At 62.4% G+C, this 54,765-nt stretch carries 57 protein-coding genes, 3 tRNA genes and 1 pseudogene (2 of these 61 only partly in view); 30 read left to right on the top strand and 31 right to left on the bottom strand.

All coding sequences use genetic code 11. The annotated features are described in order from the left end of the window. The 6 genes from glyS to HQN78_RS12770 all read left to right on the top strand — a co-directional run. Positions 1 to 971 carry the end of a glycine--tRNA ligase subunit beta gene (glyS, locus tag HQN78_RS12795; protein WP_235084179.1) on the top strand. Its footprint begins 1,090 nt before the window's first position, so only the last 971 of its 2,061 coding nucleotides appear in the window; its start codon lies off the left edge, out of view; the stop codon is at positions 969 to 971. Positions 972 to 1,019: 48 nt separating this feature from the next. Further along, complete coding sequence (gene gmhB, locus HQN78_RS12790) at positions 1,020 to 1,565, top strand: D-glycero-beta-D-manno-heptose 1,7-bisphosphate 7-phosphatase (RefSeq protein ID WP_019103520.1); 546 nt, start codon at positions 1,020 to 1,022, stop codon at positions 1,563 to 1,565. A 26-nt stretch (positions 1,566 to 1,591) separates the two neighbouring features. Beyond that, complete coding sequence (locus HQN78_RS12785; RefSeq protein WP_235084178.1) at positions 1,592 to 2,368, top strand: 1-acyl-sn-glycerol-3-phosphate acyltransferase; 777 nt, start codon at positions 1,592 to 1,594, stop codon at positions 2,366 to 2,368. Continuing rightward, complete coding sequence (locus HQN78_RS12780) at positions 2,328 to 3,038, top strand: M48 family metallopeptidase (RefSeq protein WP_235084177.1); 711 nt, start codon at positions 2,328 to 2,330, stop codon at positions 3,036 to 3,038. Before HQN78_RS12785 ends, HQN78_RS12780 begins: the two co-directional genes overlap by 41 nt. A 19-nt stretch (positions 3,039 to 3,057) precedes the next feature. Continuing rightward, positions 3,058 to 3,438, top strand: a complete 381-nt coding sequence (gene gloA / locus HQN78_RS12775; protein ID WP_227108547.1) for a lactoylglutathione lyase — start codon at positions 3,058 to 3,060, stop codon at positions 3,436 to 3,438. 363 nt (positions 3,439 to 3,801) lie between these two features. Continuing rightward, positions 3,802 to 5,211, top strand: coding sequence for a sodium:proton antiporter (locus HQN78_RS12770; RefSeq protein WP_107798304.1), 1,410 nt, complete (start codon positions 3,802 to 3,804; stop codon positions 5,209 to 5,211). A gap of 58 nt (positions 5,212 to 5,269) precedes the next feature. Here the strand turns inward: HQN78_RS12770 and HQN78_RS12765 are convergent, their stop codons facing one another. After that, the gene (locus HQN78_RS12765; protein WP_235084176.1) at positions 5,270 to 7,372 is read right to left on the bottom strand and encodes a multicopper oxidase family protein; all 2,103 of its coding nucleotides are present in this window, start codon (positions 7,370 to 7,372) and stop codon (positions 5,270 to 5,272) included. Positions 7,373 to 7,597: 225 nt separating this feature from the next. Here HQN78_RS12765 and mpl point away from each other — a divergent pair, with 225 nt between their 5' ends. Next, complete coding sequence (gene mpl, locus HQN78_RS12760; RefSeq protein WP_235084175.1) at positions 7,598 to 8,986, top strand: UDP-N-acetylmuramate:L-alanyl-gamma-D-glutamyl-meso-diaminopimelate ligase; 1,389 nt, start codon at positions 7,598 to 7,600, stop codon at positions 8,984 to 8,986. Between the two features lie 127 nt (positions 8,987 to 9,113). On the opposite strand, the gene HQN78_RS12755 is transcribed toward mpl, so the two are convergent. Then, positions 9,114 to 10,025 (bottom strand): LysR family transcriptional regulator, encoded by a 912-nt coding sequence (locus tag HQN78_RS12755; RefSeq protein WP_235084174.1) that lies wholly within the window; start codon positions 10,023 to 10,025, stop codon positions 9,114 to 9,116. Between the two features lie 94 nt (positions 10,026 to 10,119). Between HQN78_RS12755 and HQN78_RS25860 the strand changes: the two are divergent. After that, positions 10,120 to 10,560 (top strand): annotated as a pseudogene (locus HQN78_RS25860) (MBL fold metallo-hydrolase); the annotation flags it as partial. 140 nt (positions 10,561 to 10,700) lie between these two features. Then, positions 10,701 to 11,096 (top strand): MBL fold metallo-hydrolase, encoded by a 396-nt coding sequence (locus HQN78_RS25855; protein ID WP_370646536.1) that lies wholly within the window; start codon positions 10,701 to 10,703, stop codon positions 11,094 to 11,096. A 276-nt stretch (positions 11,097 to 11,372) separates the two neighbouring features. Here the strand turns inward: HQN78_RS25855 and HQN78_RS12745 are convergent, their stop codons facing one another. Together HQN78_RS12745 and aceA are read right to left on the bottom strand one after the other, a co-directional pair. Further along, on the bottom strand, positions 11,373 to 11,927 hold the full coding sequence (locus HQN78_RS12745; protein ID WP_107798306.1) for a flavodoxin family protein: 555 nt from the start codon (positions 11,925 to 11,927) through the stop codon (positions 11,373 to 11,375). A gap of 243 nt (positions 11,928 to 12,170) precedes the next feature. Further along, on the bottom strand, positions 12,171 to 13,469 hold the full coding sequence (gene aceA / locus HQN78_RS12740; protein ID WP_019101049.1) for an isocitrate lyase: 1,299 nt from the start codon (positions 13,467 to 13,469) through the stop codon (positions 12,171 to 12,173). A gap of 461 nt (positions 13,470 to 13,930) precedes the next feature. On the opposite strand from aceA, the gene grpE reads away from it, so the two are divergent. The 6 genes from grpE to HQN78_RS12710 all read left to right on the top strand — a co-directional run bounded on the left by grpE (position 13,931) and on the right by HQN78_RS12710 (position 20,994). Further along, entirely contained in the window at positions 13,931 to 14,479 is a 549-nt protein-coding gene (gene grpE, locus HQN78_RS12735; RefSeq protein WP_107798307.1) for a nucleotide exchange factor GrpE, read from the top strand. Between the two features lie 116 nt (positions 14,480 to 14,595). After that, complete coding sequence (gene dnaK / locus HQN78_RS12730; protein WP_107798308.1) at positions 14,596 to 16,527, top strand: molecular chaperone DnaK; 1,932 nt, start codon at positions 14,596 to 14,598, stop codon at positions 16,525 to 16,527. Positions 16,528 to 16,670: 143 nt separating this feature from the next. Further along, the gene (gene dnaJ, locus HQN78_RS12725; protein WP_107798309.1) at positions 16,671 to 17,798 is read left to right on the top strand and encodes a molecular chaperone DnaJ; all 1,128 of its coding nucleotides are present in this window, start codon (positions 16,671 to 16,673) and stop codon (positions 17,796 to 17,798) included. Between the two features lie 274 nt (positions 17,799 to 18,072). Next, positions 18,073 to 19,584 (top strand): sodium:alanine symporter family protein, encoded by a 1,512-nt coding sequence (locus HQN78_RS12720; RefSeq protein WP_235084172.1) that lies wholly within the window; start codon positions 18,073 to 18,075, stop codon positions 19,582 to 19,584. Between the two features lie 152 nt (positions 19,585 to 19,736). Then, the gene (gene hemB, locus HQN78_RS12715; RefSeq protein WP_235084171.1) at positions 19,737 to 20,741 is read left to right on the top strand and encodes a porphobilinogen synthase; all 1,005 of its coding nucleotides are present in this window, start codon (positions 19,737 to 19,739) and stop codon (positions 20,739 to 20,741) included. Between the two features lie 61 nt (positions 20,742 to 20,802). Next, on the top strand, positions 20,803 to 20,994 hold the full coding sequence (locus HQN78_RS12710) for a hypothetical protein (RefSeq protein WP_107798312.1): 192 nt from the start codon (positions 20,803 to 20,805) through the stop codon (positions 20,992 to 20,994). On the opposite strand, the gene HQN78_RS12705 is transcribed toward HQN78_RS12710, so the two are convergent. The 3 genes from HQN78_RS12705 to HQN78_RS12695 form a co-directional block, all read right to left on the bottom strand. Then, positions 20,991 to 21,770 carry a class III extradiol ring-cleavage dioxygenase gene (locus HQN78_RS12705; protein WP_227107143.1) on the bottom strand — a complete coding sequence of 260 codons (780 nt, stop codon included), beginning with the start codon at positions 21,768 to 21,770 and terminating at the stop codon, positions 20,991 to 20,993. The genes HQN78_RS12710 and HQN78_RS12705 overlap by 4 nt on opposite strands. Positions 21,771 to 21,917: 147 nt before the next feature. Then, positions 21,918 to 22,058 (bottom strand): hypothetical protein, encoded by a 141-nt coding sequence (locus tag HQN78_RS12700; RefSeq protein ID WP_235084170.1) that lies wholly within the window; start codon positions 22,056 to 22,058, stop codon positions 21,918 to 21,920. Positions 22,059 to 22,618: 560 nt separating this feature from the next. After that, positions 22,619 to 23,602 (bottom strand): recombination-associated protein RdgC, encoded by a 984-nt coding sequence (locus HQN78_RS12695; RefSeq protein ID WP_370646534.1) that lies wholly within the window; start codon positions 23,600 to 23,602, stop codon positions 22,619 to 22,621. A gap of 94 nt (positions 23,603 to 23,696) precedes the next feature. Between HQN78_RS12695 and HQN78_RS12690 the strand changes: the two genes are divergently transcribed. The 4 genes from HQN78_RS12690 (at position 23,697) to HQN78_RS12675 (ending at position 25,249) form a co-directional block, all read left to right on the top strand. Then, positions 23,697 to 23,773 (top strand) — tRNA-Pro (locus HQN78_RS12690). 81 nt (positions 23,774 to 23,854) lie between these two features. Beyond that, a tRNA-Pro gene (locus tag HQN78_RS12685) sits at positions 23,855 to 23,931 on the top strand. Between the two features lie 153 nt (positions 23,932 to 24,084). Beyond that, a tRNA-Thr gene (locus tag HQN78_RS12680) sits at positions 24,085 to 24,160 on the top strand. Positions 24,161 to 24,496: 336 nt separating this feature from the next. After that, positions 24,497 to 25,249, top strand: coding sequence for a class I SAM-dependent methyltransferase (locus HQN78_RS12675; protein WP_227107147.1), 753 nt, complete (start codon positions 24,497 to 24,499; stop codon positions 25,247 to 25,249). A gap of 85 nt (positions 25,250 to 25,334) precedes the next feature. Here HQN78_RS12675 and HQN78_RS12670 read toward each other — a convergent pair whose 3' ends face one another. From HQN78_RS12670 to tadA, 3 genes are read right to left on the bottom strand one after another with little or no spacing between them, the layout of a single operon-like run. Next, positions 25,335 to 25,748: a DUF2721 domain-containing protein gene (locus tag HQN78_RS12670; protein ID WP_019104308.1), complete on the bottom strand. Its 414-nt coding sequence runs from the start codon at positions 25,746 to 25,748 to the stop codon at positions 25,335 to 25,337. Next, positions 25,748 to 26,404, bottom strand: coding sequence for a L,D-transpeptidase (locus HQN78_RS12665; protein WP_235084169.1), 657 nt, complete (start codon positions 26,402 to 26,404; stop codon positions 25,748 to 25,750). Before HQN78_RS12665 ends, HQN78_RS12670 begins: the two co-directional genes overlap by 1 nt. A gap of 4 nt (positions 26,405 to 26,408) precedes the next feature. Further along, positions 26,409 to 27,143 (bottom strand): tRNA adenosine(34) deaminase TadA, encoded by a 735-nt coding sequence (gene tadA, locus HQN78_RS12660; RefSeq protein ID WP_235084168.1) that lies wholly within the window; start codon positions 27,141 to 27,143, stop codon positions 26,409 to 26,411. Positions 27,144 to 27,247: 104 nt separating this feature from the next. Here tadA and HQN78_RS12655 point away from each other — a divergent pair, with 104 nt between their 5' ends. After that, on the top strand, positions 27,248 to 28,240 hold the full coding sequence (locus HQN78_RS12655) for a hypothetical protein (protein ID WP_235084167.1): 993 nt from the start codon (positions 27,248 to 27,250) through the stop codon (positions 28,238 to 28,240). Here HQN78_RS12655 and HQN78_RS12650 read toward each other — a convergent pair whose 3' ends face one another. From HQN78_RS12650 to smpB, 7 genes are all read right to left on the bottom strand, one after another. Continuing rightward, complete coding sequence (locus HQN78_RS12650) at positions 28,241 to 28,519, bottom strand: hypothetical protein (protein ID WP_107798318.1); 279 nt, start codon at positions 28,517 to 28,519, stop codon at positions 28,241 to 28,243. Then, positions 28,516 to 28,905 (bottom strand): phage holin family protein, encoded by a 390-nt coding sequence (locus HQN78_RS12645; protein WP_107798319.1) that lies wholly within the window; start codon positions 28,903 to 28,905, stop codon positions 28,516 to 28,518. Before HQN78_RS12645 ends, HQN78_RS12650 begins: the two co-directional genes overlap by 4 nt. Before the next feature lie 3 nt (positions 28,906 to 28,908). Next, positions 28,909 to 29,226 (bottom strand): YqjD family protein, encoded by a 318-nt coding sequence (locus tag HQN78_RS12640; RefSeq protein WP_048415023.1) that lies wholly within the window; start codon positions 29,224 to 29,226, stop codon positions 28,909 to 28,911. Positions 29,227 to 29,362: 136 nt separating this feature from the next. Further along, positions 29,363 to 30,670 carry an MFS transporter gene (locus HQN78_RS12635; protein ID WP_107798320.1) on the bottom strand — a complete coding sequence of 436 codons (1,308 nt, stop codon included), beginning with the start codon at positions 30,668 to 30,670 and terminating at the stop codon, positions 29,363 to 29,365. 244 nt (positions 30,671 to 30,914) lie between these two features. Beyond that, positions 30,915 to 32,498: a glutamine-hydrolyzing GMP synthase gene (gene guaA, locus HQN78_RS12630; protein ID WP_235089799.1), complete on the bottom strand. Its 1,584-nt coding sequence runs from the start codon at positions 32,496 to 32,498 to the stop codon at positions 30,915 to 30,917. A gap of 86 nt (positions 32,499 to 32,584) precedes the next feature. Further along, entirely contained in the window at positions 32,585 to 32,938 is a 354-nt protein-coding gene (locus HQN78_RS12625) for a hypothetical protein (protein WP_107798322.1), read from the bottom strand. After that, positions 32,938 to 33,393, bottom strand: coding sequence for an SsrA-binding protein SmpB (smpB, locus tag HQN78_RS12620; protein ID WP_081546054.1), 456 nt, complete (start codon positions 33,391 to 33,393; stop codon positions 32,938 to 32,940). The genes HQN78_RS12625 and smpB overlap by 1 nt, the downstream gene beginning before the upstream one ends. A 196-nt stretch (positions 33,394 to 33,589) precedes the next feature. On the opposite strand from smpB, the gene HQN78_RS12615 reads away from it, so the two are divergent. Together HQN78_RS12615 and HQN78_RS12610 are read left to right on the top strand one after the other, a co-directional pair. Next, complete coding sequence (locus tag HQN78_RS12615) at positions 33,590 to 34,027, top strand: type II toxin-antitoxin system RatA family toxin (RefSeq protein ID WP_107798323.1); 438 nt, start codon at positions 33,590 to 33,592, stop codon at positions 34,025 to 34,027. A gap of 1 nt (position 34,028) precedes the next feature. Beyond that, positions 34,029 to 34,328 (top strand): RnfH family protein, encoded by a 300-nt coding sequence (locus tag HQN78_RS12610; RefSeq protein WP_235089797.1) that lies wholly within the window; start codon positions 34,029 to 34,031, stop codon positions 34,326 to 34,328. Between the two features lie 172 nt (positions 34,329 to 34,500). Here HQN78_RS12610 and HQN78_RS12605 read toward each other — a convergent pair whose 3' ends face one another. The 5 genes from HQN78_RS12605 to HQN78_RS12585 form a co-directional block, all read right to left on the bottom strand. Then, entirely contained in the window at positions 34,501 to 36,306 is a 1,806-nt protein-coding gene (locus HQN78_RS12605) for a GGDEF domain-containing protein (protein WP_107798325.1), read from the bottom strand. Positions 36,307 to 36,385: 79 nt separating this feature from the next. Then, on the bottom strand, positions 36,386 to 36,676 hold the full coding sequence (ftsB, locus tag HQN78_RS12600; RefSeq protein ID WP_019103546.1) for a cell division protein FtsB: 291 nt from the start codon (positions 36,674 to 36,676) through the stop codon (positions 36,386 to 36,388). A 4-nt stretch (positions 36,677 to 36,680) separates the two neighbouring features. Further along, positions 36,681 to 37,964 carry a phosphopyruvate hydratase gene (gene eno / locus HQN78_RS12595; protein ID WP_107798326.1) on the bottom strand — a complete coding sequence of 428 codons (1,284 nt, stop codon included), beginning with the start codon at positions 37,962 to 37,964 and terminating at the stop codon, positions 36,681 to 36,683. Positions 37,965 to 38,046: 82 nt separating this feature from the next. Further along, positions 38,047 to 38,898 (bottom strand): 3-deoxy-8-phosphooctulonate synthase, encoded by an 852-nt coding sequence (kdsA, locus tag HQN78_RS12590; protein ID WP_235084166.1) that lies wholly within the window; start codon positions 38,896 to 38,898, stop codon positions 38,047 to 38,049. Continuing rightward, positions 38,895 to 40,541 (bottom strand): CTP synthase, encoded by a 1,647-nt coding sequence (locus HQN78_RS12585; RefSeq protein WP_107798328.1) that lies wholly within the window; start codon positions 40,539 to 40,541, stop codon positions 38,895 to 38,897. The genes kdsA and HQN78_RS12585 overlap by 4 nt, the downstream gene beginning before the upstream one ends. Before the next feature lie 291 nt (positions 40,542 to 40,832). Here HQN78_RS12585 and rpmB point away from each other — a divergent pair, with 291 nt between their 5' ends. Both rpmB and rpmG read left to right on the top strand, forming a co-directional pair. Continuing rightward, complete coding sequence (gene rpmB / locus HQN78_RS12580) at positions 40,833 to 41,066, top strand: 50S ribosomal protein L28 (RefSeq protein WP_011137003.1); 234 nt, start codon at positions 40,833 to 40,835, stop codon at positions 41,064 to 41,066. 36 nt (positions 41,067 to 41,102) lie between these two features. Beyond that, positions 41,103 to 41,258 (top strand): 50S ribosomal protein L33, encoded by a 156-nt coding sequence (gene rpmG, locus HQN78_RS12575; RefSeq protein ID WP_017506994.1) that lies wholly within the window; start codon positions 41,103 to 41,105, stop codon positions 41,256 to 41,258. Between the two features lie 120 nt (positions 41,259 to 41,378). Here the strand turns inward: rpmG and HQN78_RS12570 are convergent, their stop codons facing one another. Genes HQN78_RS12570 through HQN78_RS12530 form a run of 9 tightly spaced genes read right to left on the bottom strand, consistent with a single transcriptional unit; the run spans position 41,379 to position 49,775 of the window. Continuing rightward, entirely contained in the window at positions 41,379 to 42,242 is an 864-nt protein-coding gene (locus tag HQN78_RS12570) for a uracil-DNA glycosylase family protein (protein ID WP_235084165.1), read from the bottom strand. Next, a complete protein-coding gene (rimI, locus tag HQN78_RS12565; RefSeq protein WP_107798330.1) occupies positions 42,239 to 42,682 on the bottom strand; it encodes a ribosomal protein S18-alanine N-acetyltransferase in 444 nt (147 codons plus the stop codon). The genes HQN78_RS12570 and rimI overlap by 4 nt, the downstream gene beginning before the upstream one ends. After that, positions 42,679 to 43,353: a tRNA (adenosine(37)-N6)-threonylcarbamoyltransferase complex dimerization subunit type 1 TsaB gene (gene tsaB, locus HQN78_RS12560; RefSeq protein ID WP_235084164.1), complete on the bottom strand. Its 675-nt coding sequence runs from the start codon at positions 43,351 to 43,353 to the stop codon at positions 42,679 to 42,681. Before tsaB ends, rimI begins: the two co-directional genes overlap by 4 nt. 46 nt (positions 43,354 to 43,399) lie before the next feature. Next, entirely contained in the window at positions 43,400 to 44,623 is a 1,224-nt protein-coding gene (locus tag HQN78_RS12555) for an EAL and HDOD domain-containing protein (RefSeq protein ID WP_048415010.1), read from the bottom strand. A 19-nt stretch (positions 44,624 to 44,642) separates the two neighbouring features. Then, positions 44,643 to 46,541, bottom strand: a complete 1,899-nt coding sequence (locus HQN78_RS12550; RefSeq protein WP_235084163.1) for a chemotaxis protein CheA — start codon at positions 46,539 to 46,541, stop codon at positions 44,643 to 44,645. 51 nt (positions 46,542 to 46,592) lie between these two features. Continuing rightward, positions 46,593 to 47,351, bottom strand: a complete 759-nt coding sequence (cheZ, locus tag HQN78_RS12545) for a protein phosphatase CheZ (protein ID WP_235084162.1) — start codon at positions 47,349 to 47,351, stop codon at positions 46,593 to 46,595. 45 nt (positions 47,352 to 47,396) lie between these two features. After that, positions 47,397 to 47,792: a chemotaxis response regulator CheY gene (gene cheY, locus HQN78_RS12540; protein ID WP_048410525.1), complete on the bottom strand. Its 396-nt coding sequence runs from the start codon at positions 47,790 to 47,792 to the stop codon at positions 47,397 to 47,399. 51 nt (positions 47,793 to 47,843) lie between these two features. Then, positions 47,844 to 48,782 (bottom strand): chemotaxis protein, encoded by a 939-nt coding sequence (locus tag HQN78_RS12535; RefSeq protein WP_107798334.1) that lies wholly within the window; start codon positions 48,780 to 48,782, stop codon positions 47,844 to 47,846. A gap of 39 nt (positions 48,783 to 48,821) precedes the next feature. Beyond that, positions 48,822 to 49,775 carry a chemotaxis protein gene (locus HQN78_RS12530; protein ID WP_081546080.1) on the bottom strand — a complete coding sequence of 318 codons (954 nt, stop codon included), beginning with the start codon at positions 49,773 to 49,775 and terminating at the stop codon, positions 48,822 to 48,824. Between the two features lie 239 nt (positions 49,776 to 50,014). Here HQN78_RS12530 and HQN78_RS12525 point away from each other — a divergent pair, with 239 nt between their 5' ends. From HQN78_RS12525 to HQN78_RS12500, 6 genes are all read left to right on the top strand, one after another. Continuing rightward, complete coding sequence (locus tag HQN78_RS12525) at positions 50,015 to 50,818, top strand: histidine kinase dimerization/phospho-acceptor domain-containing protein (protein WP_235084161.1); 804 nt, start codon at positions 50,015 to 50,017, stop codon at positions 50,816 to 50,818. Next, positions 50,815 to 51,111 carry an ATP-binding protein gene (locus HQN78_RS12520; RefSeq protein WP_235084160.1) on the top strand — a complete coding sequence of 99 codons (297 nt, stop codon included), beginning with the start codon at positions 50,815 to 50,817 and terminating at the stop codon, positions 51,109 to 51,111. Before HQN78_RS12525 ends, HQN78_RS12520 begins: the two co-directional genes overlap by 4 nt. A 40-nt stretch (positions 51,112 to 51,151) precedes the next feature. After that, positions 51,152 to 51,457, top strand: coding sequence for an STAS domain-containing protein (locus tag HQN78_RS12515; RefSeq protein WP_039754785.1), 306 nt, complete (start codon positions 51,152 to 51,154; stop codon positions 51,455 to 51,457). Positions 51,458 to 51,537: 80 nt separating this feature from the next. Next, a complete protein-coding gene (locus HQN78_RS12510; RefSeq protein WP_235084159.1) occupies positions 51,538 to 52,536 on the top strand; it encodes a SpoIIE family protein phosphatase in 999 nt (332 codons plus the stop codon). Between the two features lie 228 nt (positions 52,537 to 52,764). Further along, a complete protein-coding gene (locus HQN78_RS12505) occupies positions 52,765 to 53,130 on the top strand; it encodes a response regulator (RefSeq protein ID WP_043635932.1) in 366 nt (121 codons plus the stop codon). Positions 53,131 to 53,177: 47 nt separating this feature from the next. Next, on the top strand, positions 53,178 to 54,765 hold the 5' portion of the coding sequence (locus HQN78_RS12500; protein ID WP_235084158.1) for a chemotaxis protein CheW. Its footprint extends 422 nt past the window's final position; 1,588 of the gene's 2,010 nt are visible here — the first part of the coding sequence; its start codon is at positions 53,178 to 53,180; its stop codon lies off the right edge, out of view.

Raw genomic sequence — 54,765 nt, 5'->3', positions numbered from 1 at the left:
GCGTGGAGCGCTTGCAGAGCATCGCCGGCGCCATCGCCCATGAGCTGGGCGCCGACGCCGCGCTGGCCGCCCGCGCCGCCTACCTGGCCAAGGCCGACCTGGTGTCCGGCATGGTGGGCGAATTCCCCGAGCTGCAGGGCGTGATGGGCATGTATTACGCCCAGTTCGACGGCGAGCACGCCGAAGTGGCTGCCGCCATCGAAGGCCATTACCACCCGCGTTTCGCCGGCGACACGCTGCCGGAAGGCAAGATCGCCACCGCGGTGGCGTTGGCGGACAAGCTGGAAACCATCGTCGGCATCTGGGGCATAGGCCTGATCCCCACCGGCGACAAGGATCCGTTCGCCCTGCGCCGCGCCGCTCTGGGCGTGGTGCGCATGGCGCTGGACGCGGATCTGGACCTGAAAGCGCTGCTGAACATCGTCGCCGCGGCCTTCCCGGCCGGCAAGCTGTCCGCCAGCGTGGCCGACGAGGTGTTCGGCTTCATGATGGACCGCCTGAAGAACTTCCTCGCCGCCGATTACAAGGGCGACGAGATCGACGCGGTGTTGGCGCTCTCGCCCAGCCGGCTGGCGGAAGTGCGCGCGGTCTTGTCCGCCGTGGCCGCTTTCAAAGCGCTGCCGGAAGCGGCCGCGCTGGCCGCCGCCAACAAACGGGTGAAGAACATCCTGAAGAAGGTGGAAGGCGAAGTGGGCGCGGTGAATCCGGCGCTGCTGGGCGAAGCGGCCGAGCAGGCGTTGTTCGCCGCCGTCGAGCAGTTGGCGCCGCAGGTGGACGATAAGTTCGCCGCCCGCGACTTCGCCGCCGCGCTGACTCAGTTGGCCTCGCTGCGCGCGCCGGTGGACGCCTTCTTCGACGGCGTGATGGTGATGGCGGACGACGCCGCGGTGCGCAACAACCGCATCGCCTTGCTGGCGCGTCTGGCCGGCTTGTTCAACCGCGTGGCGGACATCTCGCTGCTGGCGGAGTAATCCGATGGGGCGGCCGCGGCCGCCCCGGCGCTCTGGACGGGGAAAACCGTGAAACTAGTGATACTCGACCGCGACGGCGTGATCAACGAAGACCGCGACGATTTCGTCAAATCGCCGGCGGAATGGGTGCCGATCGAGCACAGCCTGGAGGCGATCGCCAATCTGACCCAGTCCGGTTGGCGCGTGGTGGTGGCCACCAATCAATCCGGCATCGGCCGCGGCCTGTTCGACATGCAGGCGCTCAACGCCATGCACGAGAAGATGCATAGGCTGGTGGGCCAGGCCGGCGGCCGCATCGACGCGGTGCTGTTCTGTCCGCACGGCCCCAGCGCTGGCTGCGACTGTCGCAAGCCGCTGCCGGGCATGGTGCTGGAGATCGCGGAGCGCTTCAATGTGAAGCTGGACGGTTTGCCGCTGATCGGCGACAGCCGGCGCGATCTGGAGTCGGTGGCGGCGGTGGGCGGCCTACCCATCCTGGTCAAGACCGGCAAGGGCGCCAAGACGCTGGCCGACGGCGAACTGCCGGCCGGCACCCTGGTGTTCGACGATTTGTACGACGCCGCGGAATATCTGATCGATTCCCGCGAACGTTGATTTCAGAAAAGGATAGTGTTCCAAGCATGCTGAGTTTATGGCTTCGTAACCTGCTGTACTGGCTGGTGCTGATGATCGTCACGCCGCTCTTCTTCTTCCTGCTGCTGCTGTCCGCGCCGCTGCCGCGCCGCGCGCGCCATGTGTTCGGCGTCAGCTGGGCCTTGAGCCTGCTGTGGATGCTGGAGCACGTGATCGGCCTGAAATACAAGGTGCTGGGCGCGGACAACCTGCCTGAGCAGCCGTCGGTGATCTGTTCCAAGCACCAGTCCGGCTGGGAAACGCTGGCCTTGCAGAAGATCTTTCCTTGGCAGGTGTACGTGGCCAAGCGCGAGCTGACCTGGATTCCGGTGTTCGGCTGGGGCCTGGTGCTGATGAACCCCATCATCATCAACCGCTCCGACCGCGCCAACGCCAACCAGCGCCTGCTGGAGCAGGGGCTGGAGCGCAAACGCCACCGCTTCTGGATCACGGTATTCCCGGAAGGCACCCGCACCAAGCCGGGCGTGGCGGGCAAATACAAGCTGGGCGCGGCGCGTATGGCCAAGCAGTTCGACATGCCGCTGGTGCCGGTGGCGCACAACGCCGGCGAATTCTGGCCGCGCAACGCCTTCCTGAAATACCCCGGCGAGATCACCGTGGTGGTGGGCAAGCCCATTGTGCCGAGCGAAGAGCTGGGGCCCGAGGCGATGATGAAGGAAGCTGAGCAGTGGATCGAGGCGCGCCAGCGCGAGATCGGCGGCGTAGGCCCGTTCGCGGACGCGGATGAAAAGCGCAAACGTCTGGCTGCGTCTGCCGCTGCCTGACGGCGAGGTGGAGGTGGTGCTGACCCGGCGCCCGCGCAAAAGCGTGGGCATACGGGTCAGCGCGGGCCGGGTGGAGCTGGTCGCGCATCCGGCGGTCAGCGCCGCCCGCCTGCGCGAAGTGCTGTTGGAGCGCCGCGACTGGATCGCCGGCCATGTGGCGCGGCAAAGGCAGGCGCGGCGGCAAGCCGAGGATCTCAGCCAACTGAGTTGGCAGGGTCAGGCTCTGCCCATCGTGCTGGCGGCCGGCGTGCGGCGCACGGCCAGGCTGTCGGCGGAGGGCTTGATTGTTACCGGTATCGTCGAGGGCGACGCGGCCGCTTTGAAGCAGGCGGTATGCCGTTTCTTCAAACGAGAGGCGGCCTTGCATTTTCCGGCGCGGATGGAGGCACTGGCGCGCGCCTGCCGGCGCCGGCCCAGCGGCCTGCAGCTGTCGTCGGCGCGCACGCGCTGGGGCAGTTGCACCGCGGCCGGGGTGATCCGGCTGAACTGGCGCTTGCTGCAGGCGCCGCCGGCGGTGCTGGATTACGTGATCGCCCATGAGCTGGCCCACCTGGAACACATGAACCATTCACCGGCGTTCTGGGCGGAGACCGCGCGCCTGTACCCGGACTGGCAGGCGGCGCGGCGCTGGTTGAAGCTGCACGGCGCCGGGCTGTTCCATTTTGATTGATGAATTAAGGAGAGTGATGATGCGTTTACTGCACACCATGCTGCGAGTGGGCAATCTGGAGCGCTCGCTGGCGTTTTACCAGGAAGTGCTCGATATGAAATTGCTGCGCCGCCAGGATTATCCGGACGGCCGCTTCACCCTGGCCTTTGTCGGCTACGGCGCGGAAGAAGAGCAGACGGTGCTGGAGCTGACCCACAACTGGGACACCGACTCCTACGAGTTGGGCAACGCTTACGGCCACATCGCCATCGAAGTGCCGGACGCTTACGCCGCCTGTGACATGGTGCGCGCCAAGGGCGGCAAGGTGACGCGCGAAGCCGGTCCGATGAAGCACGGCACCACGGTGATCGCCTTTGTCGAAGACCCGGACGGCTACAAGATCGAATTCATCCAGCGCTGAGGCGTTCGTCTCCGCAGACAAGGCCGACGGCGTAGCGCCGCCGGCCTTGTTTCATCAAATGCTTAATTAGCGTGGCAATCGCGCAAAAACACTTGCTTCCGATACCGGTTTTCCTTGTCCGGACTGCCCGAGTTATGGGACGATGTAACGCTTTGTAACCATTTGGGCCTAAATCAAGCGCGCCGCTTCCGCGCCGCGCGGATGCATGCCGGCCTGACTGGGAAGCGTCAGCGCAAGGGCATCCGGCTGCTCTTGCGCTTCAACAATATCGCCGGAATCCATACTTTGCATAGCCTGTCCAAGCTCGTCTTGAAGCAGGCGATGGCGCTTTTATCAATGGGCGTCATGCCCTCGGGAAGATAAATGACCAAAACACTCTTGAGCGCCGCCGCGCTGGCCCTGCTGCCGGCGCTGGCGCAAGCCGCCGAACTGGACGGCGCCACGCTGAGCCTGGCCTGGGGGCTGCCGTTCGCCGGCATTCTGCTGTCCATCGCGCTGTTCCCCATATTCGCGCCGGGCATCTGGCACCATCACTTCGGCAAGATCACCGCGGTGTGGACCGTGCTGTTCCTGGCGCCCTTCGCCGTGTCTTACGGCCTGGGCACTTCGACGGCGCTGATCGTCCACGCGCTGTTCGGCGAATACATACCCTTCATCGTGCTGCTGTTCTCGCTGTACACCGTGTCCGGCGGCATCCTGGTGTGGGGCTCCTTGCACGGTTCGCCCAAACTCAACACCGCCATTCTGGCGATAGGCACGGCGCTGGCCTCCATCATGGGCACCACCGGCGCGGCGATGCTGCTGATCCGCCCCCTGCTGCGCGCCAACGAGAAGCGCAAGCACAATGTGCACGTGGTGGTGTTCTTCATCTTCCTGGTGGCCAATATCGGCGGCGGTCTGACCCCGCTGGGCGACCCGCCGCTGTTCCTGGGCTTCCTCAAAGGCGTCAGCTTCGGCTGGACGGTGCAGCATATGGCGCTGCCGGTGTTGGTGTTGTCGCTGGCGCTGCTGGCCATTTTCTACGCGCTGGACAGCTATTTCTTCAAGAAGGAAGCGCAGGCGGGCGCGCTGCCGGAAATCGACCGTTCCAAGGACAAGCCGATCAAGCTGCACGGCAAGCGCAATCTCTTCCTGCTGGCCGGCATCGTCGGCGCGGTGCTGATGTCCGGCGTCTGGAAGCCGGGCGTGGTGTTCGACATCATGGGCACCCCTGTGGAGTTGCAGAACATCGTCCGCGATCTGGCGCTGATCGGCCTGGCCTTCGCCTCGCTGTGGATCACGCCCAAGCAGGTGCGCGCCGGCAATGAGTTCAACTGGGATCCCATCCTGGAAGTGGGCAAGCTGTTCGCCGGCATCTTCATCACCATCGGCCCGGTGATCGCCATCCTGCGAGCCGGTGCCGACGGCCACCTGGCCGGCCTGGTGCACATGGTGTCCGACGCCAACGGCCAGCCGGTCAACGCGATGTATTTCTGGATGACCGGCATCCTGTCCAGCTTCCTGGACAATGCGCCCACCTATCTGGTGTTCTTCAACCTGGCCCACGGCGACGCCCAAGTGCTGATGGGGCCGATGGCGGACACTCTGCTGGCGATCTCCATGGGCGCGGTGTTCATGGGTGCCAACACCTATATCGGCAATGCGCCCAACTTCATGGTCAAGGCCATCGCCGAGCACCGCCATGTGAAGATGCCGAGCTTCTTCGGCTATCTGGGTTGGTCCTGCGTCATCTTGCTGCCGCTGTTCGTGCTGATGACGCTGATTTTCTTCTGAGTCGGCCGTCCTTCGGTAAAAAAGCCCGCTGTCGCGGGCTTTTTTCATGGTGGGCCGGTCAATGATGGCCGAGGGCGGTGCCGCCCCTGCCGTCCGGCAGCGCGATGCGAATATTCTGCATCATGCCCTGGTCCTCGTGATCCAGGATATGGCAATGCAGCACGAAGTCGCCGATATAGCGCTGATAGCGGGTGCGGATGGTGATGGTGTAGCGGCCGGCCGCGGCAATTTTCGGATCATTGCTGGCTTCGATGTTTTTCACCCATAAAGTGTCTTTCCAGACGTTTCTCAGGCCGCTGTATTGCGTATCGCCCGGGTCCATCGAATCCGGCGCGCCTTCCGCGCTAATGTCCTTGCCCTTGGGGTCTACTATCTTGACGATCTGGAACGGGTTGACGTGGATATGGTAGGGGTGGCTGACGAAGTCGGAGCGCAGCGTCCACTCGTCCACGCCGCCCAGCTTCAGGGTGCGGTCTATGCGTTCGCCGGCATAGGGTTTGCCGTCCACCTGGAAGAAGGCGGCGCCGGGTTGGGACACGTCGATGTTGAACGTCAGCGTCTGGGTTCCCGTCACTTCCTGGGGGCTTATGTCCGGATGCGGCACAAAGCTGCTCAGCTTCATCCCGTTGCGCAGTTCCGCGCTGACCTTGGTGGCGACGGCGGGCGGGAAGTGGGCGCGGGCGGCGCCGATCAACACCTCCTGCAACGGACGCGAAGCCTGGCCGGGTGCAACGTCCACCACGCCCAGCAAGCGGGCCGACGGCGCCGAGCGGTCTATGGTGCTGCTGACCTTGACGTCGTTGATCAGGCAGTATTTGCCGGCGCTGGGGAAGGACACCAGAGCGTCCCAGCGATAGCCGGGCTGGAACACCACGCTCTTGCGGGTTTGCACCTTGCCCATGGTCAGGCCGTCTGCGGCGATCAAGGGCAGGTCCAGCTCCGTGCCGCTGCTGCAATAGCGGGCGACGTAATCGTCCATCTGCCTGGCGAACAGGCCGGCCAGCGGCGGCGCATTGTCGCTGAGGCGGCGCAGTTTCAGGTTGATGGTGTCGCGCACGCCGGCGTGCACCATTCTCCAGCGTTCCACGTCGCCGGCCCGCGCCTGGGCCATCTTGCCCAAGACCACGCCGTTGACGCTGGTGTAGCGGCCGGACTCTTGCCAGGTCTTGGGGCCGAACTGGTCGTAGCCTTCTATTCCGCCCACGTCGTCGCCGTCGCAGCGATAGCGTTGGTCCTCCTCATTGGGCGGGGTGGCGGTGTTGCCGTAGGTCTTGATCATGCCCTTGTATTGTCCGGCCTTGAAGCGGCAGGCGTACTGGATCTGCTGAAACACCAGCACCCGTTCGCGGAAGTTGACCCCGGCATAGGGCCGCAGCAGGGTGTCGATGTCGCCGTTCTGTTGCTGGGTGGGTTGCCGCGTGCCGCGCACGATCAGCGCGCCGGCCATGCCGCTGGACACTTGCAGCGCGGTGGAGCCGTGGCGATGGGTGTGATACCAGAAGGTGCCGGCCGGGTGGTCGGGCGGAATGTTGTACTCGTACTGGAAGCTGACGCCGGGATTGATGGAGATCAGCACATTGTCGCTATTGCCCGCCGGATTGATCCAGAGCCCGTGGGTATGCAGATTGGTGCCGTTGAAACAATGGGGCTGGTTGCCGCTGCCGCCCTGGTCGGTACAGCTGGGGTCGCGGATGGGTTTGCCGTCGGCGTCGCGGTTCAGCTTGTTGTTCAGGCCGATGCGCACGGTTTGTCCGGGGTAGACCTCGATCAGCGGGGCGATGAAGGGCGTGGCGCTGGGCTGAGAGGATGCCGGCGTTGCGACCGGGCTGAGCGCGCCGGGCAGGTAGCTGCGCAGCGCGACCTTGTCGTAATGGATCTGCCCGGGGCGTTCCAGCGAAGGATTGCGAATCCAGCCGTAGCGATAGCGGATGTCCAGATCGTAGGCGACTTCGCGCGGGGCGGCCTGCGGCTGGTCAAGCTCCAGCGGCGCGCGGAGCAGGGCGGCGGTATTGAGCGCGCCGGCGGGCTGAGCGGTCGGGATAGCCAGCAGCCGCGGCGGGTTGTCTATCTGCGGGAGGTCTTCGCCGTGGCCGGGCGCCGCGAGCAGCAGCGCGGCGAGGCCCAGCGGAAAGGGAGCGAAGCGAGCTTTGAGCATATTCATCTTGGTCTCCGAATTGGCGTGTTTGCCCATGAACAGTTGCAGGGCGGCCAATTCAGCCTAGTTCCAGATCGACGCCGTTTAAGCTGAATGTCATGTTTTGTCGGACGGGCCTGATCCGAAGGACAGGCGCGGCCGGACGCGCCCCGGCTTGCGAGCCCGGATGTCGGCGGCGGCCGCTTTCCGGTATGCTTGCCGTTTTGCCGTTTCAATACGCTGAACCGAACTATGCACATCCATATCCTGGGCATTTGTGGCACCTTCATGGGGGGCATCGCCGCTATCGCCAAACAGGCCGGTCACAAGGTCACCGGCTGCGACGCCAATGTTTACCCGCCGATGAGCACCCAGCTGGAAGCCATGGGCATCGAGCTGATTCAGGGCTTCGGCGCGGAGCAGGCCGATATTGGCGCGGACATCTTCGTGGTGGGCAATGTGGTGACGCGCGGCAAGCCGCTGATGGAGGAAATCCTCAACCGCGGGCTGCCGTATATTTCCGGCCCGCAGTGGTTGGCGGAAAACGTGCTCAAGGATTTGTGGGTGCTGGCGGTGGCCGGCACTCACGGCAAGACCACCACCAGCTCGATGCTGGCCTGGATACTGGAGGACGCCGGCCTGGCGCCGGGCTTCCTGATCGGCGGCATTCCGCAGAACTTCGGCGTGTCGGCGCGCCTGCCCGGCGCGCCGCGCCAGGACGCGGCCAGCGTCAGCCCCTTCTTTGTGATCGAGGCCGACGAATACGACACCGCCTTCTTCGACAAGCGCTCCAAATTCGTTCATTACCGGCCGCGCACCGCGGTGCTGAACAATCTGGAGTTCGACCACGCCGACATCTTCGCCGACCTGGCGGCGATAGAAACCCAGTTTCATCACCTGGTGCGCACGGTGCCGGGCCAGGGCCTGATCGTCAGCAACGGCCGCGAGGCCAGCCTGGATCGGGTGCTGGAACGCGGTTGCTGGACGCCGGTGGAGCGCTTCGGCGCGGACGCCGGCTGGCAGCTGGGCGCGGCGGAGGCCAACGGCCATTTCGACGTGCTGCTCGACGGCCGGCTTCAGGGCCGGGTGCGCTGGGATCTGATGGGCGAACACAATCGTCTGAACGCGCTGGCGGCGATCGCCGCCGCCCGCCATGTCGGCGTGGCGGTGAACAGCGCCATCGACGCGCTGTCGCGCTTCCAGAACGTCAAGCGGCGTATGGAAGTGCGCGGCGTGGCGGCCGGCGTCACGGTGTACGACGACTTCGCCCATCATCCCACCGCCATCGCCACCACCCTGGCCGGCTTGCGTCACAAGGTGGGCGGCGAGCGCATCCTGGCCGTGCTGGAGCCGCGCTCCAACACCATGAAGCTGGGCACGATGAAGGCGGCGCTGCCGGCCTCTCTGGCCGACGCCGATCTGGTGTTCTGCTCCGCCGCCAATCTGGGCTGGAATCCCGGCGAGGCCTTGGCCGAGTTGGGCGAGCGCGCGCAGACCTTCAACGATTTCGACGCGCTGCTGCAAGCGGTGACCGCCGCGGCCCGCCCCGGCGACCATGTGCTGGTGATGAGCAACGGCGGTTTCGGCGGCATTCACCAGAAGCTGCTGGAGCAACTGGCCGCGCGCGGGGCGCAGGCATAAAGAAAGGGATACTGGTTTCCTTTGTCTTGGCGCGAGAGATCGTAAATATGTTTTTAGAACTTGTTTACGATCTCTACGGTAAAGCCCCTGCGTTCGTTCAGTAGCCGAGGTGTATTGAAGGTGTTGATCATTCCTGAAGCAGCTCGGTAATTTGGCGGCGCAGCCATATCTGTGCGGGATCGCCATGAGTTCGTTCGTGCCAGATCATCGACAGAGAAAACATATCGACCTTCAGTGGTAACTCCACCAGTTCGAGTGGGGCGCATTGCGCCATGTGGGAGGCCAGCCGCCTGGGCAGGGAGAGCACCAGATCGCTCTCCGCCACGATCATTGGAGCAACCAAGAAGTGTGGCAGGCGCACTGCGACTTGGCGGCTCTTTCCTTGGCTGGCGAGAGCAGTATCGATCATGGCATTTCCCTGCCCGGTGATGGTGACTACCACATGGGATTGTGCAGCGAACTTCGCTAGCGTCAGTTGGGAAGACAGGATCGGGTGGCCGCGTCGAACCACGCAGACTAGGTCCTCGTCGTAGAGCCAGCGTCGATAGAATCCTGCAGGCAGTTGCCCGTCCTCGAACACGCCCAGAGCAATATCCGCATCTCCCTGGCCAACGGAGCTGATGTTGTTGCCGTTGGGGGCAGGGACTTCCAACTTTACCCCAGGCGCATCTTTTTCGATGTGTCCAACCAGTGTGGGCAACACTATTGAAGCGATGTGATCGAGACACGCGATGGTGAAGCGGTGCTGCGTAGTGGATGGCTCGAATCGCGGAGGTGCCACGATGATGCGGATATCTTCCAGCACTCTTGTCACGAGCGGCTCCATGGCCAGCATTCTAGGTGTGGGCTCGACGCCGTTCGGTGTACGAATGACCACCTTGTCTTTGAACAGCAGGCGTAATCGGCCCAGCGCGCGGCTGGCCGCAGGCTGACTCAAATTCAGCCTGGCACCTGCTCGGGTGACGTTGCGTTCACGCAGCAACGCGTCAAGGAACTTCAGCAGGTTCAGGTCGATAGAACTGATATCCGATTTTTGCATATATAGGTTTCACTTCATGCATTTGACGAATGATATGTCAGTGTCGACAATGGTGCCACGTTGAAAAAATCACCGACAAATAGAGGCTGTCACTATGAAACGATATCCATTGTTGATAGCTATCTTGGGATTGGCTTTGATGGCTCCGGTACTGCCTTCTTTCGCCAGCACACCAAGCGAGCACGAGGCTGCCATCAAGCAGCTCCCCAGCGTGTACCGGCTAGCGCTGGGCGACGCCAGGGTCACCGCGCTGTCGGCCGGAACTGTGGATTTGGACTTGCATAAGCTATTGCAGGGCGCCGCACCGAAGCGTATCGACCAGCTTCTGGTGCGAGGCTTTCTGGAGAATCCGGTGCGGACGTCGATCAACGTCTTCTTGGTTGAAACCGGCGGGCGTCGCGTGCTTGTCGACACAGGAAGCGGCGAATTGTTCGGAGGCAATGTCAGCCGATTGATGGAAAGTCTGACGGTGGCAGGTGTCCAACCCGATCAGATTGATGACATTCTGATTACCCATGCCCACCTCGACCATATCGGCGGGCTGGTGCTGGGGGGGAGGCTGTCTTCCGCAATGCGACCATACACATCAGCGAGGCTGACCTGGCTTTCTATCTGCAGCCGGTACGTTCCTCGGTGCCTCATGCGGATGCTGGGTCGTCAGAAATTGCCGAGAAAATGCTGCGTCCCTATGTCAATGCAGGAAAAATCAAACTATTCTCAGGCGCGTCCGAAGTGGTGCCCGGCATCACTGCAACCGTGTACAGAGGCCATACGCCAGGCAGTGCGGTTTTTACACTGGAGCGCGAGAACAAGAAGATCCGCTTTGTGGGAGACATGATTCATTCCACCATCCAGTTTGATGACCCAGCGCTTACAATCGGTTTCGATACGGATTCTTCGCGGGCTCGGACCGTACGCAAGCTGTTTTTCGCTAAGACCGCCTCTGAACGGTCCCTGATGGCCGGCCCCCATCTGCCCTTTCCCGGCATTGGTCACCTCCGGAAATCGGATGGAGGATATGTCTGGGTGCCTGTTCACTATGATGATCGTCCGTTGGCGCTTTTGCCATAGAGGAGGTTCCAAGTTTTTCATGGAGCCTGTTGCTAAGCCAAGCGAGAGGGGGTGTTTCCCTCTGGCTTGGGCTGCTGCGCTCGTCTAGATTGCGGACTTTTGCCATCTCGCGGGCATCATGAAAAACTTTGAACAGGAGCTTAGAGCCTGTTCAACGTCTCATGAGCAAGAGTGGGACAAGGCGAAAACGGCTGAAGACGCGGAATGTACAAGTGGTCCATGAACATTCGAGCCTGTACTCGTCGTGATGAAACACAGTAGGTTTTGAACAGGCTGTTAGCCGCGCAATTTGGCGGCAATGCCGGCCACGCGCTGGCCATAGGCCTTGGCGGTGTCCAGATCGCCTTGCGGGATTTCGTCGACGCTGGCGTCGGACGGGGATTGCACCAGCAGGCCCACCGAGCCGCCCAGATTGTTGATGTCCTCGCGGCTGGCGTTCTTGGCGTTGCTGGGCAGCAGGCCCAGGCTGACCCACAGACCGCCGTGCTGGGAAGCCAGGGTTTGCAGATAGATCAGCGACACCTGCTTGTCGCCGTTCAGGCTGGCGCTATTGGTGAAGCCGCCGAACACCTTGTCCTGCCAGCCGCGGGTGAACCAGACCTTGGAACTGGCGTCGGCGAATTTCTTGAACTGCCAGCTCGGGCTGCCCATATAGGTGGGCGAGCCGAAGATGATGGCGTCGGCGCTGTTCAGCAGATCCCAGGCGCCGGCGGGCAGATTGCCCTCGGCGTCGATGGCCAGCAACTGCGCACTGGCGCCGGCGGCGACATGCTGGGCCACTTGCTGGGTGTGACCGTAACCGGAGTGATAAACGACGACGACTTTTGCCATGACGGGCCTTTCATATTGCCGTGAATGAAGAAAGGCCTGCCGCGCGGCAGGCCTTTGCCCAGTATTGGCGATGATGAAGAATTGAAAAAGCGCCGTCGGATGAATTAATTATTTAGTTGAATTAAACAATCCCATCGGCTTGCTGCGTTGCGGGCCCTGCGTCCGAATAGCGGTGTTTTACCGCGAAGAACAGATAAAAACGCCCACGGTCGTGGGCGTTTTCTCGGCGTGAACGGCGGCGGTTTAGTGGAACTGCTCTTCCTCGGTGGAACCGGTCAGCGCGGTGACGCTGGACTGGCCGCCCTGGATCACGGTGGTGACGTCGTCGAAGTAGCCGGTGCCCACTTCCTGCTGATGGGACACGAAGGTGTAGCCGCGTTCGCGAGCGGCGAACTCCGGCTCCTGCACTTTCTCGACATAGGCGGACATGCCGCGGGCAACGTAATCTTGCGCCAGGTCGTACATGTTGTACCACATATTGTGGATGCCGGCCAAAGTGATGAACTGGTACTTATAGCCCATCGCGCCCAGCTCGCGCTGGAATTTGGCGATGGTGGCGTCGTCCAGATTCTTCTTCCAGTTGAAGGACGGCGAGCAGTTGTAGGCTAGCAGCTTGCCCGGATGCTTGGCGTGCACCGCTTCGGCGAACTTGCGCGCGAACTCCAGATCCGGAGTGCCGGTCTCGCACCAGACCAGATCGGCGTAGTCGGCGTAGGCGATGGCGCGGCTGATCGCCTGCTCCAGACCCTTCTTGGTCTTGTAGAAGCCTTCGGCGGTGCGCTCGCCGGTCAGGAAGGGGCGATCGCGCTCGTCGCAATCGCTGGTCAAGAGATCGGCGGCTTCGGCGTCGGTGCGGGCGATCACCAGGGTGGGCACGCCGTAGACGTCGGCGGCCAGGCGCGCGGCGATCAGCTTCTGCACCGCTTCCTGAGTGGGCACCAGCACCTTGCCGCCCATGTGGCCGCACTTCTTCACCGAGGCCAGCTGGTCCTCGAAGTGCACGCCGCCGGCGCCGGCGCGTATCATCGCCTTCATCAGCTCGTAGGCGTTCAGCACGCCGCCGAAACCGGCTTCGGCGTCCGCCACGATGGGGGCGAAGTAGTCGATGAAGCCGGCGTCGCCCTGGGCCACGCCCTTGGAATGCTGGATTTCGTCGGCGCGGGTGAAGGCGTTGTTGATGCGTTCCACCACCTTGGGCACCGAGTCAACCGGATACAGCGACTGGTCCGGATACATCGCGGAGTATTCATTGTTGTCTGCGGCCACTTGCCAGCCGGACAGATAGATGGCCTTGACGCCGGCCTTGACCTGCTGCATGGCCTGACCGCCGGTCAGCGCGCCCAGACAGTTGATGTACGGCTCGCTGTGGAGCAGGCCCCACAGCTTGTCCGCGCCGTTGCGCGCCAAGGAGTACTCAATCTGCAACGAGCCGCGCAGGCGCTCCACATCGGCGGCGCTGTAGCCGCGCTTGATGCCTTTCCAGCGGGGATTCTCGTTCCAGTCTTTCTGGATGGCTGCAATGCGTTGTTCGCGAGTCGTCATGCTAAAACCCTTCTCGATACGTTTCTGTGCGCGCCGGCAGACGCCGGCGTCCTCATTAAGCGATCTGGCTATCCGGTTTTCCGGATTTTCTTGCGGTCGGCCCTCATGGGGCCGGCTCGGCATGTCCGCCATGTCAGCCTTGCGGATAGCGGCTGTTCGGGCGGAGCACTTGCGGGTGTGGCTCAATTATTAGCACAAATAAAAACGCTTGTGTGCAGTGCAGCACAAAGAAAATGTATGATTTTCAAAAGCTAACAGCAACTTTCCTAAAACGAATATTGCGACTCGCTCAAGCGTTTGCTTTTAGAAAATAAAAGTCCGCAAACGCACATCGGGGTTTGGGACGCCTAGGATGACGGCCTGAAGCCGTTCAGTCGTTCTCAGGGCTTGAATTCCGCGACGAAGCCCCTACCTTGAGTCGGGACTATTCGTACCGCTGAATCCAAATCCGAGGAATCGCCATGCAGGACAAGCAAAACATCGCGGCAGACGCCGTGGACAATGACAATATCGACGCGACGGTGGCGGAGCAGGCCGTAGAGCAAGAGCTGAGCGCGGAGCAACGCATCGCCGCGCTGGACGCGGAAGTGGCCGAACTGAAGGACGCGCTGCTGCGCGCCCGCGCCGATCTGGAAAACCAGCGCCGCCGCGGGCAGGAAGACGTGGCCGCCGCGCACAAATACGCAATCTCCAAGTTCGCCGGCGAGCTGGTGTCGGTGAAGGACTATCTGGAAATGGCGCTGCTGGACCAGAGCGGTCAGATCGACACCCTGAAGATGGGCGTGGACATGACGCTGAAGCAATTGGTGTCCGCCTTCGACAAGGCGCAGATCAAGGACATCGCTCCCCAGGCCGGCGACAAGCTGGACCCGCATCAGCATCAGGCGATGAGCGCGGAAGAGGCCGACGCCGAACCCAACACCATCGTGCGCGTGATGCAAAAAGGCTACCAGATCTCCGATCGCGTACTGCGTCCGGCCATGGTCGTGGTCGCCAAGGCAAAAGCATAAAAAAGGGCGGCGTGCTCCTCTTGAAATAATGGGCATAGCCAATACCTATTGAGACAACAGGCGGTCGCTATCGAACAAATGGCCGCTGAAACGAATTGAGATAAAGGAACTTCGACATGGGTAAAATCATTGGCATCGACTTGGGCACCACCAACTCCTGCGTATCGGTCGTGGAGGGCGGCGCGCCCAAAGTGATCGAGAACGCCGAAGGCGCTCGCACCACTCCGTCCATCATCGCCTACATGGACGATGGCGAAATCCTGGTCGGCGCGCCGGCCAAACGCCAGGCGGTGACCAACCCGCGCAACACCATTTACGCCGCCAAGCGCCTGATCGGCCGCCGCTTCGAAGACAAGGAAGTGCAGAAAGACATCGACTTGATGCCTTTCGAAATCCTGAAAGCCAAGAACGGCGACGCCTGGGTCAAAGTGCGCGACCAGGAACTGGCTCCGCCGCAACTCTCCGCCGAAGTGCTGCGCAAGATGAAGAAGGCCGCGGAAGACTATCTGGGCGAGGAAGTGACCGAGGCGGTGATCACCGTGCCGGCCTACTTCAACGACAGCCAGCGTCAGGCCACCAAGGATGCCGGCCGCATCGCCGGTCTGGAAGTGAAGCGCATCATCAACGAACCGACCGCCGCGGCGCTGGCTTTCGGCCTGTCCAAGCAGGAAGGCGACCGCAAGATCGCGGTGTACGACCTGGGCGGCGGCACTTTCGACGTGTCCATCATTGAAATCGCCGACGTGGACGGCGAGCACCAGTTCGAAGTGCTGTCGACCAACGGCGACACCTTCCTGGGCGGCGAAGACTTCGACCAGCGCGTGATCGACTACATCGTGACCGAGTTCAAGCGCGAACAGGGCGTGGACCTGAAGAACGACGTGATGGCGCTGCAGCGTCTGAAGGAAGCGGCGGAAAAGGCCAAGATCGAGCTGTCCAGCGCGACTCAGACCGAAGTGAACCTGCCCTACATCACCATGGACGCCACCGGCCCGAAACACTTGGCGATGAAGATCACCCGCGCCAAGTTCGAAAGCCTGGTGGAAGACCTGGTCGAGCGCTCCATCGAGCCGTGCCGCGTGGCGCTGAAGGATGCCGGCCTGTCGGTCAACGAGATCTCCGACGTGATCCTGGTCGGCGGCCAGACCCGCATGCCCAAGGTGCAGGAAAAAGTTAAGGAGTTCTTCGGCAAGGAGCCGCGCAAGGACGTGAACCCGGACGAAGCCGTGGCCGTGGGTGCCGCGATCCAGGGTTCGGTGCTGTCCGGCGACCGCAAGGACGTGCTGCTCTTGGACGTGACCCCGCTGTCGCTGGGCATTGAAACCCTGGGCGGCGTGATGACCAAGCTGATCCAGAAGAACACCACCATCCCGACCAAGGCGTCGCAGGTGTTCTCCACCGCCGACGACAACCAGACCGCGGTGACCATCCACGTGCTGCAGGGCGAGCGCGAGAAGGCTTCCGCCAACAAGAGCCTGGGCCAGTTCAATCTGGGCGACATTCCGCCGGCGCCGCGCGGCATTCCGCAGATCGAAGTGGAATTCAACATCGACGCCAACGGCATTCTGCACGTGTCGGCCAAGGACAAGGCTTCCGGCAAGCAGGCCAACATCACCATCCAGGCTTCCTCGGGTTTGTCCGAAGCCGAGATCCAGCAAATGGTGAAGGACGCCGAGGCCAACGCCGAGGAAGACAAGAAGCTGCACGAGCTGGTGACCGCCCGCAACCAGGCGGAAGGCCTGATCCACAGCGTGAAGAAATCGCTGGCCGAGCACGGCGACAAGATCGACGCCGCCGAGAAGGCCAAGATCGAAGACGCGGTGAAGGCGGCCGAGGAAGTGGCCAAGAGCGAAGATAAGGCCGAGATCGAAGCCAAGACCGAAGAACTGGCCAAGGCCAGCCAGAAACTGGGCGAAATCATGTACGCCCAGGCTCAGCAGGCTGAAGCTGGCGCCCAGCAGGGCGGCGCGGACGCTCAGGCCGGCAAGCAGGAAGACGGCAACGTCGTCGACGCCGAGTTCGAAGAAGTGAAGAAAGACAAGGCTTAATCGCCAGCCGATGTCTTGACGCCTGATGACCGGGCCGGGCCCGCCGGAGTGTTCCGCGGCCCGGACCGGTCATTGGCGTATGGTGGCCGGCCGCGCTAGGGGGCTTGCTTCCCGAGCCGACTGAATTTGAGAGAGACAGGAACATGTCCAAGAAAGATTACTACGATGTGTTGGGCGTCAACCGCGACGCCTCCGACGACGACATCAAAAAGGCTTACCGCAAGCTGGCGATGAAGTATCACCCGGACCGTAATCCGGACAGCAAGGAAGCGGAAGAGAAGTTCAAAGAGGTCAAGGAAGCCTACGAGATTCTGTCCGACAGCCAGAAGCGAGGCGCTTACGACCAGTTCGGCCATGCCGGCGTGGACCCGCAGGCCGGCGCCGGCGGCGGCGCGGGCTTTGGCGGTTTCGGCGACTTCGCCGACATTTTCAGCGATATCTTCGGCGGCGGCCGTTCCGGCGGCGGCGGAGGCGGGCGTTCCAACGTCTATCGCGGCGCGGACCTGCGCTATAACATGGAAATCTCGCTGGAAGAGGCGGCCCGCGGCTGCGAGAAGCAGATCCGCATCCCTTCGCACGAAGAATGCGAAGTCTGCCACGGCAGCGGCGCCAAGCCCGGTACCCAGCCCAAGACCTGCTCCACCTGCGGCGGTCACGGCCAGGTGAGGATGAGCCAGGGCTTCTTCTCCATTCAGCAGACTTGCCCCACCTGCCACGGCACCGGCAAGCAGATTACCGACCCCTGCACCAGCTGCCACGGCGCGGGCCAGAAAAAGACCAACAAAACGCTGAACGTGAAAATTCCGCCCGGCGTGGACGAGGGCGACCGCATCCGTCTGTCCGGTGAAGGCGAGCCGGGCCAGAACGGCGGACCGTCCGGCGACCTTTACGTGGTCACCCACATCAAGCCGCATGCGGTGTTCCAGCGCGACGGCATGGACCTGCATTGCGAGATGCCGATCTCCTTCTCCACCGCGGCGCTGGGCGGCGAAGTGGAAATCCCGACGCTGGACGGCATGGCCAAGGTCAAGATCGCGGGGGAAACCCAGAGCGGGCGCGTCTACCGCTTGCGCGGCAAGGGCGTGAAAGCGGTGCGCGGCACCGATTACGGCGATCTGCATTGCCATGTGGTGGTGGAAACTCCGGTCAAGCTGACCGAACGTCAGAAAGAGCTGCTGCGCGAATTCGACGCCATCAGCCAGGGCGACGTGGCCACTCACAATCCGCGCTCCAAGTCCTTCATGGACAAGTTGAAGGATTTCTTCGGTTAAGACGTCTCTCAGCGACCCTCGCGGTCGCGGACGACAAAACGGCAAGCGCGCGCTTGCCGTTTTTTTGTTGGAGCATAAATATTTTTGGTGGTCAACTATTTTTGAGTAACTTGTTGTAATGAGCGATTTTTTAAAATGAATTATCTGGAGGGTTCCGGTATCCGGCCTTATCTTGGTGGGGCTCCGGAACCCCGCTCCGGAGCGAAAACATAAAAATTATCCGGGCCACCCTGCATCAGCGCGGTGAGCTTGGCTTCGCTCAAAGGAGAATGTCATGGAAGATTTGGTCAACGCCGTCAACGGCGTCATCTGGAGCCCGGCGCTGATTTACCTGTGTCTGGGCGTGGGTCTTTACTTGTCCGTGCGCACGCGTTTCCTGCAATTGCGCCACTTCCGGGAAATGCTGCGCCTGATGTTCAATACCGAGAGCACCGCCAGCGGCGTGTCCTCGTTCCAGGCGCTGGCGATGACGCTGGCCGGCCGCGTCGGCACCGGCAATATCGCCGGCGTCGCCACCGCGATCACTTTCGGCGGCCCGGGCGCTATCTTCTGGATGTGGATGGTGGCCTTCCTCGGCGCCAGTTCGGCCTTCGTTGAATCGACGCTGGGCCAGGTCTACAAGGAAAAGATCGACGGCCAGTATCGCGGCGGCCCGGCTTTCTACATCGAGAAGGGTCTGGGCTTGAAGTGGTACGCCTGGCTGTTCGCCATCACCACCATCATCGCCACCGGCGTATTGTTGCCGGGTGTGCAGGCCAATTCCATCGCCGCCTCGCTGAACACCGCCTTTGGCATCGCGCCCACCGTCACCGCGGCGGTGCTGGCCATCATTCTGGGCTTCATCATCTTCGGCGGGGTCAAGCGCATCGCGCTGTTCGCCGGCGCGGTGGTGCCCTTCATGGCCTTGGGCTACATCATCGTGGCCTGCGTGATCATCGCCTTGAACATCGAGCAGCTGCCCGGCGTGATGGCGCTGGTGCTGAAAAGCGCGTTTGGCATGGAGGCCGGTTTCGGCGCCATTCTCGGCCTGGCCATCCAGTGGGGGGTGAAGCGCGGCGTGTATTCCAATGAAGCCGGCCAGGGCACCGGCCCGCACGCCTCCAGCGCCGCGGCGGTGTCGCATCCGGCCAAACAGGGCCTGGTGCAGGCCTTTTCGGTCTATATCGATACTTTGTTCGTTTGCTCCGCCACTGCCTTCATGCTGCTGATCACCGGCCAATACAATGTGCAGGGTCCGGAAGGCCAGGCCATGTACACCGGCATCGCCGGCGTGGCGGCGGGGCCGGGTTATGTGCAGATCGCGATGGAAAGCATCATGCCGGGCTTCGGTTCCATCTTCGTGGCGCTGGCGCTGTTCTTTTTCGCCTTCACCACCATCGTCGCCTACTACTACATTGCCGAAACCAATATCGCCTACATCAACCGCAAGATTCAGCTGCCCTGGCTGAGCTTTGTGCTGAAGATCGCCTTGATGGCGGCAACGGTGTACGGCACGGTCAAGACCGCGGATCTGGCCTGGGGTCTGGGCGATATCGGCGTCGGCCTGATGGCCTGGCTCAACATCATCGCCATCGTCTTGATGCAAAAACCGGCGCTGGCCTGCCTGCGGGACTATGAGGTGCAGAAAGCGCGCGGCTTGGACCCGGTGTTCCATCCGGAAGCGCTGGGCATCGTCAACGCCGCCTACTGGGAAGGACGGCGCGCGGAGGACAATCTGGCCGCGGAATTGGCGGCGCAGGCCGGCAAGGCCGCGGAGGAAGGCGAGCTGGCGCCGCGTAAGCGCTGAGCTCAGGAGAACGCGGACGGCGGCGGTTTCCGGCGCTGTCCGCAAAGCCGGCGTGCAAAATCCAGAACACTCTGTTTTGCCGGCCGGCATCCGCTGCGGGTCGGCGGCAACAGGCGTACAATGGCCGGGCTAATCCTTCTAATGGAATTGTCATGATTTTCGCCAATCGCTATTTTCCCGCCACTCGCATGCGCCGCATGCGCAAAGATGAATTCTCCCGCCGCCTGATGCGTGAAAACGTGCTGACCGCCAACGATCTGATCTATCCGGTATTCGTGATGGAAGGGCAGAACCGGGTGGTGGAAGTGCCGTCGATGCCGGGCGCGCCGCGCCAAACGCTGGACAAGCTGCTATACACCGCCGAACAGGCGCTGGAACTGGGCGTCCCGATGCTGTCGCTGTTCCCGGTGATCGAATCGGGCAAGGACAATAGCGCGCAAGAGGCCTACAACCCCGAAGGCCTGGTGCCGACCGTGGTTCGCGAATTGAAGAAACGCTTCCCCGAGCTGGGCGTGATGACCGACGGCGCGCTGGACCCGTACACCATTCACGGCCAGGACGGGGTGATGGACGAGAGCGGCTATGTGCTCAACGACGAAACCACCGAAATCCTGATCAAGCAAGGCCTCTGTCATGCGGAGGCCGGCGTGGACATGTTCGGTCCGTCCGACATGATGGACGGACGCATCGGCGCGATCCGCGAGGCTTTCGAGGAGGAAGGCTTCATCCATACCAAGATTCTGGCGTATTCGGCCAAGTACGCGTCCGGCTTCTACGGCCCCTTCCGCGACGCTTTGGGTTCGTCCGGCAATCTGGGCAAGGCCGACAAGAACAACTACCAGATGGACCCGGCCAATCTGGACGAAGCGATCCAGGAGGTGGCGCAGGATCTGGAAGAGGGCGCCGACGCGGTGATGATCAAGCCGGGCATGCCCTATCTGGACGTGATCCGTCGAGTGAAAGACACGTTCCGGGTGCCGACCTTCGCCTATCAGGTGTCCGGCGAGTACGCGATGTTGAAGGCGGCCTTCCAGAACGGCTGGCTGAACGAGGAAAAGTGCATGCTGGAAAGCCTGATCGCGTTCAAGCGCGCCGGAGCGGACGGCATCCTGACCTATTTCGCGCTGGACGCGGCGCGTTTGCTGCGCCAACGCTGAGCGCAGGCGGACAAGCCATCGCGCCCCGGCTCAGGCCGGGGCGTTTTGCATGGGAGCGGACATGGATTTGATGCATTCCACCCTGTTCTGGATTCTCATCGCCGCCGCGCCGGCGGCGACGGCGCTGGGCATCCTGATCCGGCTGTCCCGGCGTGAGCCGCCGCCGGATCTGCCGCCCGGGGTCAAGCCCTTGGGCTGGGACGACGAAGACGAGGAAGACGACGACAAGGCGCCGCCGGCGGCGGGCGGCTAGTCGAAGCGCCAGCTGGCCATGGACAGATTGCCCATGCGCCAGTCGTCGTGCAGCTTGAGCGCGGGCGCGCCCGGCGTGCCGGCGCCCAGCGCCACCCACAGCGGGGCGATGTGTTCGTCGCTGGGATGGTTGTGGCGCGGATAGGGCGCTTGCTGCAGCCAGTCGGCCAGCGTGTCCCGGGCGTCGTTCAGCAACTGCTGGTCCAGCCAATCGCGGAAGGCCAGCGCCCACGGCGCCGGCGCCGAGCCTTCCGGGGCCAGCGCGCGCAGATTGTGGGTGTAGCTGCCGGAGGCGATGATCAGGACGCCTTCGTCGCGCAGCGGGCGCAGCGCCTCGCCTATGCGCATCAGTTCAGCGGCCGGCGCCTGATGCGGCAGCGACAGATTGACGATGGGGATATCCGCCTGCGGGTACATCAGCATCAGCGGCGTCCAGGCGCCGTGATCCAGTCCGCGTTGTTCGGTACTCTGCGCCGGCAGTCCGGCGGCGGCGAACAATTCGTGCAGGCGCGCGCAGAGCTGCGCATCGGTGCGGGCCGGGTAATTCAGCTGGTACAGGGCCTCGGGAAAGCCGTAGAAGTCGTGGATGGTTTCCGGGTTTGGCTTGTGGTTGACCACCAGGCCGCGGGTTTCCCAGTGCGCGGAAACGATGACGATGGCGCGCGGGCGCGGCAACTCCGTTCCCAGCTGGGCGATGAAATGGCGGCTTGGGCTGTCTTCCAGCACCAGGGTGGGGGCGCCGTGCGAGATGAACAGCGCAGGTAGGCGAGCAGTCATGGCTGAAGCTTTCATTCAAGAGATGGCTTCAGCTTAAGCCACGGCGATTCTCTGATAAACCGCAGTTTATTGGCTTTATTGTTTACTCGTTGGAAACAATTTGGCGATGCGGCGGCTCGTCTTGCAAAGGGACGGCCTATTCCGGTTTTAACTTAATCCGCCAAGCAGGATGGCACAGCCGGCAATGAAGATGAGGATGCCCATGATGCGCCGCCAGTTACGCTTGCTCTGCCTGTCGCTCAATGGCTGCCGTTTCAACCTTCTCAGCTGTTGTCGATACATGGTCATTTGACGCTCCTATATTTGAATGATAATCATTCTTGTTTGAATGTCAAAATAAACGCTCGCGCAGGAGCGGCCGCTGTGGCGGAAGGCTTGAAACGGGGGCGTCGAAGCCGTGGGCCGGAGCGGAGGGGAAAGGCGGAATCCTTCGCTTCGTCAGGGGGCCGTAAGGCGGTATCAGGGCTTTGTTGGCCGTTCTTATTGCAGCCAGGCGAAGCCGGCCCATACTTCCAGCCAGAGCGCTTGCCAATCGAATGTTTTCATTGCGATCTCCCTTGCTAAGGTATGCGGAGTATCGCTCAAGGCTTTGTATTTGTTAAATTGATTGTTTTTGCTTGCTGCTTAGCTGATTGCTATGAGGCTTGCGAACGGAGCGATGAAGAGCCGCCCCCGCAAGCGTGAAGCGCTTGCGGGGGCGGGAAGGCTCGGCGAGCCGGTCCAAGTCTCGCTCGTCAGAGCGAGACAAGGCCTTGCGGTTAAAGAGTTGGGCGGTGCACGCTGCATGCGAGCATGTGGCACTCGCCGTGCTTCGCCTTGGCGCGCGCGGCGAGTATCGAACCCTCTCTTTAGTCCCAGGGCACTTCCGCCGAGTTTTCGACGACGACGGCGGGCTGCTTGTCCTGCGTCGGGGCGACAGCCGCCGGGCTGGTCGCTTCTTCCAGGCCGCCCAGCGCGGCGACCAGCGCGTCCACCAGTTCGCCCAGTTCTTCGCTCATCAAGGTGAAGGTGGCTTCGAACAGGCTTTCGCGGTCATCGCCGGCCTGGCTGGCTTCGTCTTGCAGCAGGTCCAGGAACTGCAGCCGCTTCAGCTGCAGCATATCGGTCAGCTGGAAGCGGATCTTTTCCTGCCAGATCAGGCCAACCCGGGTCACTTGCTTGCCGGTGGCGATGTGCTGGCGGATCTCGTCCGCGGTCAGGTCGATGCGCGCGCAGCGCACTACCGCGCCGTTTTCGCTGCTGTCCTTGAGCTCGCAATCGGAATCCAGCTCAAAGCCGGCCGGCGCCTCGCCTGCCGCCAGCCAGTCCGTCATCGCGGTGTGCGGGGCGATCTTGGTGCGCGGCAGCGTGGCGGGGAAGGGCGGTAGCGCTTCGCGCAGCTTGGAGACCAGCGCCTCCGCCTTGCTGGCGGCTGCCGAGTCCACCATCAGCCAACCGCGGCGGGTGTCCAGATAGGCGCTCATCCGGCTGCTGCGCACGAAGGCGCGCGGGAGCAGGTCGTCGGTGATCTGCTCTTTCAGGGCCAGCTTTTCCTTGCGGCCCACCTTGCGCAACTCCTTGTCTTCTATCTCGGCGACTTTCAAATCGACGAAGTCGCGGATCACCGAGGAGGGCAGCACTTTGTCCTCGCGGCGCAAAGACACCATCTGGCAGCCGCGCACGGCGTAGACCGGCGCCTCCAGGTGGCCGGCGGCGGGCACCCAGCCCTCGCTGAACCAGTCCAGTCCCATGCAATGCTGGAATGGACGCTTTTCCAGCGCGGCGGAAAGCTGTTCGTTGTTAGGGGCGTCGTCTTGATTCAAACGGTAAAAAGATAGTTGCCTAAACCACATATTTGTTCCATAATGCGCGTCCTCTGATGCCACAGATTGTACCGCAGCCAAGACAGCAGCGGGGTGGTTTTCGGACAAGCTTGAAGATGGTCGTCGGAGTGTAGCTTAGCCTGGTAGAGCGCTACGTTCGGGACGTAGAGGCCGGAGGTTCGAATCCTCTCACTCCGACCAGTCAATTAGAAAAAGCTTGTCAGAAAGCATCGGATGTAGTAAATTTCTGCTCCTCGGCGCTTGGCGCTGAAGGCAGTAAAACGGAGTGTAGCTTAGCCTGGTAGAGCGCTACGTTCGGGACGTAGAGGCCGGAGGTTCGAATCCTCTCACTCCGACCAGATTCAAAACCCTGAATTCAAGTATTTGAATTCAGGGTTTTTGCATTGGGGACTTAAAGAATCAAGCCGGTTATTTGGAAATGGCCGACGCCCCTTTTCAAATCGCAGGAAACTGTTTATTATTACGCGCTCTGCTTCAGGGCGGAGTGATGTGCCGGTATAGCTCAGTTGGTAGAGCAGCGCATTCGTAATGCGAAGGTCGGGGGTTCGACTCCTCTTACCGGCACCACAATCCCGCTTTAGAACAGCAATCAGCCCGCCATGCGGGCTTTTTTGCGTTTCCGGCGCGCCTCTTGCCGGTTTTCCCCCTTCCCGCCTATTTGATTCCCCTTGACTCGCTTTGCGAATCCGGAGCCGGACGCCGTCGCGACGGCTAGCGATTGCCGACATATTATGATATAAGCATTTTTGTGGCCGGGCACGATGGACAGAAGTCCGCCCGCATTGCGGGCGGCTTGAGAATGCGCCTGGGCTGAAATATATTGTGAACGTCTGTTATGACGAATGGACATGACGGTCTAGGCTGTCATCTAATGGAAAGCTACAGCAATTGTAGAGAGCGAACATGCTATCCAATTCCGTTGCTACTTTCAGCCTGTATTCGGATTTATACGCCCGGTTTCGTCCGGCGTATCCGGAGGCCTTGTATCAGTGGCTATTGCCGCAGTGCGCCGAATATGGGCGAGCCTGGGATTGCGCCACCGGCAACGGTCAGACCGCGGTGAGGTTGGGGGACAGTTTCGCGCGCGTGGACGCCACGGACATCAGCTCCGCGCAGCTGGGTCAGGCCGAGGCGCATAATCAGGTGTATTACCGCGAGTGTCCGGCCGAGGTCACGCCGTTCGACGACGCCGCCTTCGATCTGATCACGGTGTCGCAGGCTTTGCATTGGTTTCATTTCCCGTCGTTCTGGCCGGAGGTGGGACGGGTGCTCAAGCCGGGCGGCGTGTTCGCCGCCTGGGGTTATCATCTATGCAGGGTGTCTCCCGAAGTGGATCGCGCCGCGGCGATTTTGACGTCTATCATCGAACCGTTCTGGTCCAGCCGCTGCCAGATACTGTGGGACGGCTACAGCACGGCGGGCTGCCCGCTGCCTGTGCTGGAAACGCCGGATCTGGCGATTGATTGCGATTGGACGCTGGAGCAATACCTGGGCTTTCTCAACACGCTGTCCGCCAGCAAGCTGTGCAAACAGACCCTGGGCGAGCATGTGCTGGACGATGCCTCCAGCCGCATCGCCCGCGCCTGGGGCGATGGCGATCAGGTGTGCCGGGTCAGCATGCCGCTGAGCCTGCTGGTGGCGCGGCGCCCGGCGTAACGGGTTCTAAAACCGATTCCGCGCCATCTGCCGGCGCAAGCAATCCAGCACCGCCCGCCGCGCGTAGCCTGCGGCGGGCCGGTTTTCAGCGCCGCTTGTCGTATTCCGCTTGCAGATCGGACAGCAGGATGTTGAGCGCGTCGGACGAACGCAGCAGTTCGATCAGCGACACCGCCAGCGAGCAAATCATGCACAGCAGGCTGATGCCGAAAGTCAGCTCCCCCCAAGCCTGCCAGCCGGTATAAACCTGGAACATCGCCACCGTGCATAGAAACAGGCTGGCGATGCCCAGGCATTGCATCCATTTGATCAAGGTGATGCGGGTGCGCAGATTGCCGATCTGGCGCAGGATCTTGGGGTCCTGGCTATCGCGGTACTCCTCGTACAGATTGCGAATGATGCCGGCCAGGCCGAGAAAACGGTTGGTATAGGCCAGCAACAGCAGGGAAATGGCGGGAAACAGCAGGGCGGGCGTGGTCAGGGTCAGCGCGGAGTGCATCAGGCGTTCTCATCAATCAGGACATCAATGCCGTTGTCGGTGGCGTCGAACAGTTCGATTACGTCCGGGTTCTTCATGCGGACGCAGCCGAGGGAGGTGGGGGTGCCCCAGGGCACGTGGTCCCCGGCACCGTGGATGTAAATGGCTCGATTATAACTGTCTACTTCGCCGCCTTGGTTCTTGCCGGGCTCTTCGCCGCACAGCCACAGAATGCGGGTGAGGATCCAGTCCTTGTTCGGGTACTGGACGTGCAGTTCCGGCGTGTACTTCCAGGGCGTCACTTTGCGGCGGAAAATAATGGTGTTGGCTTCCACGCCGGCGCCGATGCGTTCGCAGACCCGGTGCCAGCCGCGCGGGGTCTGGTAGCTGCCGCTGACTTCTCCCACGCCCTTGCGCGCGGTGGACACCTGATATTCGCGTTGCAACAGCCCCCAGCCGTCGTAACGGCGCAGGGTCTGGCTGCGCACGCCGACCAGAATCCAGGGCGCGCCGTAATGGCGCGGATTGGGGGAGGTGTCCAGCAAGGGCGCGGCGGCCTGCTGCTGAACCGCGAAAGCCGCCGCCGCCAATGGGTCCATCGCCAGCGCGGCGTCGTCTTCCGCGTCGCCGGCGAAGGCGGACGCGCTCAAGGACAGGGCGAGCATCAGTCGCAGCATGGCATCAGCCTTTCCGACGGGTTTGGAAAAACGCCGTCAACGGTTGCGCGCAGGCATCCGCCTGTTGCTGGCCGAACACCGCGGCGTGGTGATTGAGGCGGCTGTCGGCGAAAACGTCCAGCACACTGCCGGCGGCCCCGGTCTTGGCGTCGGGCGCGCCGTAAATCACGCGGGCGATGCGGGCGTGCATGATGGCGCCGCTGCACATCAGACAGGGTTCCAGCGTCACGTACAGATCGCAGCCGTCCAGGCGGTAATTGCCCAGCAGGCCGGCGGCGTCGCGCAGGGCCATGATCTCGGCGTGGGCGCTGGGGTCGCGTCGGCCTATAGGTTGATTGTAGCCGCGTCCTATCACTTCGCCTTGCCGGACGACGACGGCGCCCACCGGAATCTCTCCCTCCGAACCGGCCTGGGCGGCCAGCTCCAGGGCCAGCGCCAGATGGCGGGCGATCTCGGCCTCGGGCGGCGGGGCGGCCACGGGCGGATGCGCGGCCAATTGCCGCAGCAAGGCGTCTTTGGCTTCGTCGCCGAGTTGGTTCCAATGAATGCCGCGGCAGGCGGCCTCCAGCGCGAACAACAGCTTTCGGGTGGCGGTGCGTCCGCGGCTTTTCAATTGCAAGAAAGCCAGGACCGGGCCGCGTTGCCTCAGGGCGTCGACGTCTACAATGCCGATTTCGGCGAGCCAGGCGATGGCCGCGGGCGGCAAGGGGGGCGAGGCCAGCTGAGCGCGGCTCGCCATGGTTTCAGCGGGTGGGACGGGTTTGTCTTGCATGATGTCGATTTTAGCGTAAAGAAATCCCCTGCACGGCCGATAGAATGTCATAACCATAGGTTTTTTCTTATATGCCCGTGATAAAGCCCTATTCTGCCTCCTATGCGCTGTCCCAATCCAAGCCGCCGGCCGGTCGCGCCGCGCCAGCGGCTTCAGCTGCGTCCGCCGAGTCCGCAACGGCCCAGACCGCCGCTCCAACGGCTTCCTTGCAGGCTGGTCCGGCGCAACAAGCGCGTCAGCAGTTGCAATCCTCCTTGCAGCAAAGCTTGGGCAAGTTCATGCAGCAATTGAAGGTGACCTTGCGGCCCTTGCCCAAGCGTTCGCCCGAAGTGGATGGCATGCAGAAGGAGATGCTGAAAAAGAAGGTGGATATGTTGCTGCAGATGGCGCAGATGGCGGGCCGGGACAAGGCCAGCCTGAAAGCGCTGGCGGCGGAGCTGGCGCGCGCGGTCAAGGAACTCAAGCAGCTGGTGGCCAGCATGACGCAGAACGCCGCCGATTCGATGATGCCGATCAGCGTAGGCGGAGACGCGGCGGTGGCGGCAAGCGCGGCGGCTTCGAGCGAGGCCGCGCCGGACTCGACCAGCGGCGGCGGAGACGTTTCCGGCGCCGCCGCCCAGGCGCAGATTGAAGCCAAGGCGCAAACCGCCGAGGACGAAACGCGGCAGGCAAAGGATGGGGAAGGCAATGCGTCGGCCGCCGGCGCGCGTGGCGACGCGGCCGCGGCCAATGGCGACAAAAGCGCGGGAGCGGCCGCGCGCGACGACGGCGCAACGCCGCGCGCCGGCGGGGGCAATCCGCTGGCCGGCGGCAATCCGGTGGCGGGCGACCGGGTGATCCAGGACATCATGATGAAGTTGAAGCAGCTGCAAAACTGGCTCAAGCAGCAGACGCGTCAACTGCAGGCCGATCAAGAGCTCAGGAAAATGATGAAGGAGATGGACAAGGACATGGCCGGCATCGAGAAGATGTTGGCGACCGGGGAAGTGTCGGAGAACGGGGAGATGGACGTCCAGGTCCACCTTGAGGCGGAAGCCGGCGGGGGTGTGAACGTCCAGGCTTGATCAGCGGCGCAGCCAGCGGCGTCCCAGCTGCCACAGCGCCCAAAGCCGCGCGCCGGTGCCCAGCCAGGATTGCAACCTTCCGCCCGGCGGCAGCAGGCTGCCGAGCACGGCCAGAATCTTGCCGAGCCCGCGGTGCCGGCCCCAGGCTTTCAGGCCTTCTCCAGCGGCGCCGAGAGGATGGCGGCGCAGGGTGTCCAGCTCCAGGCGCAGCTTGACCCTGAGCGCTTCGCCCTTCATCACCAGCAATTGTTTCTTGATGGCGCGGTCTCTCGGGTTCACGGCGCGTCTCCGCCGCCCAAGGCCGCCCAGTCCTTGCGCACTTCTTCCAATGTGGTGGCGAAGGCCGGTCCTTGCTCGCGCAGCCGTCGACGAAGACGGAAGGCCAGCCAGGCGCCCGCGCCGCAGAACAGCAGCGCGCAGGCGGCAAGCGCCCAGGCGCGCAGCGTCGGCGGAGTCAGCGTCCAGACCAGCAGCAGGCCCGCCATCAGGCCCACGGCGATCAGGATCAGCGCCAGCATGCCGGTGAACAGGCTGCCGATGATGTCGTCTTTCAGTTCCTGAGCTTCAAGCGACAGCAGTTCCGCCCGGGTCAGCAGCAAGGAAGCCACCCCGCCGGCGAAGGAGCGCAGGCTGCCGGGGCGGGGCGGAGATTGGCGTTGCGGCATGCCTTAGCGGCGGGAAACCAGCATGCCCAGCAGGAAGGCGACGCCGGCGGCGATGCCGATGGATTTCCACGGGTTTTCATGCACGTATTGATCGGTCGCTTTGGCGGCGACCTTGGCCTTGCCGACCACCACTTGCTCGGCGTCCAGCAACTTGGCCTTGGCGAGCTTCAGCTTTTCGTTGACGCGCTGGCGGATTTCCTTGCTTTTCTGGCTGCCATCGTCCAGCGAGGCGTCGATCAGCTCTTCGGTGCTGACCAGAACCTGGCGCACGTCATCCAGTAATTGTTCTTTTTCCTTGGCGATTGCAGCGGCATTGGACATAAAGATCTCCTGGTGAAAATGAATGGGAATTCCGCGAAGGCACGACTCTCGCGGTGCAGCAATCAAGCTGGCTACCATGAACCTATCAGGCTGGGCCAATGACGTCAAACACTGGATTTGACCGCTTTCGCCTGCGTCAAATCCGGCCGTAGGCGACGTTTTCCCACTGCGGAAGCCGTGGCGCGCGGAAACGGCTGGCCGCGTACAAGCCCACGCCGCCCATGGCCAGGCTGAACAGGGCCGAGATCCAGGGGCTCCAGGGGGTGGCGGCGATCAGCAGCAGCGGCGCGGCGCTGGCCCACAGCGAATAAGCGATGTTGTAGGTGACGGCGATGCCGGAGACGCGGATGTCGGCGGGAAACAGACTGATCATCGCCGAGGGCACCACGCCGACGATGCCGCAGCACAGGCCGGCGACGGCGTAGGCGAGGCCGGGCCAGCGCCAGCCGCCGATCAGGCTGGCGTAGAGCAGGCCCACGCCCACGGGCAACAACAGGCTGTAGAGGATCAGGCTGCGCAACGGGCCGACGCGGTCGGTGACGCGGCCGGCGATCACGCAGCCTATGTTGAGGAAGACGATGCCGAGGCTGCCCAGGGCGAAGGCGTCCTTGGCCGGCCAGGCGAAGTGCTGCTGCAGCAAGGTGGGGGTGACCACCACCGGAATCACCACGGCCGAAGTCAGCACGCAGGTCAGCAGCGCCGCCGGCAGCAGGGTGCTCCGGTGCGCGCGCAGCACTTCCAGCAGCGGGTAGGCGCGCTCCTGCCGTTGAGAACGCAGGGACAGGAATACCGGCGTTTCATTCAGCCAGCGGCGCAGCCAGACGCCGAACAGGCCGAGCGGGCCGCCGAGCAGGAACGGAATTCGCCAGGCATAGTCTTGCATTTGCTGAGGGCTGAAGACTTCGGCCAGCAGGGTGGCGGTCAGCGCGCCCAGCAGATAGCCCATGGTCAGGCCGGCTTGCAACAGGCCCAGCGCGTAGCCGCGATGGCGCGCCGGCGCGTGTTCGGCGACAAAGGTCCAGGCGCTGGGCACCTCGCCGCCCACCGCCGCGCCTTGCAGCAGCCGCAGGCACAGCAGCAGCAGCGGCGCCAGATAGCCGATCTGGGCGTAAGTGGGCAGCAGGCCGATCAGCAGACAGGGGCCGGCCATCATCAGCATGCTGAGGCTGAACATGCGCTTGCGGCCCAGGCGGTCGGCGAAGTGGGCCATCAGGATGCCGCCCAGCGGCCGCGCCAGGTAGCCGGTGGCGAAGATGCCGAAGGTTTGCAGCAGGCGCAGCCATTCCGGCATCTGCGGCGGGAAGAACAATTGGCTGAGCGTGGCGGCGAAGAAGGCGAAGACGATGAAGTCGTAGATTTCGAGCGCGCCGCCCAGCGCGGCCAGTCCCAGGGTGCGGTAGTCGGAGCGTGAAAGTGCGGCGGCGGGCGTGGCGATGGCGTTCATGACGGTTCGGATGACGGTGGCGCGAAGGAGGGGCTGGAGTCGGATTCAATGCGCGCCGGCAAGGGCTGGACGCAGGGCTGGAATCTGCTTAAGGCAATGCGAATATGGCGGTATGGCAAACATGCCGCCAGTTTAGCGCGTGTCGGGAAATGTTGCGATAGTCAATTGCATTTTAACGGCATAAATTGCGCCGGGCGCGGACAAGAAAAAACCCCGGCGTCTGCCGGGGTTGAGAGGAGGGCGCTTATTCCCACTCGATGGTGGCCGGCGGCTTGCCGGACACGTCGTACACCACGCGGTTGATGCCCTTGACCTCGTTGATGATGCGGTTGGACGCGCGGCCCAGCAGGCTGTACGGCAGCTCCGCCCAGTGAGCGGTCATGAAGTCGCTGGTGACCACGGCGCGCAGCGCGACGACGTAGTCGTAAGTGCGGCCGTCGCCCATCACGCCCACCGATTTCACCGGCAGGAACACGGCGAAGGCCTGGCTGGTCAGTTCGTACCAGTTCTTGCCGCTCTTCTCGTCCACGGTGTTGCGCAGTTCTTCGATGAAGATGGCGTCGGCCTGGCGCAGCAGATCGGCGTACTCTTTCTTCACTTCGCCCAGGATGCGCACGCCCAGGCCCGGGCCCGGGAAGGGGTGGCGGTAGACCATGTCGTGCGGCAGACCGAGCGCGACGCCCAATTGGCGCACTTCATCCTTGAACAGCTCGCGCAGCGGCTCCAGCAGCTTGAGGTTCATGTCTTCCGGCAGGCCGCCCACATTGTGGTGGCTCTTGATGGTGTGGGCCTTCTTGGTCTTGGCGCCGGCGGATTCGATCACGTCCGGGTAGATGGTGCCCTGGGCCAGCCATTTGGCGTTGCTGAGCTTGCCGGATTCGCGGTCGAACACCTCGATGAATTCCGCGCCGATGATCTTGCGCTTCTTCTCCGGGTCGCTCTCGCCGGCGAGCTTGCTCATGAAGTCGGCTTCCGCCTGCACGTGAACCACTTTCACGCCCAGGTTCTGCGCGAACATTTCCATCACCATCTTGCCTTCGTTCAGGCGCAGCAGGCCGTGATCGACGAAGACGCAGGTCAGTTGCGGGCCGATGGCGCGGTGGATCAGCGCGGCGGCCACCGAGGAGTCCACGCCGCCGGACAGGCCGAGGATGACTTCTTCGTCGCCCACTTGCTCGCGGATCTTCTTTACCGCTTCGTCGATGTAGTTGGGCATGGTCCAGCTGGGTTTGCAGCCGGCCACGTGCAGCACGAAGCGATGGATTATTTCCGTGCCGCGCTTGGTGTGGGTCACTTCCGGATGGAACTGCACGCCGTAGAGGCCGCGGCTCTCGTCGGCCATGGCCGCGATCGGGCAGGACGGGGTTTCGGCGATGACGTTGAAGCCCGGCGGCAGGCCGGTGACCTTGTCGCCATGGCTCATCCAGACGTCGAGGAAGCCGTTGCCGGCGTCGTCCACCTGATCTTGCAGGCCTTCCAGCAGTTTGGAGTGATGGCGGGCCTTGATCTGGGCGTAGCCGAACTCGCGCTTGTCGCCGGCTTCCACTTTGCCGCCGAAGGTCTGGGCCATGAACTGCATGCCGTAGCAGATGCCCAGCACCGGAACGCCGAGTTCGAACAGCGCCGGATCGGCCTGGTAGTCGGATTCGTACACCGAGTTGGGGCCGCCGGAGAGGATGATGGCTTTGGGCGCGAAGGCGCGGATTTCTTCCAGCGGCATGTCAAACGAATGAAGCTCACAGTAAACGTGAGCTTCGCGTACGCGGCGGGCAATCAGTTGGGTGACCTGAGAGCCGAAATCGAGAATGAGGACTTTGTCCATGCCTATCCTTCAGGAAATGTTGTGGGCCGTGCGGCCGTGATGATTGAGATAATGTCGCAGGCGGCTGGGCGCGCGGCGGCGCGGGCCTGCTTTCATTGTTCGCCGTCCCGAGACGGCAGCCGGAATCTGCGGCTGCGCTCCGGCACGTGTTCGCTGCGGGCCAGCAGCATCAGCAGTCCGGCGAGGATCATGCCGAAGGACAGCAGATGGCTGGGGCGCAGGCCTACCGCGTCGTAGAGGTAGATGGCGCCGCCGGCGTAGATCAGCAGCGGGCTGGTGACCAGGGTGGATTTGTTGAAGCCGTCCACGACGAAGAGCAAAACGCCCGCGGCGGCCAGCAACAGAGAGAGCAAGGTGGCGGTGTTGGGCAGCAGCGAGGTGCTTTTCAGGAACCAGACCGATCCCAGGCAAATCAGCACGATGGGCAGGGCCGCGCTGCGGTTCATCAGGCGGCTCCACGCTGGTTTTTCATGAAGCGCTGTTTTTCGCGCTGCCATTCGCGGTCTTTTTCGGTGTCGCGCTTGTCGTGCAGCTTCTTGCCCTTGGCCAGCCCCACTTCGACCTTGATGTTGCCGCGGGTGTAGTGCAGGTCCAGCGCCATCATGGTGTAGCCGGCGCGTTCCACCTTGCCGATGAAGCGGTTGATCTGTTCTTGCGACAGCAGCAGTTTGCGCGGGCGCACCGGGTCGGCCTTGACGTGGGTGGAAGCGGATTGCAGCGGCGTGATGTGGCAGCCGATCAGCCAGAAGGCGCCGTTTTTCCAGTCCACGTAGCTTTCCTTCAACTGGACGCGGCCGGCGCGGATGGCCTTGACTTCCCAACCTTCCAGCACGAGCCCGGCTTCGAGCTTTTCCTCGATGAAGTAGTCGTGGAAGGCCTTGCGGTTCTGGATGATGCTCATGTCGGCTATCGGAGTAATCTGTGGAATTAATCCTCCATTGTACCAGAAGCCGGCGGCTTGCCAAAGCCATGAAAATACAGCGCTTTGACGGGAGGCAGGGTGGGGCGCGCCGGATTTTGTTAAACTTGAGGTTTTTACCGATGCTGACGATTCCCGTGGCAAAGACGGGACAGCGGTGACGATAAGCGAGCAATGGATGCAGGTGGTTGAAAAAAGCGTGTTGGTGGCGCATACGCCGGCGCAGATGTTTGCGCTGGTGGACGATATCGAGCATTACAGCCGGTTCCTGCCCTGGTGCGGCAAGGCCGAGGTGTTGTCGCGCGAGGGCGATCAGGTGGTGGCCAGCCTGCACATCGATTACCTGAAGGTGAAGCAGCACTTCACCACCCGCAACACCAATCAAGCGGACGAGGCCATCCTGATGGAACTGGTGGACGGGCCGTTCGAGCATTTGGAAGGGCGCTGGCACTTCAAGCCCTTGGGCGAGATTGGCTGCAAAGTGGAGTTCCGTCTCAGCTACCAGTTTTCCAGCAAGATTTTGGAGATGATCATCGGGCCGGTGTTCGGCCATATTTCCGGCACCCTGGTGGACGCCTTCATCAAGGAAGCCGACAAGGTGTACGGCGATGACTGAGCTGATGCAGGTGGAAGTGGTGTTGGCCTTGCCCGAGCGTCAGGAGCTGGTGGTCTTGCAGGTGGCGGCGGGAACGACCGCGCGCCAGGCGGCGGAGTTGTCGGGTTTGCTGGCGCGCTTCCCGCAACTGGAGACGGAGAGCCTGAAGCTGGGCGTCTTCGGCAAGGCGGTCAAGGACGACGCGCCGTTGCGCGAGCACGATAGGGTGGAGATTTACCGGCCCTTGATCGCGGACCCCAAGACGGTGAGGCGGCAGCGCGCCGAGGCGGGAAAACAGATGAAAAAAGGCGGCGGGCACTAGCCGCCGCCGAGAGGATGTCTAAGAACCTGTTTACGATCTGCTGCGCGTCGGCGATACGGCGTTGAAAATCACTTCGAAATGCTCATGTACTGTGTGTGCGCTCCGCTTTCTCAGCGGTTTTCGCCTTGTCTCACCTTAGCTCGCGAGATCGTAAACACGTTCTAAACGCGGTTTATAGCTGCGGCGCCATCAGCGACGGCGGCTGCTCCTCCGCCGAGTGCACGCGGTTCTTGCCGTTGAGCTTGGCTTGGTACATGGCCTGGTCGGCGCGCTCCAGCACGTCGGCCTCTTGCTCGCCCAAATGCCATTTGGCCACGCCGGCGCTGAAGGTGATCAGCAGGCGGTCGTTGTTGGCCAGGAAGAAGGTTTTAGTCAGTTCGCGCTGCAGCCGCTGCACGGTGGCGACGGCTTCGTCTTCCGGCGTGTCCGGCATCAGGATCACGAACTCCTCGCCGCCGAAGCGGGCGACGATGTCGGCCGGACGCAGGCTGTGCTTGATGGTGTCCACCAGGTATTTCAGCGCGTCGTCGCCGGCCAGGTGGCCGTATTTATCGTTCAGCTGCTTGAAGTTGTCCACGTCGAGCAGGGCGACGGACAGCGGCGCGCCGGTGCGCTCGGCGCGACTGATTTCGCGCTGGAAATGTTCGGCCAGGCCGCGGCGGTTGAAGGCTCCGGTCAACTGGTCTTCGCGCACCTTGGCGCTGGCGGCCTCCAGCGCGCCTTCCAGTTCGGCGATTCTTTGTTCGGCGGCTTCCACCTGTTCCTTGGCGGACAGCAGTTCGTCGCGGGAGCGGGTCAGGTCCAGTTGCATCAGCGAGGTGTCTTCCATCAGGGAGCCGATGATGCTGCCCAGTTCCTCTACGTTCTGCGACTGTTTGATGCGGGTGCTGTGGTCCTTGATCTTGTTCTGGAAGTCGTCGGTGCTGTCCGTCATCATCGCCAGACGCGAGATGAAACGGTCCAGCAAGGAGCGCAGCGAGCTGGCCGCCTCGTCCAGCGAGGTTTTCAATTGGCCTTGCTTGCGGATCACGTCCTTGAGGCTGGACTCCATCTGATAGACCTGCTGCATGGACAGCGGCTCGTGGCTGAGGATGTCCTGCAGCGAGTGCACCTGGCCCACCAGATAGGTGTCCGAGTGATTAAGCTCGGCGATGTTTTCCAGCAGCAGGCGCAGCAGATTGGTCATCGCCGACACCAGGCGGTCGTCCTGCTGCGATTGCAGTTCCAGCTTGATCATGAACGCCCGCAGCTTGGGCATGTAGGCGTTGAGCGCGGCGTCGTCGGCCACTTGATTCAGTTCGCCCAGCAGCGCTTCCAGCGCGTCCACCAATTCCGGATAGTTGATCAGCCGCGGTTCCAGGCCGTGCTTGAGCGCGAAGCTCAGCGTGCGCTGCCAGGCAAGCCAGCTGTCGCTGGGGACGTCGGCGTCGTCGTCGGGGCTGCTTGCGGGAGCGGAGGCATCGGGGAGGGCAGCGCCGTTGCCGTTGGACGACGGCGCGGACTGGGTCCAGTTCTGGATCAGCGTGGCCAGCTTCTGGTTCAATTCGTCGGGCTGGTTGCCGTAATTGATCAGCACCCGTTCCAGCGTGGATTGCTTGTGGTGCTGAGGCATATTGGGCAAGCGCAGGTCCCAATTGCGGATCAGGTTCTGGATCAGCGTGCCCCAGCTGTGCTGCTGTTGGCTGGCGCTGAGCGAGGCGCGCAAAAAGTCTATGATCAGTTGCGGGGCTTGTTCCCAGCGGTTTTCATCGCAGACTTGTTTCAGGCGGGTGAGCGTGACTTTGGCCTGCACGCTTTCTTGAGGCAGCGTTTCCAATGCGCGCAGCAACAGCACCGCAAGCTTGTTGTCGCGGTCGACCGGCGTTTGCGTCAGCTCGTGATAAACCCGCTCAAAGTTTTCCGGTGTCGGCAACAGCTTGCGCACCGTCAGCTGTTTGAGCGTTTCTCGTGCGACTTCGATGGGGTTTTGTGTTGTCATTGCCCAAACCTTGGACTTTTTTAGACCGGACGTCATTCTTGTTGTCTGTTCAGCTCTACAGTGCGGTCCGGGCGGATATTTAGCGAGGCGTTGGCTTCACCGGATCCAGCAATTGGAAAAATACTTCACCATTCCGAATCATGCCAAGTTCATTGCGGGCTCTCTCCTCAATGGCGTCCGTCCCCTGTTTCAAATCTCGCACTTCCGCGTCCAGCGCGGCGTTGCGGGCCACCAGCTTTTGGGTGGTCGCCCGCTGTTCCTGTAGTTGCTTGTCCAGCTGCCAGACTCTGAGCCAGCTACCTTTGCCAAACCACAACGGCCATTGCAGGGCCAGTATTACTGTCACCAGAGTCAGGGTCAGCCAGCGCATACGATTACTTCAGGTGGTAAAAGGCAGCTTTGCCCGGATAGTAGGCAGCGTCGCCCAGCTCTTCTTCGATGCGCAGCAACTGATTGTATTTAGCCATGCGGTCGGAGCGGGACAGCGAGCCGGTCTTGATCTGCATGCAGTTGGTGGCAACGGCCAGATCCGCGATGGTGCTGTCTTCGGTTTCGCCGGAGCGATGACTCATAACGCTGGTATAGCGGGAACGCTTGGCGAGATCAACCGCTTTCAGCGTTTCCGACAGCGTGCCGATCTGATTGACCTTGACCAGCAGCGAGTTGGCGAGGCCGCCTTCGATGCCCTTGGCCAGGATCTTGGGGTTGGTGACGAACAGATCGTCGCCGACGATCTGCACGCGGGCGCCCAGGCGTTCGGTCAGCAGTTTCCAGCCGTCCCAGTCGTGCTCGCTCATGCCGTCCTCGATGGAGAGGATGGGGTAGTGGTTGACCAGGGTTTCCAGGTAGTCGGTGAACTGTTCGGAAGTGAGCTGCAGGCCTTCGGCGGTCAGATGGTATTTGCCGTCTTTGTAGAACTCGGAGGAGGCGCAGTCCAGCGCCAGCATCACGTCCTGGCCGGCCACGTAGCCGGCGGCGTCGATGGCTTCCAGAATCAGCTTGATCGCGTCTTCGTGGCTGTTCAGATTGGGCGCGAAGCCGCCTTCGTCGCCCACGGTGGTGGCGTAGCCTTTCTGGTCGCAGATCTTCTTCAGGCTGTGGAAGATTTCCGCGCCGCAGCGCAGCGCTTCGCGGAAGGTTTGCGCGCCCACCGGCATGATCATGAATTCCTGGATGTCCAGGGTGTTGTTGGCGTGCGCGCCGCCGTTGATCACGTTCATCATCGGCACCGGCAGGGCCATCGGGCCGGCGCCGCCCAGGTAGCGGTACAGCGGCAGGCCGGCGTCTTCGGCGGCGGCGCGGGCCACGGCCATGGACACGGCCAAGAGCGCGTTGGCGCCGAGGCGGGATTTGGTTTCGGTGCCGTCCAGCTCGATCAGGGTCTTGTCGATGAAGGCCTGGTCGCTGGCGTCGAGGCCGATGATGGCTTCGCAGATTTCGGTGTTGATGTTTTCCACCGCCTTCAACACGCCCTTGCCCAGATAGCGGCTTTTATCGCCGTCGCGCAGTTCCAGCGCTTCTTTTTCGCCGGTGGAGGCGCCGCTGGGCACCGCGGCGCGGCCCATGACGCCGGACTCCAGCAATACGTCTGCTTCCACGGTCGGATTGCCGCGCGAATCCAGAATCTCACGAGCTACCACATCGATGATCGAACTCATTTACATTTCCTTCAAAGGCTGGTTGTGTTCGGGCGGAGGGCAAGCAACCGGCCGGAGCCGGTTGCGATCTGCGCCTGCCGGTTTACAGGGTGTGTTCCGGCCAGGGATTGTGCTTGACCAAGTCGTCCAGCGCCTTGAGCGTGGTCAGCAGTTCCTTCATGCGCGGCAAAGGCCAGGCGTTGGGGCCGTCTGACATTGCGCAGGCCGGGTCCGGATGGGTTTCCATGAAGATGCCGGCGATGCCGGAAGCCACTGCGGCGCGCGCCAGCACCGGCACGAATTCGCGCTGGCCGCCGGAGGAGGTGCCTTGGCCGCCGGGCAGCTGCACCGAGTGAGTGGCGTCGTAGACCACTGGGCACTGGGTGTCGCGCATGATCATCAGCGAACGCATGTCGGATACAAGGTTGTTGTAGCCGAAGGAGACGCCGCGTTCGCAGGCCATGAAGCTGTCCGGCTCGAGGTTGGCTTCCTGCGCGGCGGCGCGGGCCTTGTCGATGACGTTCTTCATGTCGCCCGGGGCCAGGAACTGGCCCTTCTTGATGTTCACCGGCTTGCCGCATTGGGCGACGGCGCGGATGAAGTCGGTCTGGCGGCACAGGAAGGCCGGCGTTTGCAGCACGTCGACCACGCTGGCCACTTGCACGATTTCGTTCTCGCTGTGCACGTCGGTCAGCACCGGCACGCCGATCTGGCGTTTCACTTCCGAGAGGATGCGCAGGCCTTCATCGATGCCGAAGCCGCGGAAGGAGGAACCGGAGGAGCGGTTGGCCTTGTCGTAGCTCGACTTGTAGATGAAGTTGATGCCCAGCTCGGCGGTGATCTCCTTGAGCTGGCCGGCGGTGTCCAGCGCCATCTGTTCGCTCTCGATCACGCAGGGGCCTGCGATCAGGAACAGCGGCTGGTTGAGGCCGACTTCGAATCCGCACAGTTTCATGCCTTGGGTCCTTGCTTGTCCGCTTGGTATTGCAGCGCCGCCTTCACGTAGGAGATGAACAGCGGATGGCCGTCGCGCGGAGTCGAGGTGAATTCCGGGTGGAACTGGCAGGCGAAGAACCAGCGGTGATTGGCCAGTTCTATGGTTTCGACCAGCTTCTCATGACCGGCGGAGCGGCCGCTGATGGCCAGGCCGGCCTGTTCCAGACGCGGAATGTAGTAGTTGTTGACTTCGTAGCGGTGGCGATGACGCTCTACGATCTCGCCGGCGCCGTAGATTTTCGCCGCCAGAGAGCCCGGCTCCAGATCGCACTGCTGGCCGCCCAGGCGCATGGTGCCGCCCAGATTGGAGTTTTCGTCGCGCTTTTCCACCTTGCCGTCGTGGTTGACCCACTCGTCGATCAAGGCCACCACTGGGAAGTTAGTGTCGAGGTCGAATTCGGTGGAGTTGGCGCCGGCCATGCCGGCCACGTCGCGAGCGTATTCGATCAGCGCGATTTGCATGCCCAGGCAGATGCCCATATAGGGGATGTCGTTCTCGCGAGCGAACTTGACCGCCTTGATCTTGCCTTCCACGCCGCGCTTGCCGAAGCCGCCCGGCACCAGGATGGCGTCCATGTCCTTCAGGGAGTCGGCGCCGTCGCGCTCGATTTCCTCGGAGTCCACGTAGATGATGTTGACGTTGGTGCGGGTATGGATGCCGGCGTGCTTCAGCGCTTCGGTCAGCGACTTGTAGGACTCGGTCAGATCGACGTATTTGCCGACCATGGCGATGTTGATGCTGTGGTCCGGGTGCTCGATCGCGTCGATGATGCGGCCCCACACCGACAGATCCGCCTTGGGCAGGTCCAGTTGCAGTTGCTCGGCGATGATGTCGTCGATGCCCTGGTTGTGGAGCATGGCCGGCACTTTGTAGATGGAGTCGGAGTCGTAACAGCCGATGACGGCGTTTTCTTCCACATTGCAGAACAGCGCGATCTTGCGCTTTTCGTCTTCCGGCAGTTCGCGGTCCATCCGGCACAGCAGCACGTCCGGCTGAATGCCGATCTCGCGCAGTTCTTTCACCGAGTGCTGGGTCGGCTTGGTCTTGATCTCGCCGGCGGTGGCGATGTAGGGCACGTAGGACAGGTGCACGTACAGGGTGTTCTTGCGGCCCAGGTTGGAGCGCATCTGGCGGATGGCTTCCAGGAAGGGCAGCGATTCGATATCGCCCACGGTGCCGCCGATCTCGACGATGGCGACGTCGGCGTCGGCCGCGCCTTCATGCATCTTCAGCTTGATTTCGTCGGTGATGTGCGGGATCACTTGCACGGTGCCGCCCAGGTAGTCGCCGCGGCGCTCCTTGGTGATCACGGACTCGTACACCTGGCCGGTGGTGAAGTTGTTGCTTTTCTTCATCTTCGCGTGGATGAAGCGCTCGTAGTGGCCCAGATCGAGGTCGGTTTCCGCGCCGTCTTCGGTGACGAACACCTCGCCGTGCTGGAACGGGCTCATGGTGCCCGGATCAACGTTGATGTAGGGATCGAGCTTCAGCATGGTGACTTTCAGCCCGCGAGACTCGAGGATGGCGGCGATGGACGCAGCGGCAATGCCCTTACCCAGGGAGGACACCACACCGCCGGTTACGAAGATGTACTTGGTCATGAGATTACGGCTCTATGGGAATCCGGGATTCTACCCTGAAATCGTTGCGATTTGAATCGCTTCGAACCATGTTGTTGCAAGTCGCGCCGCCGTCCCCGAGCGCGGCCGGCCAGACGCGTTTCGCTGCTTGGCAAAGAAGTGCTCGCATCTCTGTGGCGAATACGGTACAATTGCCGCCGACTGTTTCATACACGATCGCGCCCATGCTGCAAAAGGGTGCGTTTTCTGCTTGAGTGTCTGGCTTTGTCTATGATATAAAGCCAGCTTTTACCGGTTTTGGGAGTGTTCAACATGGCGCGTGTTTGCAAAGTCACCGGCAAGCGTCCGATGACCGGGAACAATGTTTCCCACGCCAACAATAAGACTAAACGTCGTTTTCTGCCTAACCTGCAATATCGCAAGTTCTGGGTTGAGAGCGAAAACCGCTGGGTGCGTCTGCGCGTATCCAACGCGGCACTGCGTACCATCGACAAAGTTGGCATCGATGTAGTGCTGGCTGATCTGCGCGCTCGCGGCGAGATCTGATTGCGGTCAACCAGAAAGCTACTGAGGTAATAACACATGCGCGATAAAATCAAGCTTGAGTCCACTGCTGGCACCGGCCACTTCTACACGACTACGAAGAACAAGCGTACGATGCCGGAAAAAATGGAGATCAAAAAATTTGATCCCGTTGCTCGCAAACACGTTCTGTACAAAGAAACCAAGCTGAAATAAGCCGGTTTCCGCGGGAACGCGAAAGCAAAGAGCCCTTCTCTGGTGCACGGAGAAGGGTTTTTTTCTTTATGGTTCGGCACTAAAAAACCCCGCCAAGCATGCTTGGCGGGGTTTTTGCGTTTAATCGGCGCTGAGGCGGCCAAAGGTTTTTTTGGCGAACACCAGATCTTGCCAGGCCTTGAGTTTGTCCGGCTGGTTGCGCAGCAGGTAGGCCGGGTGGTAGCTGACGATCAGGGGAATGTCCTGATAGCTGTGCAGTTTGCCGCGTAATTGGCCGATGCCCTTTTCCGTTTGCAGCAGGGTCTGGGCGGCGAAGCGGCCGAGCGCCAGGATCAGCGTGGGCTGGATATGGCGGATCTGCTGGATCAGATAGCTCTGGCAGGCGGCGATTTCGTCGCCGCCGGGATTGCGGTTGCCGGGCGGACGGCATTTGAGCACGTTGGCGATATACACGTCGCGGTCGCGATCCAGTCCGGTGGCGGTCAGCATATTGTCCAGCAACTGGCCGGCTCGGCCGACGAAAGGCTGGCCTTGCCTGTCCTCCTGCTCGCCCGGCGCTTCGCCGATCAATAGCCAGCGCGCCTGTCGGTTGCCTCGGCCGAAAACGGTTTGGGTGCGGGTTTGGCACAGCCGGCAGTCGCGGCAGTCGCGCACCGCGCGTTCCAGCGCGTCCCATTCCAGCAGAGGCAGGACTTCGGGCGCGGGGGAGGCGATCGGAGGGGGCTCGGCGGAGAGCGGAGGGGGCTCGGCGGAGAGCGGAGGGAGCTTGGCGGAGGGCTGCGCGGCGACGAGCGTCGTCGGTTCGGGCTGCGAGACAATGTCCGGCCGCGGCGGAGCCGGGGGCTCCACGGGCGCCAAGTCGACGTCGGCCGGCGCTTCCGCTTGGCGGCTCAGCGCCGCCGGGTGTTGTTCGAACCAGCCGGGGCGCGCTTCCCAGGCGGGGCCCAGTCCGATGACGCTTTGAATCAGCACGGCGCGGCTCATAGGTCGGTCTCCATCAGGATGGCGTCTTCGCGGCCGTCGGCACAGGGGTAGTAGTTCTTGCGTCGGCCGTTTTCAATAAAGCCCTGGCTTGAGTACAGGGCGCGGGCGACGGCGTTGCCGGCCCGCACTTCCAGAAACAGGCGTCGCGCGCCGGCGGCGGCCAGAGCGGCGCTCAGTTCCCGCAGCAGCCGCTTGCCCAAGCCCTGGCCCTGCCATTGCGGATCCATCACGATATTGAGCAGTTCCGCCTCGTCCAGCACGCTCTGGGTGACGGCGAAGCCTTGCAGGCGCCCAGCGGCGAACAGGCCGTGGAATTGGTGGCCGCAGCGCACGGAGTCTTGGTATTGAGCTGCGGACCAGCCGTGAGCACAGGCGCGGCTCTCCAGCTCGGCGAGTTGAGCGGCGTCGTCGGGCAGGAAGGCGCGATAGACGGAACTCATTTTTGGCGTGCCTGCTGTTGTTCCTGCGCGGTCAGGGCGACTTTATTGCGCACATACAGCAGCTCCGCTTCGCGCGGATGGGTTTGCGGATAGCGGCCGCTGCGCGCCAGCGGGAAGTAGGCGAGGGCGTTGGGCTGCAGATCCGCGCGCACAACGGCGTCGCCGGCGCTTTCTTGCAGGACGGGGTAGCGTTCGAAGCCGTCGCCGGCGCCGATGACGGCGCGTTCCGGCCATTGGACGGCTTCCGGCGCGCCGACGCTGATCGGGCCGAGGCGTTCCGGTTCGCCGTTGTCGGCGACGCGGTAGCCGGCGCTGTAGACCTGCTGCATTCTGGCGTCGAGACAGACCAGCACGGTGCCGGCGCCGGCTTGCTGCGCGATATTGTCCAGCGTGGGAATGGCGATGACCGGAATGCCGGCGGAGAAAGTCAGGCCCTGGGCCAGACCGCAAGCGATGCGCAAGCCGGTGAAGGAGCCGGGGCCCTGGCCGAAGGCGATGGCGTCGAGTTGCTCCAGCCGCAGTTCCGCCTGTTCCAGCAGGCGAGCCAGTTCCGGCAGCGCGCGTTCGGCGTGCTTCTGCTCGACTTTCTCGTGGAAGGAGAAAATGCGCGAACCGTTGTCAACGGCTAGGGATAGAAACGAGGTGGAGCAATCAATGGCAAGCAATTTCATCGGGGAATTCGGTCTCAAGCTTAAGAGCGTGCTGCAAGACTGCGAATTATAAGCCGAGTTCTTCCACCCAGGCGAGCGCGGAGACATGCGCCTGGTTGAACTGCTCGCTGCTGAGGTTCAGTTGGGCGCAGAGTTCCGGCACGCCGGTCAGTTGTCCGTCTTCGCAGGCTTTGACCAGCTTGAGGAAGCGGCTCATCGTGCCTTTCTCGTGCAACAGGGCCTCGGTGATGGCTTCGGGCAGCTGTAGATGCTCGATGATGTTGGCCATCGGCATGTCGAACAGCACGTCCAGCAGGCTGAACATGCCGATGATGAACAGATTGTCGCAGGTGTCGTGACGCTCGCCGTGGGCCTTGCCCAGCAGCTCCATGAAGCGGCCGCGGGTGACCGCGGTTTTTTGCAGCGCCGGCGGCGCATGCCCTTCGTCGGAGGCGGTGACCAGCAGCAGGGTCAGCCAGCGGTAGAGCTTTTGATAGCCCAGCACGGTGACCGCATGGGAGAAGGAACTGATGCTGGTGTTCAGGCCGGCCGCGGCGGAGTTGACGTAGCGCAGCAGCTTGTAGGACAAGGCCAGGTCGCGTTTGAGGACCTGCTCGACGTCGCGGATGTCGGCGTCCAGGCGCAGCAGGTTCAAGAGCTCCAGGGTGTTGCGGAAGGAGGGGTGGATGACCTTGGCGGACAGGGTTTCCGGCTGGGCGAAGTAAAAGCCCTGGAAGCCGTCCATGCCCAGCTCTTTGCACAGATGGAACTGAGCGTGGGTTTCCACGCGTTCGGCGATGCGGATCACCGGATAGCTGCGCAGCCGCGACGCCAGCATCTGGAAGCGGTTAGTGTCCTGATGCTGGATGTCCAGCTTGACGTAGTTGGCCAGCTCCAGAAAGGCCGCCGCCGGCGACTCGAAGCTGAAGTCGTCCAGAGAAATGCCGAAGCCCAGCGAACGCAGGTGCCGCGCGCGCGACAGCAGTTCGTTGGAGGGTACGATGCGGGGCGAGATGTCGAGAATGACGCGGCGCGGCGGCAGCAGTTCAAGGAACTCGCTGCTGAGCATGGCTTCGCCGATATTGATGAAGGCCAGCTTGCTGCCGATCAGCCAGCTGGTGCCCATATTGTTGAGCGTGTTGACCAGCACCTGGGTATCGGCTTGCAGTTCGGTATGCTTGCCGACGCCGGAGGCCTCGCCGCTGGGACGAAAAAGCAGCTCATAGCCAATGAGCTGCTGGTTGCGGTTGAGAACGGCCTGCCTGCCTATGAAGGCGCTCGTCGAGGTCATTGTCCCGGTATGCCTTTGCTCAGGTGGCGATCAGGTCCGCGGATCGGGTGACGGTGTTGCTGGCCTCGCTGGAGGTGAGCAGGTCTTCCATGTCCAGCACCAGCACGACGGAACCGTCGCCGGACAGGGTGGCGCCGGCCACGCCTTTCGGGCGGATGTTCTGCAGCGGCTTGATCACCACGTCGTCGCGGCCGACGAAGGAGTCGATCGCCAAGATGAAGGATTTTTCCGCGGACTGCATCAGCACGCCGAAGTAAGGCTTTTGCGTCGGCTCCCAGCCCAGCAGGCCGGCCAGGGTTTTCAGCGGCAGGATTTCGTCGCGCACCACGATGGTGGGCTTGCCGGAGACTTCCTGGATCGCGCTCGGGTCGATGGTGATGATTTCGCGCACCATCGCCAGCGGCACGGCGAACGGCTGGTTGCAGGCGCGCACCACCAGCACCGGCAGGATGGCGAGGGTCAGCGGCAGCGAGATGCTGATGCGGGTGCCTTCGCCCTGCACCGAGTTGATGTCGATGCGGCCGTTCAGTTTCTGGATATTGGTGCGCACCACGTCCATGCCCACGCCGCGGCCGGACACGCTGGAAATTTGATCCTTGGTGGAGAAGCCGGGCAGGAAGATCAGCTGCAAGCATTGCTTCTCATCCAGCGTGTTGGCGCTTTCCTGGTCGATCAGGCCTTTTTCGATGGCCTTGCGACGCAGCGCGTCGGCGTTCATGCCTTTGCCGTCGTCGGTGATCTCGATCAGGATGTGGTCGCCCACCTGTTCGGCGGTCAGCTGCACCAGCGCCTGCGGCTTCTTGCCGGCGGCGATGCGCTCTTCAGGCTGTTCGATGCCGTGGTCGACGGCGTTGCGCACCAAGTGGACCAGCGGATCGTTCAAGTCCTCGATCATGGTCTTGTCCAGCTCGGTCTCTTCGCCGGACAGCACCAGTTCGACTTCCTTGCCCAATTGGCGGGCGAGGTCGCGAGCCAAGCGCGGGTATTTCTGGAACAGGCGGCCGATCGGCTGCATGCGGGTTTTCATCACCGCGTTCTGCAGGTCGCCGACCAGCAGGTCCAGCTGGCTGATCGCCTCGTCCAGCGAGCGCAGGGTATTGGTGTCGCGGTTGCCTTGCAGGATTTCCGTGCGCAGCGTGGTCAGACGGTTCTTGGTCAGGCCGATTTCGCCGGACAGGTTGAGCACCATGTCGAGACGCACGGTGTCGATGCGGATGGTGTTTTCCTGAGGGCCGCTGCTGCTGGGCGCGCTGGCCGCCGGTTTGCTCGGAGCCGGCTTGGCCGCCGGTTTGGGAGCAGGCGCAGCGGCAACCGGGGCCGGAGGCGCCGCCGCCGCTTGGGGCGCGGGCGCCGCCGCAGGGCCGGAGGCGCCGCCGGGGGTGACGGCTTGATAGAGCTGATTCCAGTCCGGGCCTTGACCGTTGCTTGCGGGCTGCGGCGCGGCCGCAGCGGGCGCCGGCGTTGCAACCGGAGCGGGAGCTGCCGCTGGGGCCGGTTCGGCCGCCGCGGGCTCTTCGGACAGCGTCTCGCCCGCCAGCGCGGCGTCCAAGGCCGCCAGGATGCGCGGGTCGGCTTCGCTGGGCATCAGGCCCTGGCCCATGGTGCCGAACATATCGCGCACGATGCCGGTGGCGTCAAGAATCACGTCCATGATGCCGGCGGTGATGTGCAGCTGGCCGTTGCGGAGTTTGTCGAACAGGTTTTCGGTGCGATGGCATAGATTGATCATCGGGCCGACATTGAGAAAGCCCGCGCCGCCCTTGATGGTGTGGAAGCCTCTGAAAATGTCGTTCAGCAGCGCTTTGTCTTCCGGGCGCTTTTCCAGTTCGACCAGTTTATTGTCTACATCGGAAAGGAGGTCCGTAGACTCCATCAAGAAGTCTTGCAGCAGCTCTTCCATGCCGGCGAATTCGCTCATTTTCCACTCCCGCCACGCCTTGCTCGCGTGCTCTGTTCTGCGTGTTGTTCGTTAGAAGCCCAGGCTTTCCAGCAGGTCGTCGACCTGTTGCTGGCTGCTGACCACGTCGGTGCGGCCTTCCGGATTGATGACCGGGCCATTCAGCAGATTGGTGCCCATGCCCAATTCTTCTTTTTTCGCCTCCGGCGAAAATTCGATCAGGAAGTTGACCAGCTCGCTTTCCAGCAGTTGGACCATGCCCATCATCTTCTTGATGACCTGGCCGGTCAGATCCTGAAAGTCCTGGGCCATGACGATTTCCAGCAATTGGGTGCTGGTCGCCTGGGTCTGGGCCGGCACTTCATTTAAGTAGCCGCGCGTGTCGGCCGCAAGTTGTTGGAACTCTTCCACGCTCAACAGATTGGCGTACAGCCGTTCCCAGCGCGAGGACAGCTCCAGCGCCTTGCTTTCCAGCTGGTCCTGATACGGCTTGGCCAGATCCGTGGCGTTGAGCACGCGTTCGGCCGAATTTTCCGTCAGGGTGGCGATGTAAGTCAGCCTGTCCTTGGCGTCCGGAATCGCGTCCGCCATTTTTCCCAGGGATTTGTCGTAGCCTAGATCGCGTAGCGCATCATGCATTTTGCGGGTTAACTGACCAATTTGTTCATACATCGAGGTAGGGCTGCCGGCGGTTCCGGCGGGCTGGGACGCTGCGACGGCTTCGGGCGCGGCGGCTTCAGGCGGCGCGGCCTCGCTTTGCTGCGTCGCAATGCTGTCGAACAGAGCTTCAAGATCCGGGTTGTCCCCGCTCTCCAGGATGTGATTGGACACGATAAATCCTCCTCAATACTGACGCAGACCGTTTTTTTTCGGCACTCAGGCTGGTTTATTCAGGTTTTGGAAGATCTTGTTCATTTTTTCTTCCATGGTGGCGGCAGTGAAGGGTTTCACGATGTAACCGCTGGCTCCGGCCATGGCCGCTTCGATGATGTTTTCCCGTTTGGCTTCCGCGGTGATCATCATGAAGGGCAAGTGCTTGAGCTGGGCGTCGGCGCGGACTGCCTTGAGCAGTTCGATGCCGGTCATATTGGGCATGTTCCAGTCGGAAACGATGAAGTCGAAGTGCTGGGTTTTCAGCTTATGCAGCGCAACCATGCCGTCTTCGGCTTCGTCGACGTTGGTGAATCCTAGCTCTTTCAAAAGGTTGCGCACGATTCTCCGCATGGTGGAGAAATCGTCTACGACTAGGAAGCGAATATTCTTGTCTGCCATTGAGGTGTGTCCTGATTTATCTGAAATTCATCGAGCCGCATATTGTAGCGACTACCTCTGCAGGAATGGAATCAAAGTTTCGGCCAGCACGCCGGGGTCGAACTTGGCGACATAGGCGTCCACGCCCACGCTGGAGCCCATCGCGCGGTTGGCGTTGGAGGACAGCGAGGAGTGCATCACGACCGGAATGCCGCGGAAACGCTGATCGGACTTGATCAGCTTGGTCAGCACATAGCCGTCCATTTCCGGCATTTCGGCGTCCACGAGGATGATTTTCAGGTGGTCGTGCAGGCACTCGTCCTCGCCGAAATTGCGGCCGGCCAGGGTCTGCAGCCGGTCCCAGGCTTCGCGGCCGTTGGTGGCTTGCTGAAATTTGATGCCCATCTTCTCCAGCACGCCGGTGATTTCCTTGCGGGCGACGACCGAGTCGTCGACGAAGAAGAGGTATTGGTCGTTTTCCAGCTGGGCGGTGGGCACGTCCGGCAGGCGGGGCTCGCCGACCACGCTGGCCAGGATCTGCTCCACGTCCAGGATGGATACCAGCTTGCCGTTTTCCAGTTCGGTGATCGCGGTGATCAGGTTCTGGTTGGTGCCGCTCGCCGCCATCATGTTTTCCGGCGCGCGCACCTTGTCCCAGTCCACGCGGATGATGCGGTCCACAGAGTCGACCAGGAAGGCCTGGGTGCTCTTGTTGAACTCGGTGACGATCATGGTTTCGTAGCTGCGGGTTTGATCGGCGCCGATGAACTTGCCAAGCGAGATGACCGGGATGATATTGCCGCGCAGCGACAGCACGCCTTCCACGCCAAACGGCATGTTCGGGGTTTTGGTGATGGCGGGGGTCTGCGACACCTCGCGCACTTTGAAAACGTTAATGCCGAAGGTTTCCCGCGTTCCAAGCGAAAACAGCAGAATCTCCATTTTGTTGGAACCCGCCAGTTTGGTCCTGGCGTCAACGGTTGCAAGCAAGGAGGCGTCTGTGGCTGCCATATCTGTCCCTCTCCCTTAATGCTTTTGCTTACTTGATCTTTAGTCTTTGGGTTCCAGATTCAGCATCTGGCGCAGTTTCATCGACAGCTTCTGCGGTTCGAATTTGGCGACGTAGGAATCCACGCCGACCGATTCGCCCAGCTTCTGATTCGAGGAACCGGAAAGGGAGGAGTGCATCAACACCGGAATGCCGTTGAAACGCGGATCGCTCTTGATCATCTTGGTCAGCATATAGCCGTCCATTTCCGGCATTTCCACGTCGGTCAGCACCAAGTGCAGCGAATCCGACAGCTTCTTGCCGGCCAGATCGGCCTGATTGGCCATTTTCTGCAATTCTTCCCATCCGCGCATGCCGTTGATGGCGGAGGTGTACTGGATGTTCATCACTTCCAGCGTGCGTTCGATCTGCTTGCGCGCCACGGCAGAGTCGTCGGCGAAGAAGATCCGGCGCGGTTCCTTGACCGGCTCGATGCCGAGGAAGGTGTGGCCGTCGTCGACGATGGTGGTTTCCGCCAGCACTTTTTCCACGTCCATCATCATCACCAGCGTGCCGTTGTCCAGCTCGGTCACGGCCGTCACCAGCCCGGCCATGCGGTTGGTGATCATTTCCGGCGGCACGCGCATCGCGGACCAGTCCAGACGCAGGATGGTGTCCACCGCCTCCACCAGGAAGCCCTGGGTGTGGGCGTTGTACTCGGTGACGATCATGATTTCCGGCTTGTTGCTGGTCACCACGCCGGTGTATTTAGCCAGGTCGATGACCGGCACCAGCGCGCCGCGCAGGCTGACCATGCCTTCCACCGAGGAGGGCATTTCAGGCGCGGAAGTGATTTCCGGCGTGCGCATGACCTCGCGCACCTTGAACACGTTGATCCCGAAGATTTCCTTGCGCCCCGTGCGCTGATCCTGGCCCAACGAGAACAGCAGGATTTCCAGCTTGTTGGTGCCGGCCAGTTTCGTCCTGGCGTCGATTTTTTTGAGAAGCTCTGACACAGAAACCTCCGCTGCATTCTTTTGAAGTGGCGTACTACTACCCTTTATACGCCAGATATCGGTTTTGCCCGGTTTTTTTTGCTGAGCTGCATGCCAGATAACAGCTTGGCTCAGCGATACCCATTCATTATCATACTGTTTAAGTGGTTTTTACAAATAACTCGCAAGCGATTCGGCATATGGTTTCAAGCCTCAAAGATCAGCAGCAACTGGAAGCCGCTTTCGAGCAATTCAATGCGGTGTCCGGCCAACTCATTGATGCGTATAGACAACTTGAGAGCCAGGTGACAGTTCTCAACGCGCAGCTGGACGAAGCCAATAATCAGCTGCGCAAACAGCGCGATGAGAACGCAATGCTGGCCGAGCGCCTGGGTTTGCTGCTGGAGGCGCTGCCCGCGGGCGTGGTGCAAGTCTCGGCCGAAGGCGCGGTCACGGCGGTGAATCCGGCCGCCAGCCGGATGCTAAATGGCTGTTCTGTCGGCGCTTTATGGCGGGACATGCTGGCGGGGCTGCAGCGTTCGGAACTGGACGACACCTATTGCCATCGGCATGGCGAGCCGGGTCTGGTGTTGACCATGCAATGCCAGGATCTGCCGTCTGTCGGAGGACAGATTGTGCTTATTCACGATGTATCGCGTTTGCATCAATTGACCGGAGAATTGGCGCGTCAGCAGAAGTTGGCGTCCATGGGCGGCATGGCGGCGGCATTGGCGCACCAGCTGCGCACGCCGCTGGCCACGGCGATGCTGTATACGGCCAATCTGAAGCAGGATATCCCGCGGGCGGAGGATCGCGCGCGCTTCGTCGACAAGAGCCTGGCCCGGATGCGGGCGCTGGAGAGCTTGATCCAGAACATGCTGAGTTTTGTCCGCGGCCAGGTGACGACGCTGGAGCCTTTGGATCTGGAGGGGCTGCTGGAGGATTTGCGCGCCGTCATGCAACCACAATGTCATGAAAAAGGCGTGCTTTTTGATTGCAATGTGGTGGTGTCATCTGCCATAAAGGTTTTGGTGGACCGCAAAGCGTTGCAGGGGCCTTGGTGAATCTCTTGGAGAATGCCTGGCACTTTTCAGGAAGCGGCGATGTGGTGCGGCTATCGGTGGAGGAAGGCGAGACGGCCTTGCTGTTTCGGGTGGAGGACTCGGGTCCCGGATTCAACCCGGAGGAGCTGGAGAAGATGTTCGAGCCCTTTTTCACCACCCGCCCCGGCGGCACCGGCCTGGGCTTGGCCATCGTCAAGAAAGTGGTGGACGAACTGGGCGGGCAAGTGCGTTGTTTCAACAAGGGGGAGGGCGGGGCCTGTTTCGAGCTCAGCCTTCCGATGATGCAATCGTGATGGATGTGCCGTTTATTCAGAAGAAAGCAGAGGACGCCGCATGAGACCCATTGTCAAAGTCGAGGGCAGAGTTGGAAAGATGATCCTGATCGGGCAATTCGACTTCAACTTGCATCGGGAATTCCGGCAGGCCAGCCAGGAGCTGCTGGACAATCCGGAGGTGCAGGAGATCGAGATCGATTTCGATCAGGTGCCCTTCCTGGACAGTTCCGCGCTGGGCATGCTGTTGTTGCTGAAGGAGCGCGCGGCGGGGCAGAAGAAGAGCATGACCTTGATCAATTGCCGCGAGGCGGTGATGCAGGTGTTCGAAATCGCCTGCTTCAACAAGATGTTCACCATTAAGTAAGTTCAAGCATTGGAGCGTCTGTGCGCATCCGGGCCTGGTTGTCCGCTGATGCCGAGGCACGGGTTCGTGGCGATCCTTGGTTGTCGGCGCTGGATTGGTGGTTTTGCGGTGGCGCCGACTTCGCGGTGGGCGGCAAGCAGGATCTTTGGCTGACGAATCTGGCGGACGCTCCGGCCGAGCTGTTCGAGCAGTGGGAGGGCGACAAGCCCTTGTGGGTGTTTTCCTCGGGGCGCGCGGCGCCCTGGCTGGCCACGCCCAGTATTCATTTTCTGCGCGGCGACTTCGACGCGGACTTGCTGCGCAGCCGCCTGCTGGCCTGGCATTGGCAGCAACATGCGCTCTGCCCGCGCTTGTTCGGCGCGGCGGCGTTCGACATCATCAACGGCGCCATGTCCCTGTACCGTCCGTCGGGACAGGCGTCGGGCCGCGTGTTTCCCCTGGAGGTGTCGGTCAAGCCGGTGGACGCGGTGGGCGGCGACGTGGTGCTGCGCGCGGATTTGCCGGAGCGGACCTTGCTGATCCTGGGCGACGCGTCCGGCCACGGCCAGGGTTCGGCGCTGGACGCCGCGCTGTTGGCGCTGGGCGCGTCGCGGGTGCTGCTGGAGCAGCCTCTGTCCTTGTCCGCCCTGCGGGAGCTCAACGCTTTCATGCATAGCCATGTGGCCGATGGACGCTACGTCGGCAGCGCTTTGCTGGAGATCGATTGGGCCGCCCGAATGGTGAGGCTGGTCAACGCCGGCATGCCGGACATTCTGTTGTTCCTGTCCACCAGGCTGGAACAGCGCTTTTCTTCCATGTGCAGTCCGCTGGGCCTGCGAGCCGACATCGAACCGCTGGAGCCACTGGCGCTGCCCTGGGCGGAAGGCCAGCACTTCCTGGCGCACAGCGACGGCATGGAGGAGTCGGATCTGCCGTATCTGCTGTCGCGTTTGCTGCGCTTGTCCAGCATTTCCTCGACCGACGGTTTCGGCTATGGCCCCTTGCCGTCAATTCCGCTAGGCTTCAGCAGCCCATACAATGACGACATGTCGTCGCTGGCTTTCGCCGTGCCGTCGTTGGCGCCGCCGCGGCCGGCTTGAAGAATGTCCATTGGCCGCGTGCGCCGGTTCCGCGCGGATTCCGGCTTGAATCGGCGGGCTTTTTAGTTGATCAATCATTAATATCTGCGCGAATTTCAGCGCTTGGGCGAATCGACCGTCTCGCCGCCGCGGCGCGAGACGACGAGCGAGCAAGGTAAAGAATGGGAAACGGACCCGGCGCGGACTGCGTCGGACGAGCGGCGGGCGGTTTCCTGAAACGGGGATGTTATGCACAAAAAAATACTGACGGTTGACGATTCCGCTTCGATTCGACAGATGGTGTCGTTCACCTTGAAAAGCGCCGGCTACGAGGTGGTGGAGGCCGGGGACGGCAACGCCGGCCTGGCCAAGGCGCAGGGTGGGCAGTTCAATCTGGTGCTGACCGACCAGAACATGCCGGGCATGGACGGGCTGACCTTGATCCGCTCCTTGCGCAAGCTGCCGGCGTATACGACGACGCCTATCCTGATGCTGACCACGGAGTCCAGCGATCAGATGAAGGCGCTTGGCCGCGCGGCCGGCGCCACCGGCTGGCTGGTCAAGCCTTTTGATCCGCAGAAGCTGCTGGATGTGGTCAAGCGCGTGATCGGCTGAATCGGCTGATCTTGGGCACGGCGAGGAGCGAGCTTTTGGCAATCGACATGTCGCAGTTTCATCAAGTGTTTTTTGATGAGGCGGATGAACACTTGTCCAGCATGGAGAGCCTGCTGCTGGGCATGGACCAGTCCTGTCCGCAGCAGGAGGATTTGCATGCGGTGTTCCGCGCCGCGCATTCGATCAAGGGCGGCGCCGCCACCTTCGGTTTCGCCGATATGGCGGATCTGACCCATGTGCTCGAAGGTTTGCTGGACGAGGTGAGGCGCGGCGCGCGCGCCTTGAGTTCGGATCTGGTGGATTTGGTGCTGCGGGCCAAGGACGTGCTGTACGGGATGCTGGCGGCGCACAAGGGCAAGGGCGAGGCCGACGCGGCGCTGGCCGGCGAACTCAAGGCGCAGCTGGAGGCGCTGGCCGTCGCGCCGGCGGAGGCCGCGACGCGGCGGGCGACGCCGGAGGAGACGCGGCACTGGACGCTGTACCTGGAAATCGACGTGGTGGACGGCGTCGATATCGACGCCTTGCTGGAGTCGCTGGCCGAGCACGGGGACTTGAGCGTGGTGCAGCACGGCGAGGACGCCGACAAGTTGCCCTGGGTGGCGGTGTTCACCTCGCCGCTGGACGCCGCCGAGGTGGCGGAGTCGCTGGCCTTCGCCTTGCCGCAGGACAGCTTCCGCATCAACGTCGATCATGGGGTGGAGGAGGAGGGCAGCTTCGGGCTGTTTCTCGAGGCGGCGCCGGAGCCGGACGCTTCGGTCTGGCTGGAGGGCGACGGCTTCGGCCTGTTCGAGCCGCCGCCTGCCGAGACGGCACCGCAGGACGAGGCGCCAGCCTTGGACCCCGACGCGGCCAAGCCGGCGGCGCGCGGCGGCGCGGTGGGCGAGAATTCGATCCGGGTCAATATCGACAAGGTGGATTTGCTGCTCAACCTGGTGGGAGAGCTGGTGATCACCCAGTCCATGTTGACGCAGTCCGGCGCGGGTCTGGACCCGGTGGCGCACGAGCGCCTGCTAGGCGGCATCGGCGCCTTGCAGCGCAACGCGCGGGAGTTGCAGGAGGCGGTGATGTCCATCCGGATGACGCCGATCGCCTTCGTGTTCAACCGCTTCCCGCGCGTGGTGCGCGATCTGGCCGGCCGTCTGGGCAAGAAGGTGGAGCTCACGATGATGGGCGAGGGCACCGAGCTGGACAAGGGCTTCATCGAGAAGCTGTCCGATCCGCTGACTCACCTGGTGCGCAACAGCCTGGACCACGGCATCGAGGCCCCGGAAGCGCGGCAGGCGGCCGGCAAGGACCCGGTGGGACGGCTGACGCTGCGCGCCTTCCATCAGGGCAGCAATATCGTCATCGAAGTCAGCGATGATGGCGCCGGGCTGAACCGGGAGCGGATTTTGGCCAAGGCGCGGCAAGGCGGTTTGGCGGCGCCGGCCTCGCTTTGCGACGCCGAGGTGTGGAATCTGATTTTCGAAGCCGGCTTCTCCACCGCCGCCGAGGTGACCGAAGTGTCCGGCCGCGGCGTGGGCATGGACGTGGTCAAGCGCAACATTCAGAGCATGGGCGGCCGGGTGGAGATCGACTCCATGGCCGGCATCGGCACCACCATCAGCATTCATCTGCCGCTGACGCTGGCGATCA

Source organism: Chromobacterium sp. Beijing (assembly GCF_021496765.1).
Classification (GTDB): Bacteria; Pseudomonadota; Gammaproteobacteria; order Burkholderiales; family Chromobacteriaceae; genus Chromobacterium.
Note: the sequence above shows the minus strand (reverse complement) of the source record. Positions and strands in the feature narration are given on the sequence as shown.

Bases quoted from the DNA above. Each gene is read 5' to 3' on its own strand.
- HQN78_RS12785 (WP_235084178.1), top strand. From the start codon at position 1,592: ATGCTGAGTTTATGGCTTCGTAACCTGCTGTACTGGCTGGTGCTGATG.
- HQN78_RS12780 (WP_235084177.1), top strand. From the start codon at position 2,328: ATGAAAAGCGCAAACGTCTGGCTGCGTCTGCCGCTGCCTGACGGCGAG.
- gloA (WP_227108547.1), top strand. From the start codon at position 3,058: ATGCGTTTACTGCACACCATGCTGCGAGTGGGCAATCTGGAGCGCTCG.
- HQN78_RS12770 (WP_107798304.1), top strand. From the start codon at position 3,802: ATGACCAAAACACTCTTGAGCGCCGCCGCGCTGGCCCTGCTGCCGGCG.
- HQN78_RS12765 (WP_235084176.1), bottom strand. From the start codon at position 7,372: ATGAATATGCTCAAAGCTCGCTTCGCTCCCTTTCCGCTGGGCCTCGCC.
- mpl (WP_235084175.1), top strand. From the start codon at position 7,598: ATGCACATCCATATCCTGGGCATTTGTGGCACCTTCATGGGGGGCATC.
- HQN78_RS12755 (WP_235084174.1), bottom strand. From the start codon at position 10,025: ATGCAAAAATCGGATATCAGTTCTATCGACCTGAACCTGCTGAAGTTC.
- HQN78_RS25855 (WP_370646536.1), top strand. From the start codon at position 10,701: ATGCTGCGTCCCTATGTCAATGCAGGAAAAATCAAACTATTCTCAGGC.
- HQN78_RS12745 (WP_107798306.1), bottom strand. From the start codon at position 11,927: ATGGCAAAAGTCGTCGTCGTTTATCACTCCGGTTACGGTCACACCCAG.
- aceA (WP_019101049.1), bottom strand. From the start codon at position 13,469: ATGACGACTCGCGAACAACGCATTGCAGCCATCCAGAAAGACTGGAAC.
- grpE (WP_107798307.1), top strand. From the start codon at position 13,931: ATGCAGGACAAGCAAAACATCGCGGCAGACGCCGTGGACAATGACAAT.
- dnaK (WP_107798308.1), top strand. From the start codon at position 14,596: ATGGGTAAAATCATTGGCATCGACTTGGGCACCACCAACTCCTGCGTA.
- dnaJ (WP_107798309.1), top strand. From the start codon at position 16,671: ATGTCCAAGAAAGATTACTACGATGTGTTGGGCGTCAACCGCGACGCC.
- HQN78_RS12720 (WP_235084172.1), top strand. From the start codon at position 18,073: ATGGAAGATTTGGTCAACGCCGTCAACGGCGTCATCTGGAGCCCGGCG.
- hemB (WP_235084171.1), top strand. From the start codon at position 19,737: ATGATTTTCGCCAATCGCTATTTTCCCGCCACTCGCATGCGCCGCATG.
- HQN78_RS12710 (WP_107798312.1), top strand. From the start codon at position 20,803: ATGGATTTGATGCATTCCACCCTGTTCTGGATTCTCATCGCCGCCGCG.
- HQN78_RS12705 (WP_227107143.1), bottom strand. From the start codon at position 21,770: ATGACTGCTCGCCTACCTGCGCTGTTCATCTCGCACGGCGCCCCCACC.
- HQN78_RS12700 (WP_235084170.1), bottom strand. From the start codon at position 22,058: ATGACCATGTATCGACAACAGCTGAGAAGGTTGAAACGGCAGCCATTG.
- HQN78_RS12695 (WP_370646534.1), bottom strand. From the start codon at position 23,602: ATGTGGTTTAGGCAACTATCTTTTTACCGTTTGAATCAAGACGACGCC.
- HQN78_RS12675 (WP_227107147.1), top strand. From the start codon at position 24,497: ATGCTATCCAATTCCGTTGCTACTTTCAGCCTGTATTCGGATTTATAC.
- HQN78_RS12670 (WP_019104308.1), bottom strand. From the start codon at position 25,748: ATGCACTCCGCGCTGACCCTGACCACGCCCGCCCTGCTGTTTCCCGCC.
- HQN78_RS12665 (WP_235084169.1), bottom strand. From the start codon at position 26,404: ATGCTGCGACTGATGCTCGCCCTGTCCTTGAGCGCGTCCGCCTTCGCC.
- tadA (WP_235084168.1), bottom strand. From the start codon at position 27,143: ATGGCGAGCCGCGCTCAGCTGGCCTCGCCCCCCTTGCCGCCCGCGGCC.
- HQN78_RS12655 (WP_235084167.1), top strand. From the start codon at position 27,248: ATGCCCGTGATAAAGCCCTATTCTGCCTCCTATGCGCTGTCCCAATCC.
- HQN78_RS12645 (WP_107798319.1), bottom strand. From the start codon at position 28,905: ATGCCGCAACGCCAATCTCCGCCCCGCCCCGGCAGCCTGCGCTCCTTC.
- HQN78_RS12640 (WP_048415023.1), bottom strand. From the start codon at position 29,226: ATGTCCAATGCCGCTGCAATCGCCAAGGAAAAAGAACAATTACTGGAT.
- HQN78_RS12635 (WP_107798320.1), bottom strand. From the start codon at position 30,670: ATGAACGCCATCGCCACGCCCGCCGCCGCACTTTCACGCTCCGACTAC.
- HQN78_RS12625 (WP_107798322.1), bottom strand. From the start codon at position 32,938: ATGAACCGCAGCGCGGCCCTGCCCATCGTGCTGATTTGCCTGGGATCG.
- smpB (WP_081546054.1), bottom strand. From the start codon at position 33,393: ATGAGCATCATCCAGAACCGCAAGGCCTTCCACGACTACTTCATCGAG.
- HQN78_RS12615 (WP_107798323.1), top strand. From the start codon at position 33,590: ATGCAGGTGGTTGAAAAAAGCGTGTTGGTGGCGCATACGCCGGCGCAG.
- HQN78_RS12605 (WP_107798325.1), bottom strand. From the start codon at position 36,306: ATGACAACACAAAACCCCATCGAAGTCGCACGAGAAACGCTCAAACAG.
- ftsB (WP_019103546.1), bottom strand. From the start codon at position 36,676: ATGCGCTGGCTGACCCTGACTCTGGTGACAGTAATACTGGCCCTGCAA.
- eno (WP_107798326.1), bottom strand. From the start codon at position 37,964: ATGAGTTCGATCATCGATGTGGTAGCTCGTGAGATTCTGGATTCGCGC.
- kdsA (WP_235084166.1), bottom strand. From the start codon at position 38,898: ATGAAACTGTGCGGATTCGAAGTCGGCCTCAACCAGCCGCTGTTCCTG.
- HQN78_RS12585 (WP_107798328.1), bottom strand. From the start codon at position 40,541: ATGACCAAGTACATCTTCGTAACCGGCGGTGTGGTGTCCTCCCTGGGT.
- rpmB (WP_011137003.1), top strand. From the start codon at position 40,833: ATGGCGCGTGTTTGCAAAGTCACCGGCAAGCGTCCGATGACCGGGAAC.
- rpmG (WP_017506994.1), top strand. From the start codon at position 41,103: ATGCGCGATAAAATCAAGCTTGAGTCCACTGCTGGCACCGGCCACTTC.
- HQN78_RS12570 (WP_235084165.1), bottom strand. From the start codon at position 42,242: ATGAGCCGCGCCGTGCTGATTCAAAGCGTCATCGGACTGGGCCCCGCC.
- rimI (WP_107798330.1), bottom strand. From the start codon at position 42,682: ATGAGTTCCGTCTATCGCGCCTTCCTGCCCGACGACGCCGCTCAACTC.
- tsaB (WP_235084164.1), bottom strand. From the start codon at position 43,353: ATGAAATTGCTTGCCATTGATTGCTCCACCTCGTTTCTATCCCTAGCC.
- HQN78_RS12555 (WP_048415010.1), bottom strand. From the start codon at position 44,623: ATGACCTCGACGAGCGCCTTCATAGGCAGGCAGGCCGTTCTCAACCGC.
- HQN78_RS12550 (WP_235084163.1), bottom strand. From the start codon at position 46,541: ATGAGCGAATTCGCCGGCATGGAAGAGCTGCTGCAAGACTTCTTGATG.
- cheY (WP_048410525.1), bottom strand. From the start codon at position 47,792: ATGGCAGACAAGAATATTCGCTTCCTAGTCGTAGACGATTTCTCCACC.
- HQN78_RS12535 (WP_107798334.1), bottom strand. From the start codon at position 48,782: ATGGCAGCCACAGACGCCTCCTTGCTTGCAACCGTTGACGCCAGGACC.
- HQN78_RS12515 (WP_039754785.1), top strand. From the start codon at position 51,152: ATGAGACCCATTGTCAAAGTCGAGGGCAGAGTTGGAAAGATGATCCTG.
- HQN78_RS12505 (WP_043635932.1), top strand. From the start codon at position 52,765: ATGCACAAAAAAATACTGACGGTTGACGATTCCGCTTCGATTCGACAG.